This is a genomic window from Methylobacterium sp. A54F (assembly GCF_053346035.1).
Genome location: NZ_JBKFBF010000004.1, coordinates 54475 through 109676 on the forward strand (window position 1 = coordinate 54475; position 55202 = coordinate 109676).

52 protein-coding genes and 1 riboswitch (2 of these 53 only partly in view) are annotated in these 55202 nt (G+C 70.7%); of the genes, 27 read left to right on the forward strand and 25 right to left on the reverse strand.

Going from position 1 to position 55202, the window contains the following annotated elements; translation table 11 throughout:
* Together ACLBXP_RS08365 and ACLBXP_RS08370 are read right to left on the reverse strand one after the other, a co-directional pair.
* Positions 1 to 165: the start of a restriction endonuclease gene (locus ACLBXP_RS08365; protein WP_447667171.1), read on the reverse strand. It extends 207 nt beyond the left edge of the window; 165 of the gene's 372 nt are visible here — the first part of the coding sequence; the start codon lies at positions 163 to 165; its stop codon lies off the left edge, out of view.
* 9 nt (positions 166 to 174) lie between these two features.
* A complete protein-coding gene (locus tag ACLBXP_RS08370) occupies positions 175 to 1014 on the reverse strand; it encodes an alpha/beta hydrolase (protein ID WP_447667172.1) in 840 nt (279 codons plus the stop codon).
* 159 nt (positions 1015 to 1173) lie between these two features.
* A riboswitch (TPP riboswitch) is annotated at positions 1174 to 1280 on the forward strand.
* A 71-nt stretch (positions 1281 to 1351) separates the two neighbouring features.
* On the opposite strand from ACLBXP_RS08370, the gene thiC reads away from it, so the two are divergent.
* Both thiC and ACLBXP_RS08380 read left to right on the forward strand, forming a co-directional pair.
* The gene (gene thiC / locus ACLBXP_RS08375) at positions 1352 to 3244 is read left to right on the forward strand and encodes a phosphomethylpyrimidine synthase ThiC (RefSeq protein ID WP_447667173.1); all 1893 of its coding nucleotides are present in this window, start codon (positions 1352 to 1354) and stop codon (positions 3242 to 3244) included.
* 303 nt (positions 3245 to 3547) lie between these two features.
* Complete coding sequence (locus tag ACLBXP_RS08380; protein WP_447667174.1) at positions 3548 to 3910, forward strand: flagellar protein FlaG; 363 nt, start codon at positions 3548 to 3550, stop codon at positions 3908 to 3910.
* A 127-nt stretch (positions 3911 to 4037) separates the two neighbouring features.
* Here the strand turns inward: ACLBXP_RS08380 and flaF are convergent, their stop codons facing one another.
* Entirely contained in the window at positions 4038 to 4400 is a 363-nt protein-coding gene (flaF, locus tag ACLBXP_RS08385) for a flagellar biosynthesis regulator FlaF (protein ID WP_447667175.1), read from the reverse strand.
* A 168-nt stretch (positions 4401 to 4568) separates the two neighbouring features.
* Here flaF and ACLBXP_RS08390 point away from each other — a divergent pair, with 168 nt between their 5' ends.
* On the forward strand, positions 4569 to 4814 hold the full coding sequence (locus ACLBXP_RS08390; protein ID WP_447667176.1) for a hypothetical protein: 246 nt from the start codon (positions 4569 to 4571) through the stop codon (positions 4812 to 4814).
* Positions 4815 to 4832: 18 nt separating this feature from the next.
* On the opposite strand, the gene ACLBXP_RS08395 is transcribed toward ACLBXP_RS08390, so the two are convergent.
* From ACLBXP_RS08395 to ACLBXP_RS08405, 3 genes are all read right to left on the reverse strand, one after another.
* On the reverse strand, positions 4833 to 4964 hold the full coding sequence (locus ACLBXP_RS08395; protein WP_447667177.1) for a hypothetical protein: 132 nt from the start codon (positions 4962 to 4964) through the stop codon (positions 4833 to 4835).
* A gap of 118 nt (positions 4965 to 5082) precedes the next feature.
* Entirely contained in the window at positions 5083 to 5406 is a 324-nt protein-coding gene (locus tag ACLBXP_RS08400; protein ID WP_447667178.1) for a hypothetical protein, read from the reverse strand.
* A 115-nt stretch (positions 5407 to 5521) separates the two neighbouring features.
* Positions 5522 to 6058 carry a metallophosphoesterase family protein gene (locus ACLBXP_RS08405; protein WP_447667179.1) on the reverse strand — a complete coding sequence of 179 codons (537 nt, stop codon included), beginning with the start codon at positions 6056 to 6058 and terminating at the stop codon, positions 5522 to 5524.
* 220 nt (positions 6059 to 6278) lie between these two features.
* Here ACLBXP_RS08405 and ACLBXP_RS08410 point away from each other — a divergent pair, with 220 nt between their 5' ends.
* Positions 6279 to 6680, forward strand: coding sequence for a MucR family transcriptional regulator (locus ACLBXP_RS08410; protein WP_447667180.1), 402 nt, complete (start codon positions 6279 to 6281; stop codon positions 6678 to 6680).
* Between the two features lie 61 nt (positions 6681 to 6741).
* Here ACLBXP_RS08410 and ACLBXP_RS08415 read toward each other — a convergent pair whose 3' ends face one another.
* Positions 6742 to 7011: a hypothetical protein gene (locus tag ACLBXP_RS08415; protein WP_447667181.1), complete on the reverse strand. Its 270-nt coding sequence runs from the start codon at positions 7009 to 7011 to the stop codon at positions 6742 to 6744.
* Positions 7012 to 7198: 187 nt separating this feature from the next.
* Here ACLBXP_RS08415 and ACLBXP_RS08420 point away from each other — a divergent pair, with 187 nt between their 5' ends.
* The 5 genes from ACLBXP_RS08420 (at position 7199) to ACLBXP_RS08440 (ending at position 13407) form a co-directional block, all read left to right on the forward strand.
* Positions 7199 to 8290, forward strand: a complete 1092-nt coding sequence (locus tag ACLBXP_RS08420) for an OpgC family protein (RefSeq protein WP_447667182.1) — start codon at positions 7199 to 7201, stop codon at positions 8288 to 8290.
* Between the two features lie 5 nt (positions 8291 to 8295).
* A complete protein-coding gene (locus ACLBXP_RS08425) occupies positions 8296 to 9177 on the forward strand; it encodes an SGNH/GDSL hydrolase family protein (RefSeq protein ID WP_447667183.1) in 882 nt (293 codons plus the stop codon).
* Between the two features lie 206 nt (positions 9178 to 9383).
* Positions 9384 to 10859, forward strand: a complete 1476-nt coding sequence (locus tag ACLBXP_RS08430; protein ID WP_447667184.1) for a methyl-accepting chemotaxis protein — start codon at positions 9384 to 9386, stop codon at positions 10857 to 10859.
* Between the two features lie 71 nt (positions 10860 to 10930).
* Positions 10931 to 12274 carry a lipopolysaccharide biosynthesis protein gene (locus ACLBXP_RS08435; protein WP_447667185.1) on the forward strand — a complete coding sequence of 448 codons (1344 nt, stop codon included), beginning with the start codon at positions 10931 to 10933 and terminating at the stop codon, positions 12272 to 12274.
* Positions 12271 to 13407: a GNAT family N-acetyltransferase gene (locus tag ACLBXP_RS08440; RefSeq protein ID WP_447667186.1), complete on the forward strand. Its 1137-nt coding sequence runs from the start codon at positions 12271 to 12273 to the stop codon at positions 13405 to 13407. The genes ACLBXP_RS08435 and ACLBXP_RS08440 overlap by 4 nt, the downstream gene beginning before the upstream one ends.
* Before the next feature lie 10 nt (positions 13408 to 13417).
* On the opposite strand, the gene ACLBXP_RS08445 is transcribed toward ACLBXP_RS08440, so the two are convergent.
* From ACLBXP_RS08445 to tpiA, 6 genes are all read right to left on the reverse strand, one after another.
* On the reverse strand, positions 13418 to 13789 hold the full coding sequence (locus tag ACLBXP_RS08445; protein ID WP_447667187.1) for a hypothetical protein: 372 nt from the start codon (positions 13787 to 13789) through the stop codon (positions 13418 to 13420).
* Positions 13789 to 15339 carry a S10 family peptidase gene (locus ACLBXP_RS08450; protein WP_447667188.1) on the reverse strand — a complete coding sequence of 517 codons (1551 nt, stop codon included), beginning with the start codon at positions 15337 to 15339 and terminating at the stop codon, positions 13789 to 13791. The genes ACLBXP_RS08445 and ACLBXP_RS08450 overlap by 1 nt, the downstream gene beginning before the upstream one ends.
* 49 nt (positions 15340 to 15388) lie before the next feature.
* Positions 15389 to 15841 (reverse strand): DNA polymerase III subunit chi, encoded by a 453-nt coding sequence (locus ACLBXP_RS08455; RefSeq protein WP_447667189.1) that lies wholly within the window; start codon positions 15839 to 15841, stop codon positions 15389 to 15391.
* A gap of 431 nt (positions 15842 to 16272) precedes the next feature.
* Positions 16273 to 17901, reverse strand: a complete 1629-nt coding sequence (locus ACLBXP_RS08460) for a CTP synthase (RefSeq protein ID WP_447667190.1) — start codon at positions 17899 to 17901, stop codon at positions 16273 to 16275.
* A 151-nt stretch (positions 17902 to 18052) separates the two neighbouring features.
* Positions 18053 to 18481, reverse strand: a complete 429-nt coding sequence (secG, locus tag ACLBXP_RS08465) for a preprotein translocase subunit SecG (RefSeq protein ID WP_447667191.1) — start codon at positions 18479 to 18481, stop codon at positions 18053 to 18055.
* Positions 18482 to 18642: 161 nt separating this feature from the next.
* Positions 18643 to 19404 (reverse strand): triose-phosphate isomerase, encoded by a 762-nt coding sequence (tpiA, locus tag ACLBXP_RS08470; RefSeq protein ID WP_447667192.1) that lies wholly within the window; start codon positions 19402 to 19404, stop codon positions 18643 to 18645.
* 185 nt (positions 19405 to 19589) lie between these two features.
* On the opposite strand from tpiA, the gene ACLBXP_RS08475 reads away from it, so the two are divergent.
* From ACLBXP_RS08475 to ACLBXP_RS08505, 7 genes are all read left to right on the forward strand, one after another.
* Positions 19590 to 21491 carry a peptidyl-prolyl cis-trans isomerase gene (locus ACLBXP_RS08475; RefSeq protein WP_447667193.1) on the forward strand — a complete coding sequence of 634 codons (1902 nt, stop codon included), beginning with the start codon at positions 19590 to 19592 and terminating at the stop codon, positions 21489 to 21491.
* Between the two features lie 7 nt (positions 21492 to 21498).
* Complete coding sequence (gene trpE / locus ACLBXP_RS08480) at positions 21499 to 23013, forward strand: anthranilate synthase component I (protein ID WP_447667194.1); 1515 nt, start codon at positions 21499 to 21501, stop codon at positions 23011 to 23013.
* 78 nt (positions 23014 to 23091) lie between these two features.
* A complete protein-coding gene (locus ACLBXP_RS08485) occupies positions 23092 to 23706 on the forward strand; it encodes an anthranilate synthase component II (protein WP_447667195.1) in 615 nt (204 codons plus the stop codon).
* A 92-nt stretch (positions 23707 to 23798) separates the two neighbouring features.
* On the forward strand, positions 23799 to 24812 hold the full coding sequence (gene trpD, locus ACLBXP_RS08490) for an anthranilate phosphoribosyltransferase (RefSeq protein WP_447667196.1): 1014 nt from the start codon (positions 23799 to 23801) through the stop codon (positions 24810 to 24812).
* Between the two features lie 77 nt (positions 24813 to 24889).
* Positions 24890 to 25735: an indole-3-glycerol phosphate synthase TrpC gene (gene trpC / locus ACLBXP_RS08495; protein WP_447667197.1), complete on the forward strand. Its 846-nt coding sequence runs from the start codon at positions 24890 to 24892 to the stop codon at positions 25733 to 25735.
* Positions 25732 to 26214, forward strand: a complete 483-nt coding sequence (moaC, locus tag ACLBXP_RS08500) for a cyclic pyranopterin monophosphate synthase MoaC (RefSeq protein ID WP_447667198.1) — start codon at positions 25732 to 25734, stop codon at positions 26212 to 26214. The genes trpC and moaC overlap by 4 nt, the downstream gene beginning before the upstream one ends.
* Positions 26211 to 27440, forward strand: a complete 1230-nt coding sequence (locus ACLBXP_RS08505) for a molybdopterin molybdotransferase MoeA (protein ID WP_447667199.1) — start codon at positions 26211 to 26213, stop codon at positions 27438 to 27440. The genes moaC and ACLBXP_RS08505 overlap by 4 nt, the downstream gene beginning before the upstream one ends.
* Before the next feature lie 3 nt (positions 27441 to 27443).
* Here the strand turns inward: ACLBXP_RS08505 and ACLBXP_RS08510 are convergent, their stop codons facing one another.
* Entirely contained in the window at positions 27444 to 29138 is a 1695-nt protein-coding gene (locus ACLBXP_RS08510; protein ID WP_447667200.1) for a M10 family metallopeptidase C-terminal domain-containing protein, read from the reverse strand.
* A 427-nt stretch (positions 29139 to 29565) separates the two neighbouring features.
* Here ACLBXP_RS08510 and ACLBXP_RS08515 point away from each other — a divergent pair, with 427 nt between their 5' ends.
* Entirely contained in the window at positions 29566 to 30432 is an 867-nt protein-coding gene (locus ACLBXP_RS08515) for a calcium-binding protein (RefSeq protein ID WP_447667201.1), read from the forward strand.
* A gap of 432 nt (positions 30433 to 30864) precedes the next feature.
* Here ACLBXP_RS08515 and ACLBXP_RS08520 read toward each other — a convergent pair whose 3' ends face one another.
* On the reverse strand, positions 30865 to 32394 hold the full coding sequence (locus ACLBXP_RS08520; protein WP_447667202.1) for a glucosamine inositolphosphorylceramide transferase family protein: 1530 nt from the start codon (positions 32392 to 32394) through the stop codon (positions 30865 to 30867).
* Positions 32395 to 32718: 324 nt separating this feature from the next.
* On the opposite strand from ACLBXP_RS08520, the gene ACLBXP_RS08525 reads away from it, so the two are divergent.
* Both ACLBXP_RS08525 and ACLBXP_RS08530 read left to right on the forward strand, forming a co-directional pair.
* Positions 32719 to 34821 carry a GumC family protein gene (locus ACLBXP_RS08525; RefSeq protein ID WP_447667203.1) on the forward strand — a complete coding sequence of 701 codons (2103 nt, stop codon included), beginning with the start codon at positions 32719 to 32721 and terminating at the stop codon, positions 34819 to 34821.
* Between the two features lie 94 nt (positions 34822 to 34915).
* Positions 34916 to 36193 (forward strand): VpsF family polysaccharide biosynthesis protein, encoded by a 1278-nt coding sequence (locus ACLBXP_RS08530; protein ID WP_447667204.1) that lies wholly within the window; start codon positions 34916 to 34918, stop codon positions 36191 to 36193.
* Here the strand turns inward: ACLBXP_RS08530 and ACLBXP_RS08535 are convergent.
* On the reverse strand, positions 36144 to 37430 hold the full coding sequence (locus tag ACLBXP_RS08535; RefSeq protein ID WP_447667205.1) for a cellulase family glycosylhydrolase: 1287 nt from the start codon (positions 37428 to 37430) through the stop codon (positions 36144 to 36146). The genes ACLBXP_RS08530 and ACLBXP_RS08535 overlap by 50 nt on opposite strands.
* A 49-nt stretch (positions 37431 to 37479) precedes the next feature.
* Positions 37480 to 38766: a DUF1972 domain-containing protein gene (locus tag ACLBXP_RS08540; protein WP_447667206.1), complete on the reverse strand. Its 1287-nt coding sequence runs from the start codon at positions 38764 to 38766 to the stop codon at positions 37480 to 37482.
* Positions 38767 to 38971: 205 nt separating this feature from the next.
* Between ACLBXP_RS08540 and ACLBXP_RS08545 the strand changes: the two genes are divergently transcribed.
* The 3 genes from ACLBXP_RS08545 (at position 38972) to ACLBXP_RS08555 (ending at position 42555) form a co-directional block, all read left to right on the forward strand.
* Positions 38972 to 40153, forward strand: a complete 1182-nt coding sequence (locus ACLBXP_RS08545; RefSeq protein WP_447667207.1) for a glycosyltransferase — start codon at positions 38972 to 38974, stop codon at positions 40151 to 40153.
* Between the two features lie 279 nt (positions 40154 to 40432).
* A complete protein-coding gene (locus ACLBXP_RS08550; protein WP_447667208.1) occupies positions 40433 to 41428 on the forward strand; it encodes a sterol desaturase family protein in 996 nt (331 codons plus the stop codon).
* Positions 41425 to 42555, forward strand: a complete 1131-nt coding sequence (locus ACLBXP_RS08555; protein WP_447667209.1) for a GNAT family N-acetyltransferase — start codon at positions 41425 to 41427, stop codon at positions 42553 to 42555. Before ACLBXP_RS08550 ends, ACLBXP_RS08555 begins: the two co-directional genes overlap by 4 nt.
* Positions 42556 to 42766: 211 nt before the next feature.
* Here ACLBXP_RS08555 and ACLBXP_RS08560 read toward each other — a convergent pair whose 3' ends face one another.
* The 3 genes from ACLBXP_RS08560 to ACLBXP_RS08570 all read right to left on the reverse strand — a co-directional run bounded on the left by ACLBXP_RS08560 (position 42767) and on the right by ACLBXP_RS08570 (position 46466).
* Positions 42767 to 42901 (reverse strand): hypothetical protein, encoded by a 135-nt coding sequence (locus ACLBXP_RS08560; RefSeq protein ID WP_447667210.1) that lies wholly within the window; start codon positions 42899 to 42901, stop codon positions 42767 to 42769.
* Between the two features lie 147 nt (positions 42902 to 43048).
* Positions 43049 to 43981, reverse strand: a complete 933-nt coding sequence (locus ACLBXP_RS08565; protein WP_447667211.1) for a LysR family transcriptional regulator — start codon at positions 43979 to 43981, stop codon at positions 43049 to 43051.
* 121 nt (positions 43982 to 44102) lie between these two features.
* Complete coding sequence (locus ACLBXP_RS08570; protein ID WP_447667212.1) at positions 44103 to 46466, reverse strand: transketolase; 2364 nt, start codon at positions 46464 to 46466, stop codon at positions 44103 to 44105.
* 124 nt (positions 46467 to 46590) lie between these two features.
* Here ACLBXP_RS08570 and ACLBXP_RS08575 point away from each other — a divergent pair, with 124 nt between their 5' ends.
* The 4 genes from ACLBXP_RS08575 to ACLBXP_RS08590 all read left to right on the forward strand — a co-directional run bounded on the left by ACLBXP_RS08575 (position 46591) and on the right by ACLBXP_RS08590 (position 49202).
* Positions 46591 to 47058, forward strand: a complete 468-nt coding sequence (locus ACLBXP_RS08575; RefSeq protein WP_447667213.1) for an Lrp/AsnC family transcriptional regulator — start codon at positions 46591 to 46593, stop codon at positions 47056 to 47058.
* 137 nt (positions 47059 to 47195) lie between these two features.
* Positions 47196 to 47825, forward strand: a complete 630-nt coding sequence (locus ACLBXP_RS08580) for a PRC-barrel domain-containing protein (protein ID WP_447667214.1) — start codon at positions 47196 to 47198, stop codon at positions 47823 to 47825.
* A 56-nt stretch (positions 47826 to 47881) separates the two neighbouring features.
* Positions 47882 to 48595, forward strand: a complete 714-nt coding sequence (gntA, locus tag ACLBXP_RS08585; RefSeq protein ID WP_447667215.1) for a guanitoxin biosynthesis heme-dependent pre-guanitoxin N-hydroxylase GntA — start codon at positions 47882 to 47884, stop codon at positions 48593 to 48595.
* Positions 48585 to 49202 (forward strand): DUF1989 domain-containing protein, encoded by a 618-nt coding sequence (locus ACLBXP_RS08590; protein ID WP_447667216.1) that lies wholly within the window; start codon positions 48585 to 48587, stop codon positions 49200 to 49202. Before gntA ends, ACLBXP_RS08590 begins: the two co-directional genes overlap by 11 nt.
* On the opposite strand, the gene ACLBXP_RS08595 is transcribed toward ACLBXP_RS08590, so the two are convergent.
* The 5 genes from ACLBXP_RS08595 to ACLBXP_RS08615 all read right to left on the reverse strand — a co-directional run bounded on the left by ACLBXP_RS08595 (position 49166) and on the right by ACLBXP_RS08615 (position 53628).
* On the reverse strand, positions 49166 to 50065 hold the full coding sequence (locus ACLBXP_RS08595) for an alpha/beta fold hydrolase (protein ID WP_447667217.1): 900 nt from the start codon (positions 50063 to 50065) through the stop codon (positions 49166 to 49168). The genes ACLBXP_RS08590 and ACLBXP_RS08595 overlap by 37 nt on opposite strands.
* Position 50066: 1 nt before the next feature.
* A complete protein-coding gene (locus ACLBXP_RS08600) occupies positions 50067 to 51086 on the reverse strand; it encodes an SDR family oxidoreductase (protein WP_447667218.1) in 1020 nt (339 codons plus the stop codon).
* Between the two features lie 28 nt (positions 51087 to 51114).
* Entirely contained in the window at positions 51115 to 51624 is a 510-nt protein-coding gene (locus ACLBXP_RS08605; RefSeq protein WP_447667219.1) for a ferritin-like domain-containing protein, read from the reverse strand.
* Positions 51625 to 51742: 118 nt separating this feature from the next.
* A complete protein-coding gene (egtD, locus tag ACLBXP_RS08610) occupies positions 51743 to 52678 on the reverse strand; it encodes an L-histidine N(alpha)-methyltransferase (protein WP_447667220.1) in 936 nt (311 codons plus the stop codon).
* Positions 52675 to 53628, reverse strand: coding sequence for a methyltransferase (locus ACLBXP_RS08615; RefSeq protein WP_447667221.1), 954 nt, complete (start codon positions 53626 to 53628; stop codon positions 52675 to 52677). The genes egtD and ACLBXP_RS08615 overlap by 4 nt, the downstream gene beginning before the upstream one ends.
* 528 nt (positions 53629 to 54156) lie before the next feature.
* On the opposite strand from ACLBXP_RS08615, the gene ACLBXP_RS08620 reads away from it, so the two are divergent.
* Positions 54157 to 55202: the 5' portion of an OPT family oligopeptide transporter gene (locus ACLBXP_RS08620; RefSeq protein ID WP_447667222.1), read on the forward strand. 928 nt of this gene lie beyond the right edge of the window; only the first 1046 of its 1974 coding nucleotides appear in the window; it begins with the start codon at positions 54157 to 54159; its stop codon lies off the right edge, out of view.

A 55202-nucleotide genomic window follows, 5' to 3' on the forward strand; every position in this document is an offset into this window, starting at 1 on the left:
GCCGCCATGCGTGCCGCCCTTCAGCTTCGGTGTGAGGTGATGGAGGCTCGACTTGGCCCGGGGCGGGATGGGGCGTCCGCACAGGGGGCAGATCACCGGCGCAGCGGCCTCCGGGCCGTGGGTGGCCGGGTCGTCGTCCCGCCAGCGGCGCTCGCGTCGTCCCATCGCGGCCCCTCACTGCGCCCGCGCGGCGGCCGCGGGCGGGCAGGCCTCCGCGGCGGTCGCCCGGAACAGGGCCTCGGCCTCCGCGTCGCGCACGCCGAGGATCGAGACGTGGTCGCCCGGCACGGCGACGAAGCGGGCGGCCCGGCCGGCCGCGTTCGCGAGGCGCCGGCCGAGCTTGACCGGCACGATGGGGTCCTCGCTGCCGTGGACGATCAGCACCGGCCCGCTCAGGCCGGCGATCCGCTCGGCGGAGCGGAAGGTGTCCCGCAGGAAGAGGGTCGGCACGTAGGGCATCGTGCGGCGCACCACCCCCTCCAGGGAGTCGAACGGTGCCTCCAGGTAGAGCCCGAGATGCGGCGCCCGCGCCGCCACCGCCACGGCCACCGCCGTGCCGAGGGAATGGCCGTGGAGCAGGATCGGCGCGCCGGGCGCCCGGCGGGCGGCTTCGAGGTAGGTCGCGATCCCGTCGGCGATGAGGCCGTCCTCGCTGGGGCTGCCGGTCGAGCCGCGATAGCCCCGGTAGGCCGGCGCGATCACGCCCCATCCGGCGGCGGCCCAGCCGTCCGCGGCGAAGCGGGCGGCCTCTTCGGGCTGCGAGCCGTTGCCGTGGAAGCTGATCACGACTCCGCAGCCCGGGCGCGGGGCCCGCCACAGGGCGTAGAGGCGCTCCCCGTCCCCGGTCGTCAGGCTGATCGGCTCAAGGCCCGACGGCACGCTGCGCGTGCCTTGTGGTGCGCCGCCCAGATAGGCGCCCGGGTAGATCAGCCGCCGCTGACCGATCGCGAGGGCCGCGATGCCGGCCGCGTAGAGCCCGGTGATGGTCAGGAGAAGCGTCAGCAGGATGCGCATGGCCCCGAAGTCAGGTGGCGCCGGGCCTGCGCCCGGGTGGCCGGATCGATGTAGGGCCGCCCTCACGGCGATCGCCACCGGGCGTGCCGCGGCACAGGCCCGCAGCGCCCGGGCCCAGCGACGGCGATTGACAACGACACGTGCAGTGTCGAGACTTGGAACCGTTCCGAGGGGGGCCCCATGACGGGGGCTGAGATTGGGCCGAAGCCCTGACCCTTGAACCTGATCCGGCTCATACCGGCGGAGGGACGGGAACCGACGGCTCGACAGTGGGGCCGTGCCCATATCTCAATCCGTGGCGAGTTCGGATCGCTCCAACGCCAGGAGAGATCCAGAGATGAACGCACCCGTCCTCCCCAAGGACTTCCCCAAGGGCAGCCCCGAGACCGTCACCACCGGCCCGATCATGGGGTCGCGCAAGGTCTACGCCGCCGTTGCCGGCCGGCCCGACATCCAGGTCCCCTTCCGCGAGATCGTGCTGACCGATCCGAAGGAGGCGCCGGTGCGCGTCTACGATCCGTCCGGCCCCTATACGGAGAGCGATGCGCGCATCGACCTGCACAAGGGCCTTCCGGGCGTTCGCGAGCCCTGGATCGCCGCCCGCGGCTACGCCTCGGTGGAGGCCCGGGCGGTCAAGCCCGAGGACAACGGCTTCGTCGGCGCCGACAAGCTCGTCGCCCCCTGCCCGGCCGAGCGCCCCGTGCGCCGTGCCGCTCCCGGCCAGATGGTGACCCAGTACGAGTTCGCGCGCGCCGGCCTCGTCACCGAGGAGATGATCTACGTCGCGCACCGCGAGAACCTCGCCCGCGAGCAGATGCTCGAACGGGCGGAGGCCGCGCTCGCCGACGGCGAGAGCTTCGGCGCCGCGATCCCGGCCTTCATCACCCCCGAGTTCGTGCGCGACGAGGTCGCGCGCGGCCGCGCCATCATCCCGGCCAACATCAATCATCCCGAAGTCGAGCCGATGGCGATCGGCCGCAACTTCCTGGTGAAGATCAACGCCAACATCGGCAACTCGGCGGTCACGTCTTCGGCCGCTGAGGAGGTCGAGAAGCTCGTCTGGGCGATCCGCTGGGGCGCCGACACGGTGATGGACCTCTCGACGGGTCGCAACATCCACAACATCCGCTCGTGGATCGTTCGCAACTCCCCCGTCCCGATCGGCACGGTGCCGATCTACCAGGCGCTGGAGAAGGTCGGCGGCGACCCGCTGAAGCTCGACTGGGAGGTGTTCAAGGACACGCTTATCGAGCAGGCCGAGCAGGGCATCGACTACTTCACGATCCACGCGGGCGTGCGCCTCGCCCACGTGCCGCTCACCGCGCGCCGCGTCACCGGCATCGTCTCGCGCGGCGGCTCGATCATGGCGCGCTGGTGCCTCGCGGGGCACCGCGAATCCTTCCTTTACGAGCGCTTCGACGAGATCTGCGACATCTGCCGGGCCTACGACGTGTCGTTCTCGCTGGGCGACGGGCTGCGCCCCGGCTCGATCGCCGACGCCAACGACGCCGCGCAGTTCGCGGAGCTCGAAACCCTCGGCGAGCTCACCCGGATCGCCTGGGACAAGGGCTGCCAGACCATGATCGAGGGCCCCGGCCACGTGCCGATGCACAAGATCAAGGTCAACATGGAGAAGCAGCTGCGGGAGTGCGGCGAGGCGCCCTTCTACACGCTGGGTCCGCTGACGACCGACATCGCCCCGGGCTACGACCACATCACCTCGGGCATCGGTGCCGCGATGATCGGCTGGTTCGGCACCGCCATGCTCTGCTACGTCACCCCGAAGGAGCACCTGGGGCTCCCGAACCGCGACGACGTGAAGACCGGCGTGATCACCTATAAGATCGCCGCCCACGCCGCCGACCTCGCCAAGGGCCACCCGGCCGCGCAGCTGCGCGACGACGCCCTCTCCCGGGCCCGGTTCGATTTCCGCTGGGAGGACCAGTTCAACCTCTCCCTCGATCCGGACACCGCCCGCGCCTACCACGACGAGACCCTGCCGAAGGACGCCCACAAGGTCGCCCATTTCTGCTCGATGTGCGGGCCGAAGTTCTGCTCGATGAAGATCACGCAGGACCTGCGCGCAGAGGTGCTCGCCATGGAGGAGGCCGGGCAGGTGCTGAACGCCGCGCCGATCCTCTCCTCCGCCGAGCGCGAGGCCGGCATGGCGCAGAAATCGGCCGAGTTCCTGGCCGAGGGCGGCAAGCTCTACGTGGACGCGGCCGAGTAGGTCGCGCGACGAGACGGCGCGCCGGATTCTGTTCCGACGCGCCGTCCACACCGAAGGCAGGGGTCGGCGTGGCAGGCACGGACGCGTCACAAGAGCAGATATTGCTCAGCATCCGGCGCCCTCTGAGCGAAGAAGTTTCACGAGCGAGGCGCGAACCGGCCGGACCTGTCAGAAGAAGCCGAAATTTCGAAGATCCGCTAAACGGTTTGTTGACGCTTTGCCGTGATCGGGCCGGCCGGTTAAGGACCGCGCAAGCATCGCAATGGTTCACTGCGGCAGTGCCTCCTCCGCAGGAGTTGAGCGATGAGTGAGATTAGTGCCGCCTGGCCCATCGGCCGGGCGTCCGCCACGCCGACCGTCGACCCGGTGCGCAGCACCGGGGAGGCACGGGCGTCCCGGGACCCGAAGGCCGAGCAGCGCCTCGCACCCGCCGTGACGGTGGACGTGTCGGGAAACGGCGAGGCAGCGCGTGGGCGGCCCGATTCGGGCTACGAGGGCCACTTCATCCGGGACACGGATTCCCGCCAGATGGTCTACCAGATGATCGATCCGGCCTCCGGCGACATCATTCTCCAGATTCCGGACGTGACGGTCCTGAAGGCGCGGGCCTACGCCGAGCCGCAGAGCGCGTCCACCAGCGAGGGAGCCGTCGACAGGCTCGCCTGAGCGACGTCCCCTCCGGCTTCCGGACCGAACGACCGAGCACCCACGCAGCCGACCCGAGGCCGGCTGCGTGGGCGCCGACGCGTCGATCGCATCGTTTGAGTTCGGGCGCGAGCGCCCGCCCGGCGGCTCAGGTCCGGCTGAGGCCGGCGGCGAGGTTCTGGTTGATGGAGATCAGGGCCGACAGCTTGTCGGCGCTCGGCTCGACCATGGTGTCGAGCATCCGCCGGAACACGAAGATCGCGAGGCCGGTGATGTTCTGCTGGATCTCCTGCGGCAGGGGCGAACCCGGCTCGGTCGCCGCGGTCGCCAGGATGGTCCAGACCTTCTGATTGAAGTTGAGCGCCCGCTGGAGGCCCGAGGCCTGATTCGCCCAATCGTCCTTCACGGCCTGCATCTGCTGCGCGGCCTTGATCAGGACGGCGGCTTCCGCCTCACGCGGCGACAGGACGCTGCGCGAGGTCCTCGCGTAGGCGTTCGCAGCTTGCATCATCGGCGCGGCTCCCCCTAGCACCCGGTGGACTGCGCGGCCGATCCGGGGTTGGATGACGTAACAGCCTGCCCGTTAAGATTGGGTGATCGGCCGTTTCGCCCCAATCCCGCCCGCTTGCGCGGCGAGCAGAGAGAGGCGGGCACGCGGGTGCTCCCGGGCATGTCGGGGATGATGAACTTCGTTTTCGGGACGATCGCCGGGGGGATCATCGCCTGCATCGCCACCATCGCGGCGGCGCGCCATCCCGACGTTCAGGAGCGCCTCGGCCTGCTGCCGGTGCGGCCCGCGGCACTGGCCCCCGCCGTCACCGTGAGGCCGCCCGAGCCGCCGTGCCGCGCCCTTCCGCAGCAGACGCGCGTGACCACGGACGAGGTGTTGTTCTCGAAGCGTCGCTTCTGGTCGCTCGCGCCCTGAGGCCCTTACCTGCGCGCCTCAGACGCTGCTGAGCAGGAACATCACCATGGTGGTGGCGACGGTGGTGCTCAGGAAGCCGCACAGGGCTGCCGCGAAGGACGGGCCGGTCTGGCTCTGCAGGGCGGGGCGGATCTCGACGTCGCTGGTCATGGTGTGGGCTTTCGTTCGCGATTTGGGTGTTCGCGTGGATCTGAAGATGTCGTGAAGGGCTAAGCTTGCCTGTGCGGTGCCGCACCTGCGTAGCAGAATGGGAGCGAGAGGCCCTCGCTCAGTCGCAGCGGTTGACCCGCTTCGCGACGCGCAATGCGCGCAACTCGCTGCGGAGGTCGATCGCTACGACGCCCGCTCCGCAATCCTCGAAGGCGTCCCGGGCGTCGTTGTAGCGGTCGCCGACCTCGTCGAGGGTGTCGCAGACGCGGTCGTGGTTGCCGAGACGGGCTTCCTGGCGGGCCTGGTAGCGGAGGGCGTTGGCCTCGTCGACCTTGCGCTGAGCGTCGAGGCAGGCGGGCTGGGCGAGGGCCGCATGCGTTGCGAGGCACATTCCGAAGATCAGGGATCCGGTGGCCAGGGGTCGAAACGGGGAAACTCTCATCACGAAACCGTTGCGTCTGCTATCGGGGATTCAGGGTGAGGCAGAAGAAACATTCGGTTACTTGCCTCGGCCCAGCGATTTGCCTCGGTCATCGTCCGTTCAGGCCACAAACGGCTCAGCTCTGCCGATGGTTCCGCGCGGATCTACCGGAGCGGCGCCGCCGCGAGACGAGGATCGCCTCCAGCCGGACCGGCGCGGGCCCCTGCGCATCGACGCCGACGTCGTACTGGCGGGGCATCGGGGTGAGCTTGCCGTGCGAATGGCCGTGGAGGTTCAGCGCTCCGCGGCCGATGCCGTTCCAGGTCCTGAACGCGTAGTGGCAGAGCACGAGGCGGCGCCCCTCGACCTCGATCTCGGCATAGTGGCCGACCGAGGCCCAGCCGGGCGCCGCGAGGGTGCCCGGTCCATCGTTGTTGCCGATCACGAGGCGCTTCGTGCCGTTCAGCGTCGCGAGGATCTCGGCTACGCGCGCGTCGCTCCGGCCGAGGGCGAAATCGCCGAGGTGCCAGACCTCGTCGGCTGATCCGACCGTCGCGTTCCACGCCGCGATCAGGGCCGCATCGTGGGTCGCGAGGTCCGGGTAGGGTCGGCGGTCGAGCCGCAGGATGCGCGGATCACCGAAATGGGTGTCGCTCGTGAAGAAGACCGCCATGTCCCGCCGCTCCGGCGCCGCGGGCGGCCGGTGGCTGTCCGAGGGCGCTGGTGCAACGCAGGGGCCGCACCGAGGATGCGGGCCGCTGTCGAGTGGTCGAGCTTAAACATTGTTTCAATCTTAAGTAGAAAAGGTACTACAACTTGAGGTTGTGTCCGGGGTAGTCTGACGGACGGATCACGGGCGGCCTAGGCGCGGTCGCTCTCAGGAAGGTGCGCACATGTCGGACGAGCACAACACCTTGGACCTCGCGACGAAGATCGTCTGCGCGTACGTCGCAAAGAACAACATTCCGGGGCTCGCCCTCGGCGGTCTGCTCACCGAGGTCCACAGGTCCCTCTGCGCCCTGTCGATGCCGGCGCGTCCGCGGCAGCCTACCGAAGCCGAGATCGAGGCATCGATCCGGGCCGATACCCTGATCAGCTTCGAGGACGGCCGGCCCTACAAGGCCTTGCGCCGCCATCTCGCCATCCGGGGGCTCACCCCGGAGGCCTACCGGGCGAAGTGGGGCCTGCCGATCGACTATCCACTGGTCTCGGCGACCTACAGCGCCCGGCGCTCGCGGATCTCCCGCGACATCGGGCGCAACCGCGGCCTGCGCCTGCAGCAGGCGGCCGAGTGAGGTCGGCCCGTCGTCGGTGAGACGGTCCTCGGGCCCGCTCCGACGCCCGTGACGAAGCGCCCTAGCGGGCGCCGCAGCCGATGCAGATCCCCTTCTGGATCTTATCGTCCTGCTTCATCTGCGGGGTCCGCTCCTCGCGGTCGGCCGAGGTCGCACCTCCCGCGGCGGCTCCGGGCGGCTTCGTGCGCCCCACCGTCGAAGTGTTCGGCGCCGTGACTGTGGAGGTGGGGCCGCCGCCCGTTCCGGTCTGGGCAGGGGCCTGCGCGGCCGCGGGCCACGAGAACGTGAGAGCGGCGGCCATCGCGGCGGCGATGAGGCGCGTGTTCGGCATCGGGCAATCTCCTTCAGCGGCGTAACGCGGGAGCCCGGCCGCGGTTCGGGCGCGCTTCGGTTCTGGTCGACACGCCGGCAGCTTTGCAGATCGGGCATCCGGGCCGTATCAGGGCCGGCCGCGAATCGAGCCGCGCGTCGGCTCGGTCGCCGAGCCCGCACCCGACGAGTCAGGAGCCGCTGCCGCGATGCGGGAACCGAATGCGATCGACTTCTGGCGCGGGCTCGCCCTCGTCACGATCTTCATCAACCACATTCCGGGCAACACCTTCGAGCGCTACACCTACTCGCAGTACGGCATCTCCGACGCTGCCGAGCTGTTCGTCTTCCTGGCCGGCTGGTCGATCGGCATCGCGACGCGCACGCGGGACGGCCGCCCCGAACCCCGGGGTAAGTCCGTGCTGCGGCTCCTGTCGCGCACCGTCGAGGTCTATCGTGCCCAGCTCACCGTCATGGTGCTCGCCCTCGCGTTGATCGCCGGCACCGCGCTCGCCCTCGACAACCCGCTCATCCTCGAGTGGCACAACGCCGGCACCTTCTTCGCCGACCCGATCCAGACGATCGTCGGCATCACGCTCCTGAGCCACCAGCTCGGGTTCTTCAACATCCTGCCTCTCTACGTCATCCTGCTCGGGACGGCGCCGGTCTTCATCCTGCTGGCGCGGGTGAGCCGGGTCGGGGCGCTCGTCCTCTCCGCGACCCTCTACGGCGTGAGCCTCGTCGAGGAGTGGAACCTGCCCTCCTGGCCCGGCGAGGGCGACTGGTTCTTCGATCCCCTGTGCTGGCAGCTCCTGCTGGTGCTCGGCTTCGTGATGCAGGATTGGAACCGCACCTCGCCGACCCTCGGGCTCTGGGCGCGGCGCCTGTTCCCCGTGGGCATCCTGGTCGTCGTGCTGGGCGCCGTGCTGTCCGTGCTCGGCCTGCGGCCGGACCCCCTCGCGGTCCCGGAGCCGCGCCTCATTTTCACCTTTGACAAAACTTACCTTTCGCCAGCCCGATTGATCCATTTCCTCGGCGTGCTGCTCGCTTTTCGCCCGGTCTATGCGATCATGGCGCCGCGGATCGGTTGGGTGACGGAATACTTGGCTGGCCTCGGGCGCAACTCGCTCGCGGTCTTCTCGATGGGTTCGGTATTGAGCCTCGCCGGTCAGCTCTTGCGTTTCTGGACGGGCGGCGGCCTGTTCGTCGATATCCTGGTCATCACATCGGGACTACTTGGTCTGGGTCTCACCGCATGGTTCGTCGAATGGCGCTCCCGCAAGCCTCGCCCCGGCGTCTGAGCGCAATGGCCAGCGCCCTGTCGGCGCTCGCGGCCCTGGCCGCCCTGGCGCTTCTGCCGGACGGTGCCGCTGCGCAGGGCGGCACGCCGACGGTGATCTCGCCGCCCACCGCGCCGCCCGCGACCGGGCCCGAGGGCATCGACCCGAGTCTGTCTCCCGAATGCCGGGTGCCCGGCTCGAAGCTCTACACCCTCGCCAAGCTCAAGGCGGTGAAGACCGCGCTCAAGGAGAAGCGGCCGGTGCGCGTGCTCGCCATCGGCTCGACCTCGGCGGGCGCCGGCGCTTCCGCGACCTATCCGGTGAAGCTGGAGACCGCCCTGGAGCGGTCCCTGCCGGACGTCGACGTCGTCGTCGAAGCGCGCGGCCTGCAGGGTGAGATCGCCTCCGGGGCCGGCGAGCGCCTCCGCACGATGGTCGCCGACGTGGAGCCCGACCTCGTCGTCTGGCAGGTCGGCACCCACGACGCCCTCGCGCGCGTCGAGATCGATGCTTTCGGGGATGCCCTCGACGAAACCGTGAAGTGGATCAAGTCCCACGAGATGGATGTGGTGCTGGTCGATCCGCTCTATACCGCGAGCCTCGCCGACGATGAGTACTACAACAGCATCGTCCGCAAGGTGCAGGAGGTCGCGGCCCGCGAGCAGGTGCCGCTGGTGCAGCGCTACGAGGCTATGCGCTACCTCTCGGGCCGTGCGACGGACAAGGGCGAGGGCCACCTGCTGGGCCGCCAGTTCCGCCTGAACGACCTGGGCCTGCGCTGCATGGCCGAGCACGTCACCCGCGCGATCACCCTGTCGCTGCTGCAACCGGACGTCACGGGGACGGCGGGGCCGGTCATCGCGAAGGACCTGCTCGGGACGGCCGCGGCCCCGCCCGCGACGCGCTGAAGCGGCCCCGATGCCTATGGTGTGAGCGCACAGTTCGGCGGTAACGAACAGGTTTCGCTGCGCCGCCATCCGGATCGCTTAGGCTCTCGTCTCCGAAAGCAAGTGCTCGTCGGCTAGAGAACACTTTTTGTTCAACAGATCATTATCGGTTCATCAACGCTCCGCGATTAGGGTCGAAAGACAAGAAAGTTTGCGGAGACGCCGGCATGTCGATCCTTAATCCGCGCCCGAATCCGATCCTGTCCGCCCTCGATCTCTCCCAGGCACGCATCGAGTTCGACGTGGATGGCCGCATCCTCGATGCCAATGCCCTCTTCCTTGAGAGCCTCGGTTACGAACTCGGCGAGATCCTGGGCCGTCACCACAGCCTGTTCCTGCCCCAGGCCGAGCGGGATGCGCCGGCCTACAAGGCGTTCTGGCAGGCCCTGGCGCGGGGCGAGTTCCAGGCCGGCGAGTTCCGCCGCATCGGCAAGGGCGGTCGGCCCGTCTGGATCCAGGCCTCGTACAATCCCGTCCGGGACAGGCGCGGCAAGGTCGTTCGCGTGGTCAAGTTCGCCGCCGACGTCACCGCGCAGAAGCAGCGCGACGCCCTCTTTGCCGGGCAGATCGCGGCGCTGAACCGCTCGCAGGCAGTCATCCACTTCACCCTCGACGGCACCGTCACGGACGCCAACGACAACTTCCTGCGCACCATGGGCTACGGGCGAGACGAGGTGTTGGGGCGCCATCACAGCCTGTTCCTGCCGGCGGCCGACCGCGGCTCGGCCGCCTACGCCGCCTTCTGGCGCGCCCTCGCCGAGGGGCGCCATCAGGCGGGCGAGTTCCGCCGCATCGACAAGGCCGGGCGGGAGGTGTGGATCTTCGGCGCCTACAACCCCGTCCTCGACGCGGATGGGAAGACCTGCGCGGTGGTGAAATTCGCCACCGACGTGACCCGCGAGGTGCAGGAGCGCTTGCGCCGGCAGGAGGGCCAGCGGGCGATCGATGCCGATATCGCGGCGATCACCGAGGCGATGTCCGACGTCACCCGCCAGGCCCGCACCACGAGCGACACCGTCGCCCAGACCTCCGGCAACGTGCAGGCCGTCGCAGCCGGCGCCGAGGAGTTCGCCGCCTCCATCGAGGAGCTGAGCCGCCACGCCGCGGAGGCTCAGCTCGCCTCCGACGAGGCGGTCCAGAAGGCGCGGCAGGCCGGCGCGATCGTCTCGGGGCTCACCACGGCCGCGGACAAGATCGGCGAGGCCGTGACGCTGATCCGGTCGATCGCCGACCAGACCAATCTCCTGGCTCTCAACGCTACGATCGAGGCGGCCCGCGCCGGCGAGGCCGGTCGCGGCTTCGCGGTGGTGGCCGCGGAGGTCAAGGCGCTCGCCGGGCAATCCTCCCGGGCCACGGAGGAGATCGCCACGCAGATCGGGGCCGTGCAGGGCGCCACGGCGCATTCCGTGGAGGCCATCGAGGCGATCGCCGCCTCGATCGGCCAGCTCAGCGACATTTCGCTCAGCGTGTCCTCGGCCGTCACCGAGCAGGCTGCGGTGACCCGCGACATGTCGGTGAACATGCAGAGCGCGGCCGGCAGCGTGAACATCGTGCATCGGAACATGGAGACCATCGCGGCCGCCGCCGACGAGGTCGACGCCTCGGTCCGCAAGGTCGCGGCCGCCGCCCGCGCCCTCGGGTGAGCCATTAACGGCGCCGCAAGGCGCGGCGGCGTATCCCGAGGGTCGGATCGGCGCGCGTTCGGGAGGCGGTCATGGCAGCGGGCGTCACCCTCGGCACGGCGCTGCTGCGCCTCCAGGCCGTCCGCACCGGACCCGGCCGCGCCGCCCTCGACGTCTTCGCCGTGCGGATCGCGTCGGCCGGCTTCGCCTACCTCGCCCAGGTGCTGATCGCGCGGCTGATGGGCCGCGAGGAGTACGGGGTCTTCGCCGCGGTCTGGGTCTGGGTGACGATCCTCGGCCACTCCGCGACCCTCGGCTTCTCGCAGGGTGCGAGCCGCTTCCTCCCGGCCGACCACGCGCGGAACGATGCCGCCGCGATGCGCGGCTTCCTGCGCTTCGGCGCCCTCGCGACGCTCGCGACCGCGCTCGGCGCCGTCGCCCTCGGGGCCGCGTTCCTTGCCTTCGACCGCTCGGTCCTCGCCGGGCCCTACGGACCGCCGCTCCTCGCGGCTGCCCTGCTGCTGCCGCTGTTCGCCCTGCAGGATTACTGCGAGGGCGTCGCCCGCAGCCAGAACTGGGTGGTGCTCGCGATCGCGCCTCCCTACCTGCTCCGGCAGGCCCTCACGATGGCGGCGCTCGCGGCCGCGATCGGCCTCGGGGCGCCCGCTGAGGCGGGGGTGGCCATGGGGTGCATGGCCCTGTCCGCGGGCCTGTCCGGCGCCGTCCAGGCAGGTGTCCTCCTGCGCCGGCTCCGGACAGTCGTCCGGCCCGGCACGGCGCGCTACGCGGCGCGGGCCTGGCTCTCGGCCTGCCTGCCGATCGCGGCGATCGACCTCACTGCCGCGGGCCTCATGTTCGTCGACGTGGTGATCCTCGGCCTGCTCCTGCCGCCCACCGCGGTCGGCCTGTATTTCGCGGCGACGCGCCTGCAGCAGTTCGTGGCCTTCGTGCATTTCGCCGCCTCGGCCGCGACGGCGCCGCGCCTCAGCGCCGCCCATGCGAGCGGGGAGCGGGCGACCCTCGTGGCCCTCGTGCGGCGGCAAGCCCAGGCGACCTGCGGCGCGACGCTCCTCGTCGGGCTCGGCGTGCTGGCCGCGAGCCCCCTTCTCCTGGCGATGTTCGGCCCGGAGTTCCGCGCGGCGGTGCCGGTGCTCGCGATCCTCGTGGCGGGCGCCTGCGGGGCGAGCCTGTTCGGGCCGGGCGAGGATCTCCTGACGATGCTCGGCGGCGAGCGCCTGTGCGCGGGCATCACCGTGGCCGCCCTGGCCCTGGCCGCCGTGCTGTGCTTCGCCCTCGTGCCGCTCCTCGGCCCCCTCGGCGCGGCGCTCGCCATGGCAACCGTCGCGATCCTGCGGGCCGCCGCGCTCGCGCGCGCCGCGCGGCGGATGCACGGGCTGACGACGCCGGTCTGGTCCCGCGGGGGAGACGCCCGATGAGGACCGCAGCGCAGGCATCCGGGCCGCTCGCCGAGGTCGTCACCGCGGAGAGGCTCGACGGCGCCGCCTGGGACCGGCTCGCGGCGGAATCCGGCTCCCCGCATCCGCACTACGCCCGCCACGTCGTCGCCGCCCACATGGCGGCGGGCTATGCGCCGGCGAACCTGCGCGTGCTGATCGTGCGGGCGGGCACCGCCCTCCTGGCCGCCCTCCCCTTCACGCTGCGCCGCGACGTCAGCGCCCTCGGCGGCCTCGTGGCACGGCCCTTCCTGTCGCCCCTGGTGACCGCAACCTCACCGCTCGTCGTCGGCGGCGCCGAGCGGCCGGCGGCCCTGCGGGCCCTCGTCGACGGTCTGGCCATCGCCTCCGACAGCCGGGCCTGGCGCTGGCCCCTGCTGCCCTTCGGCGGGCCGGATGGGGAGGCGCTGCGGGCGGCCCTCGCGGAGGCCGGCTGGCAGCAGGCCTGCGTTGCGTCGTTCGAGCGTCCGGTCCTCGACCGGGCCGAGAGCCACGCGGCCTTCCTGGCAGCCCATCCGAACCGCTCGCGGCTGAAGGACCTTCGCCGCCGGGAGCGACGGCTTGCCGAGCGTGGCTCGGTCACTCTCGAAACCGCGACCGAGGGGCCGGACCTCGCCGCGGCGGTCGAGGCTTTTCTTACCCTCGAACAAGCCGGCTGGAAGGGCGAGGCCGGCACCGCCATGGCCTGCCGGCCCGCAAGCGCCGCCCTCGCGCGCGCGCTCTTCGCGCCGGAGCGCGGCCCCGTCTCGGCCCGGGCCGACACGCTGTGCGTCGACGGGCGACCGATCGCCGTCAGCCTCGCGCTCGTCTGCGGCGGCAGCGCAACCCTCCTCAAGACCGCCTACGACGAGGGCGCGCGGGCGCTGGCGCCCGGCCTCGTCCTGGAGGCCGAGATCATCCGTGCGATGCACGACACGGGCTTCGCCCACCGGCTCGATTCGGCGACGCTCGCGGGTTCGGCGCTGGAGAGCCTCTACCCGGGACGCGAGACGATCGGCGAGATCATCGCCGTGCCGCCGGGCGGCAGTGCCCTTTCCCTGGACCGCCGCGTGCGCCTGGCGCGCTTCGAGCATCGCGCGCGGGCCGAGGCCAAGGCCGTGCTGCAGCGGCGCTGAGGCGCGGCGCCTACTTCACGATGCGGTCGAGCCGGTTGTTGACGAAGAAGTAGAGCTCCTTGGCGCCGGGCTCGTTGTAGAGCACCTGGGTTTCCCGGCCGGCGCGGCCCTCGCCCACGAGCACGTCGGTCGGTGCCCGGCCCTTGAGCCGCACCAGCTCGCACTCGGCGATCCCCGGCGCGATGGCCGTCGCAAGCGTCGGGGTCGGGCCGGTGCAGGTCCCGTCCGGCGCCAGGACCGGCCCGGCAAAGGCGGGGCTCACCGGTGCGGCCGGGGGGATCGGCGCGATCGCCGCGGGCCGCGGCGGGGGCGGAACGTCCGTGCTGGTGCAGGCGGCGAGGCCGAGAACCGGGAGGACCGGCGCGAGCAGGCGAAGGCGCATCACTGCGATTCCTTGCGCGCGCTCGCCGGCGCGGTGCCGGCCCGTGCCTTGAGGGCGGCCGCGTACATCTCCGCGACGTCCCGGTGGAAGGCCGCCCGCGCCTCGGGCCGGGAGTAGAACATGTGGCCCCCCGGGTAGACGGCGAGGCGCAGGCGGCCGCCATCGCCGTAGGGCGGGACCTGATCGAGCAGGAGCTTCGAGGCGAAGTAGGGCGTCACGAGGTCCGTGAAGCCGTGGGCGACGAGGACCCGCAGGTTGCCGTCGAGCGCCAGCGCGCCCCGGAGCGCCCCCATCGCCTCGGGCGCCGAGCGGCCCGAGCCCCAGGTCCAGCCCCGGTTCACCGCGCTGTTCAGGAGTTCGTAGCGCATGTTCGGCACGCGCCAGTTGAGGGTCTTGGTGTAGAGGTCGATCATCGCGCCGGTGAGCGGGGCCTGCAGGGCCGTGAGCAGCGGATCCTCGAAGCCCGAATGCGCCGCGTTGGGTTCCGGGTCCCAGCCGCTGACGCCCGTGTCGTAGGCGCTCGCCACGCGCCCGCCGGCCCGGTCGATCCCCCGCTGCACGCTGTTCGTCGAGAGGCGCCCCGCCTGCTCCCGCACCACCTGCGGGTCGAGCCCCGTGAGGGCCGCCACCCGGTCGCCGAGGCGGGTCACCGCCGCCGTGTCCCCGGGCCCCTTGAGGAGGTCGGCGAGGTAGCCGCCCGTCGCGTAGGCTTCGGTGTCGGCCAGCAGCGCGCGGCTCGGCGTGGTGCCGGCCCGCTCCAGCCCCGCGGCCGCGTAGGAGGGCAGCTTCAGGACGAACCCCCAGGGGTTCGAGCGCGGCTGCTGCAGCCAGCCGAAATCGAGGACCGGCGACAGGAGGACGAGGCCCGAGAGGCCGACGCCCACGTCCTCCTGCAGCTTGCCGGCGATGAGCGGGCCGCGGAAGCCGCCGTAGCTCTCGCCGACGTAGAACTTGGGGGCGTCCATGCGGTCGTTGACCCGCAGCCAGCGGGCGATCGCCGCCGCGAGGACGGAGGCGTCCGCGTCGACGCTCCAGTACTTCTTGGGGTCCCCGTCCGCGGCGCGGCTGTACCCGGTCCCCACGGGATCGATGAACACGAGATCGGTGAAGTCGAGCCAGGTCCCGTCGTTCGGCACGAGCCTGACAGAGCGCGAGGGGCTGATGCTCGTCCCATCGGCCGGCAGGCGCCACGGGCCGACCGCGCCGATGTTGAGGTAGGCCGAGGCCGCACCCGGCCCACCGTTGATCGCGAAGGTGATCGGCCGCTCGCCCTGGCCGGCCTCGGGCGGGCGCGTGTAGGCGATGTAGGCGATCTCGGCCTGCAGCTTGCCGCCCTCGTCCACCAGCGGCAGGCTGCCGGCCGTAGCGGTGAAGTCGAGCCGTCGGCCGTCGGCGAGCGTCACGCTCTGCTGCGTCCTGGCGTCGGCCGGAAGCTTGCGGCCCTCCGGTCCGCGCGCCGCCGCCGCCTCGGGCGGCGATTGCGCGGGTGCAGGACCGGCGGCCGAGAGCCCGATCAGCAGGGCGGCGGCGAGGCTCGCGAGGCGCGTCATGGGGTCTCCTCCGGGGCATGCGTCGGGCGGGGGGCCGGGACGATGCGGATCAGGCCTTCTTCTGCCAGCGGCCGGCCTCGTCCTGCTGCCAGTAGGCGACCGCATGGCCGCCGTCCTTCGCGACCTTCCACTGCTCGCGGGCGCGCAGCAGCGCGTCCTGGTCGGTGCCGTCGAACAGGATGCAGATGCGCGCGTAGGCATCAGCGTCGGGCGGCAGCTCCGCGCCCTCGACGAGGAACCGGATCGAGGCCTCGTTCGGGTTCGTCTCGCGCAGGGTCAGCACGACGGGCTGGCTCGCCGCGTCCGCGTCCCGGTCGGTGGCGTGCGGCAGGAAGCTGTCGTCCGTATAGGTCCAGAGATGGTCGTCGAGGGCCGCGAGGCGCTCCTCGCTGGCAGCCTGGATCGCCGCGCGCCATTTGCGCTCCAGCGAGCGCTCGACGAGGCTCGGCAGCACCTTTTCGAGGGGCTGCCGCTGCATGTGGTAGAACAGGATCTCGGTCACGGCGACGGGGAAGATAGGTGCCGGGCGCCCCCGCGCCCAGCACCCCGGCCTGCGGCCCTTTACCCGTCAGGCGATGCCGGACCGCGGTGCGGACTTCCGGGCCCGTGGCCGTGCCCCTCTGGGAACTGCCTGAGACGCATTGGAGGCGGGGAGCGAGGACCCACGCCGACCCGCATTCACGTAACTCTTGAGCGCACCGCACCGCCAACCTGCGCGACCTACTCCGCCTGAGAGCCTGTTTGATTCATGACAGCAAAGGGCTGTCGGACCGGTGGCCGTTGTCCAGCCCATCCCCCTCATCCTGAGGTGCTGCGAAGCAGCCTCGAAGGAGCCGTCCAGAAGCCGCGCGATCCCTGGAGCCCTCCTTCGAGGCCGCTGACGCGGCACCTCAGGATGAGGTAACGCGTTGGAATAACGCCTCAAACAGGGTCTCAGACCAGCCGGCTCTGCTCGATCGCCGCGGCGATGAAGCCCTTGAACAGCGGGTGGGGCTCGAAGGGGCGCGACTTCAGCTCGGGGTGGAACTGCACGCCGATGAACCAGGGATGGCCGACATGCTCCACGGTCTCGGGCAGGAGGCCGTCCGGTGAAGTGCCCGAGAAGCGCAGGCCCCTGGCCTCCAGCCGCTCGCGGTAGGCCATGTTGACCTCGTAGCGGTGCCGGTGGCGCTCGGAGATCTCGGTTGCGCCGTAGAGCTCGGCGATCTTCGAGGCGGGGTCGAGGTTCGCCCGGTAGGCGCCGAGCCGCATGGTGCCGCCGAGGTCGCCCTCGGCCGCCCGCCGCTCCAGCTCGTTGCCGCGCAGCCATTCGGTCAGCAGGCCGACCACCGGCTCCGTGGTCTCGCCGAACTCGGTGGAGTTCGCGTCCGCGATCCCGGCCAGCGAGCGCGCCGCCTCGATCACCGCCATCTGCATGCCGAAGCAGATGCCGAAGTACGGGATCTTGCGCTCGCGGGCGTAGCGGGCCGCGCGGATCTTGCCCTCGGCGCCCCGTTGGCCGAAGCCGCCCGGCACCAGGATGCCGTTGATGCCTTCGAGGAACGGGGCCGGATCCTCGCGCTCGAACACCTCGGACTCGATCCATTCGAGCTTCACCCGGGCGCGGTTAGCGATGCCGCCGTGGGTCAGCGCCTCGGTGAGCGACTTGTAGGCGTCCTTGAGGCCCGTGTACTTGCCGACGATGGCGATCGAGACCTCGCCCTCGGGGTTGCGGACCCGCTCGGAGATGGTGCGCCACTTCTCGAGCTTCGGCTCGGCGGCCTGTTCGAGGCCGAAATGCGCCAGCACCTCGCGGTCGAGCCCGGCTTCGCGGTAGGAGAGCGGCACGTCGTAGATCGACTCGACGTCGCGGGCCTCGATCACCGACGTCTCGCGCACGTTGCAGAACAGGCCGAGCTTGCGCCGCTCGTCAGCCGGGATCGGGCGGTCGCAGCGGCAGAGCAGCATGTCGGGCTGGATGCCGATGGAGCGCAGCTCCTTGACGGAGTGCTGCGTCGGCTTGGTCTTCAGTTCGCCCGCGGACGGGATGTAGGGAAGCAGGGTGAGGTGCACGAAGGCCGTCGAGCCTCGCGGCAGTTCCTGCCCGAGCTGGCGGATCGCCTCGAAGAAGGGCAGGCCCTCGATGTCGCCCACCGTGCCGCCGATCTCCACGAGCACGAAGTCGAACGCCTCGTTCCCTTCGAGCACGAAGGCCTTGATGGCGTTCGTGACGTGGGGGATCACCTGAATCGTCGCGCCGAGGTAGTCGCCGCGCCGCTCCTTGGTGATGATGTCGAGGTAGATGCGGCCGGTGGTGATGTTGTCGGCGCGCGTCGCCGGGACGCCGGTGAAGCGCTCGTAGTGGCCGAGGTCGAGGTCCGTCTCGGCGCCGTCGTCGGTGACGAACACCTCGCCGTGCTGGGTCGGGCTCATCGTGCCCGGGTCGACGTTCAGGTAGGGGTCGAGCTTGCGCAGGCGGACGCTGTAGCCCCTGGCCTGCAGGAGCGCCGCGAGGGCTGCGGAAGCCAGCCCCTTGCCGAGGGAAGAAACCACGCCGCCGGTGATGAAAACGTACCGCGTCATGGGCCTCGATCCATAATGAAAGCCGGGTGAATTGCCAAATCGCCCACGGCCGGCGCCGCGCGACTCCTGTGGAACCGCGCGACGCCGGGTCGGCGTCACGGCGTCGGGATTCTTGCCTGAAGCGGGCGCGCGTCGTCCGCCCGCACCGTCGTCAGCGGGACTGCGGCGCCTCGGGCGCGGCGGGCGCGGCGGGCGGAGCCGAGCTCGGTGCCGGCGCGGCCGGCGCCCCGGGCGCGGGCTGCTGCGCGCCGCCCTGCTGGCGAAGCGTGTCGAGGAGGTTGTCGGCGTTCGGCTGCTTGGCCGGCTGCCCGCTCGTCGCGGTGCCGTCGAGGATCGACTTCGGCGCCGCGCTCCGGTGCGACATCACCGCCAGCGTCATGCTGGTGGCGAAGAACAGGGCCGCGAGGATCGCCGTGGCGCGGGTCAGCGCATTGGCCTGTCCGCGCCCGGTCATGAAGCCGGAGACGCCACCGCCGCCCCCGCCGCCGAGCCCGAGGCCGCCCTCCGAGCGCTGCAGAAGCACCACCGCGATGAGCGCGAGCACGATGAGGAGATGGACGACGATCAGGACGGTCTGCATCGAATTTCCAGGAGCGGCGCGCCGGTCGGGAGGTGGACCGGGGGCGCGGGCGGGCGTGGCCCGCGGGCCAAGACCACATATGGGGGCGGCCCATACACCTTTTGACCGCCCGCGCCAACCGTCCCGTGCCACCGCGGGCGGCAGCCCCGCCGCGGGCGCTCTCAGGCGTAGGCGTTGCAGATTCCCAGGAAATCCTCGGCGACGAGACTGGCCCCGCCGACGAGCGCACCGTCGACGTTGTCCACCGCCATCAGCTCGCGGGCGTTGCCGGGCTTGACCGAGCCTCCGTAGAGGATGCGGATCTTCTCGGCCTCTGCGCCCACCAGCTTGTCGAGCATCTCGCGCAGGGAGGCGTGGACCTCGGCGATCTCGTCGGGCGTGGGCGTGCGCCCGGAGCCGATCGCCCAGACCGGCTCGTAGGCGATCACCGTGTCGACGGCGGTCGCCCCCTTGGGGATGCCGATGGCGAGCTGCGCCCGCACGATGCTGAGCGCCCGGCCCTGCTCGCGCTCCTCCATCGTCTCGCCGACGCAGATGATGCCGCAGAGGCCGGCGCGGCGCGCGCCCAGCGCCTTGGCGTGGACGCCGTCGTCGGTCTCGTGGTGGTAGGCGCGCCGCTCGGAATGGCCGACGATGACGTAGCGCGCGCCGAGGTCGGCCAGCATCTCGGCCGAGATCGAGCCCGTGAAGGCGCCGCTCTCGCGGGCATGCAGGTTCTGGCCGCCGATGGCGATCGCCGACCCGTGGGCCGTGGCCACGCAGGACGAGATCAGGGTGGAGGGCGGGCAGATCAGCACGTCGATCGAATCGACGAGCTTGGGCGACAGGCCGTCGCGGATCGCCTCGACCGTTGCGAGCGAGGCTCGCGTGCCGTTCATCTTCCAATTGCCGGCAACCAGGGGGCGCCGTCCGCTCCTCGCCATCCCGTTCCTCACGCGCACGCGACCTCACCTGAAGCCGGCTGCGGCCTAACAGAGCGAGCTTGAGCGCGCAAACGGTGATGCGTGGGTGCAGCGCCCCGCGCCGCGGCTTTGCGTGGGCGTGCTTATGGTCTATGCGCGGGCCGCGATCCGAGAGGCCGGACCCGCCCGGGACATACGACGCGACCATGCTGCAGAACATCCGCAATGCCAGCCAGCACTGGCTCGGCAAGATCGTGCTCACCGTGATCTTCACGTTCCTCATCGCGGGCGTGGCGATCTTCGGCGTCGAGGAGTTCTTCCGCGGCGGGTCGAGCACGACGGTCGCGACGGTCGGCAAGACGCCGATCTCCGCCGAGGCGCTCCGCAGCGCCTACCAGAACCAGCTTCAGCGCTACCAGACCCAGTTCCGGCGCAACCTGACGCCGGACCAGGCGCGGGCGCTCGGCATCGAGCGTCAGGTGCTGTCCCAGCTCGTGACCGAGGCCTCCCTCGACCAGAAGACCCGCGACCTCGGCCTGGCGGTGCCGGACTCGGCCGTCCGCCGGGCGATCGAGGAGGAGAAGAGCTTCCAGAACGAGCAGGGCAAGTTCGAGCCGACCCTGTTCTACCAGACCCTGCAGCGCGCCGGCCTCAACGAGGCGTTGTTCGTGCGCGAGCAGCGCGCGGTCATCGCCCGCCTGCAGCTCGCCGAGGCGGTGTCGGCCGACCTGCCGGTGCCGCAGGCGCTGCGCGAGGCCGTGCACCGCTACACCACCGAGCGCCGCTCCGCGGCCTACCTGCTGCTCACGCCCTCGGTCGCCGGCGACATCCCGGCACCGACCGAGGAGGAGCTGAAGACCTATTACGACGGCAACCGGGCGAGCTACCGGGCGCCCGAGTATCGGGGCCTCGGCCTCCTGGTGCTGAGCCCGGACGCGCTCGCCAAGCCCGACGCGATCACGGACGAGGATGTCCGGAAGATCTACGAGGCGCAGAAGAGCCGCTTCGGCAGCCCGGAGCGACGGACGATCCAGCAGATCGTGTTCCCCGACGAGGCCGCGGCCGAGGCGGCGCGGGCCGAGATCGAGAGCGGCGCCAAGACCTTCGAGGCGGTCGCGGCCGAGCGCGGCACCGACGCCAAGGGCCTGCTCCTCGGGACGCTGACCAAGGCCGAGCTGTTCGATCCCGCCGTGGCGGAGGCCGCCTTCGCGCTCCCGAAGGATGCGGTGAGCAAGCCCGTGAAGGGCCGCTTCGGCACGGTGCTCCTCCACGTCACCGCCATCGAGCCCGAGACCGTGAAGCCCCTGGCCGAGGTCGCGCCCGAGATCCGCAAGGGTGTGGCCCTCGAGCGTGCCCGGTCCAGCATCGAGGGCCTTCACGACGCGATCGAGGACCAGCGCGCCAGCGCGAAGTTCCTCGCCGACATTGCCAAGGAGAAAGGGCTGACCCTCACCACGATCGAGGCCGTCAACGCGCAGGGTAACGACCCGGCGGGCGGCAAGGTCGCCGGCATCCCCGATTCCGACACGACCCTGCCGGCCGCCTTCCGCTCGGATATCGGCGGCGACAACGAGGCCCTGCGCACGAAGGACGGCGGCTACATCTGGTACGACGTCACGCGCATCGACCCGGCCCACGACAAGCCGCTCGACGAGGTCCGCGATCAGGTGACGGCCGGCTGGCGGAATGCCGAGGTCGGGCGGCGCCTCGCCGCCAAGGGCCGCGAGCTGTCCGAGCGCCTCGACAAGGGGGAGAACCTCGACGCCCTGGCGGCCGAGGTCGGCCTGAACCCGCGGAATGCCGAAGACCTCGCCCGCAACCAGCCGAAGGACGACCTGACGGCGGATGTGGTCAACCGCGTCTTCGCCACGAACGTTCAGAAGGGCGGCACCGCGCCCTCCGGCGAGAACCGGGCCGTGTTCCGCGTCACCGCCGCGACCATGCCCGCCTACGTCCCGGGCTCGCCGAGCGACAAGACCGTCGAGTCGAACTTCCGCACGGCGCTCGCCGACGACATCCTCGGCGAGTACATCGCCGAGGTGCAGAAGAACGCCGGCGTCAGCGTGAATCAGGCCGCTCTGAAGCGCGCCCTCGGCGGCGAGTACTGAGCCGCCCATGGCCGATGCGCCCGACTATGCGGCCTTCGCCGCGCTCCACGAGGCGGGGCGGCCCGCGCTCCTGGCGCAGGCGCTGGTGGCCGATCTGGAGACGCCGGTCGCGGCCTTCCTGAAGCTGCGCGCCGTCCATGCAGGCCCGGCCTTCCTGCTCGAATCGGTCGAGGGCGGGGTGGTGCGCGGCCGCTACTCGATGATCGGCCTCGACCCGGACCTGATCTGGCGCTGCCGCGACGGCAAGCCGTCCCTCGCCCGCGGCGACCTGACGGCCTTCGCGGCGGACGACCGGGCGCCCCTCGACAGCCTGCGCGCCCTCATCGCGGAGAGCGCCATCGCGGAGGAGGCCGGCATCGACCTGCCCCCGATGGCAGCCGGCCTGTTCGGCTATCTCGGCTACGACATGGTGCGGGCCATGGAGGCCCTGCCCCAGCCGAACCCGGACCCCCTCGGCGTGCCGGACGCCGTCCTGGTGCGCCCCCGGGTGATGGTGGTCTTCGATTCGGTGCGGGATCTCATCACCGTCGTCTGCCCGGTGCGCCCGGACGGGACCGCGACGCGGGCCGCCTACGAGGCCGCCCTCGACCGGCTCGACCGCGTGGCCGCGGCCCTCGAAGGCCCGCTGCCCGTCGAGGTGCGCGCGGATCTGTCCGACGTCGCCGCGCCGGAACCCGTCTCGAACACCGAGCCGGAGGCCTACGCCGCCCTCGTCGCGCGGGCGAAGGAGTACATCGTCGCGGGCGACATCTTTCAGGTGGTGCTGTCGCAGCGCTTCGAGGCGCCCTTCACACTGCCGGCCTTCGCGCTCTACCGCTCGCTCCGCCGCACCAACCCGGCGCCCTTCCTGTGCTACCTCGACTTCGAGGAGTTCCAGGTCGTCTGCTCGAGCCCCGAGATCCTGGTGCGTGTCCGCGACGGGGTCGTCACCATCCGGCCCATCGCCGGGACCCGGCCGCGGGGCGCGACGCCCGCCGCAGACCGGGCGCTCGCCGAGGAGCTGCTCGCCGATCCGAAGGAACGCTCCGAGCACCTGATGCTGCTCGACCTCGGCCGCAACGATGTCGGGCGGGTCGCCCGCATCGGCAGCGTGCGCGTCACCGGCTCGTTCTTCCTCGAATACTACAGCCAGGTGATGCACATCGTCTCGAACGTCGAGGGCGACCTCGACCCCGCGCACGATCCGCTCTCGGCGCTCGCCGCCGGCTTCCCGGCCGGCACGGTCTCGGGCGCCCCGAAGGTGCGCGCGATGGAGATCATCGACGAGCTGGAGCGGGAGAAGCGTGGGCCCTACGGCGGCTGCATCGGCTACTTCGGCGCGCGCGGCGAGATGGACACCTGCATCGTGCTGCGCACGGCCATCGTGAAGGACGGCCGCATGCACGTGCAGGCGGGCGCCGGGATCGTGCACGATTCGAACCCGGCCTCCGAGCAGCAGGAATGCGTGAACAAGGCCAAGGCGCTGTTTCGCGCGGCGGAGGATGCGGTGCGCTTCGCCACGCGGGCGCGGCGGGGGCAGTGAGCCGGGCGGCGCGAGGCCGGCCCTGCCCTTGACCCCGGTCGCCGCGCCCGTCACATCCGGGCGATGGAAGCGCGCCCGATGCCCAATGTCCTCGTCATCGACAACTACGATTCCTTCACCTGGAACCTCGTCCACCTGATCGGCCCCCTCGCCGGATCGGTCGCGGTCGAGCGCAACGACGCGGTCACCGTGGACGAGCTGCGGCGGCGCGCGCCCGACGCCATCGTGCTCTCGCCCGGGCCCTGCACCCCGACCGAGGCCGGCATCTGCCTCGACGTGGTGCGGGACCTCAGCGCCGAGATCCCGATCTTCGGGGTCTGCCTCGGGCTGCAGGCGATCGGCCAGGCCTTCGGCGGGGCCGTGGTGCGGGCGCCCACGCCGATGCACGGCAAGGTCTCGACCATCCGGCACGGGGCGACCGGCATCTTCCGCGGGCTCAACGACAGCTTCGCGGCGACGCGCTACCACTCCCTCGTGGTGGACCGGGCCCGATGCCCGGCCGACCTCACGGTGACGGCTGAGGCCGACGGGCTCATCATGGGGCTCGAACATGCCGAGCGGCCGGTGCACGGGGTCCAGTTCCACCCCGAGAGCATCCTCTCGGAGCACGGCACGGGGATCCTGCGCAACTTCCTCGACATAGCGGCCGCCTGGAATGCCGGGCGTGACAAGCGCGGCTGCGGCGTGCATTGAGCCTGCCGAGACGACGGGGGTGGCGAGCGGCTCGTCCGCCCCGTGAGCGCGGGCCGCGGAGCCCCGGAAGTCCCTGCCCGGAAGTCCCTGCGATGGAATCCTTCAGGCCCCTCCTCGCCAAGGTGGCGGGCGGCGCGAGCCTCGACCGGCCCGAGGCGCTCGCGGCCTTCGACCACCTGCTCTCCGGCTCGGTGACGCCCGTCCAGGCGGCCGCCTTCCTGACCGCCCTGAAAGTCCGCGGCGAGACGCCGGACGAGATCGCCGGCGCCGTCTCGGCCATGCGGGCGAGGATGCTCCGCGTCGAGCCCGTCCCCGGCGCCATCGACATCGTCGGGACCGGCGGGGATCATTCGGGCAGCTACAACGTCTCGACGCTTGCCGCGATCGTCGCGGCGGCCTGCGGCGTCCCGGTCGCCAAGCACGGAAATCGCGCCGCGACCTCGCGCTCCGGCGCCGCCGACGTGCTCGCGGCCCTCGGCGTGCGGCTCGGCCTCGAACCGGACGGGCTCTCCCGCTGCCTGCGGGAGGCGGGGCTGTGCTTCATGTTCGCCCAGACCCATCACGGGGCCATGCGCCACGTCGCGCCGGTGCGGGCGGAGCTGCCGGTGCGTACGGTGTTCAACCTGCTCGGCCCGCTCGCCAACCCGGCGGGCGTGGAAGCCCAGCTCCTCGGCGTGTCGCAGGCCGGCTGGGCCGAGCCCCTGACCGGGGTGCTGTCCGAGCTCGGCAGCCGCCGCGTCTGGGCCGTCCACGGCTCGGACGGGCTGGACGAGATCACCGTCACGGGCCCGACCGCCGTCGTCGCCCTCGCGGACGGGCGGACCGAGCATTTCAGCATCGACCCGCGCGACGTCGGGCTGCCCCTGCGCAGCCTCGACGAGCTGCGCGGCGGTGACCCGGAGCACAACGCGGCCGCGCTCCGCGCCGTGCTCGACGGCGCCGCCAACGCCTACCGGGACATCGCGGTGCTGAACGCCGGCGCCGGCCTCGTCGTGGCAGGCGCGGCCGACTCCCTCGCCGACGGCGTCGCCCGCGCATCCGCCGCCCTCGACAGCGGCGCGGCGCGCGCGACCCTCGCGCGCCTCGTTGCCATCTCGAACGCCTGACGCATTTGGCATAGTCTCGGGGCGCCCGTGATCGTCGAGGACGGTCGGCGCCGCGAACCGGCCCTGGGAGATCTCGGATGTCCGCGCCCACCACGTCCGCCCCCGCGGACGCGCCGCACGACCGGTTGAGCGTGCTCGCCCGCATCGAGGCCTACAAGCGCCGCGAGATCGCCGAGGCGAAGCTGCGCGTGCCCCTCGCCAAGCTCGAGGCGAAGGTGGCCGCCATGAGCCCGCCCAGGGGCTTCGCGGAGGCGGTGGCGGGCCACATCGCGGCGGGGCGGCCCGCCCTCATCGCCGAGATCAAGAAGGCCTCGCCCTCGAAGGGCCTGATCCGGGCCGATTTCGACCCGGCCGCCCTGGCGGCCGCCTATGCCGAGGGCGGTGCCACCTGCCTCTCCGTGCTCACGGACGAGCCGTCCTTCCAGGGCCGGCCCGAGTATCTCGGCGCGGCGCGCGACGCCTGCGCCCTGCCCGTCTTGCGCAAGGACTTCCTGTTCGAGCCCTACCAGGTCTACGAGGCCCGGGCCTGGGGGGCGGACTGCATCCTGGTCATCATGGCCTGCCTCGACGACGAGGAAGCAGCCGACCTCGTTGAGAGCGCGCACGACCTCGGGATGGACGTCCTCGTCGAGGTGCACGATGCCGAGGAGCTTGCCCGCGCGATCCCCCTGGGCACGCGCCTCGTCGGCGTGAACAACCGCAACCTCAAGACATTCGAGGTCTCGTTCGACAACGCGATCCGCCTGAAGGCCGGGATCCCGGACGACCGGATCGCCGTGGCCGAGAGCGGCATCTCCGGCCATGACGACGTGCTCCGCCTGGCCGAGAGCGGCCTCCACGCGATCCTCGTCGGCGAGAGCCTGATGCGGGAGGCGGACGTGGCGGCGGCCACCCGCCGCCTGCTGTTCGGGACGAACGGATGACCGGCCTCACCCACCTCGATGCCAGCGGCGCCGCCAACATGGTCGACGTCACCGACAAGGCGGCGACGACCCGCACGGCGATCGCCGAGGGGCATGTCGTGATGCGGCCCGAGACCCTGCGGCTGATCCGCGAGGGCGATGCCAAGAAGGGCGACGTCATCGGCACCGCGCGGCTTGCCGGGATCATGGCGGCCAAGCGCACGCACGAGCTGATCCCGCTCTGCCACCCGCTCCTGATCTCCAAGGTGCAGCTGACCTGCGAGCCGGACGACGCCCTGCCGGGCCTCCGGCTCAGCGCCGAGGTGCGCGTCCAGGGCCCGACCGGGGTCGAGATGGAGGCGTTGACCGCCGTCTCGGTCGCCTGCCTCACCGTCTACGACATGGTGAAGGCGGTCGATCGCGGCATGCGCATCGAGGGGATCCGGCTCGTCGCCAAGGATGGCGGCCGGTCGGGCGCCTACCGGGCGGAGGAGGCGTGAGCGGCCTGCTGCCCGTCGCCGAGGCGCTCGCGCGCATCCTGGCTTCCGTCAGGGGGCCGGTCGATGGGGAGAGCATCAACGTGTCGGAGGCCGCGGGGCGCACGCTGGCGGCCGATGTCGCGGCGCTGCGCACGCAGCCCCCGTTTCCCGCCTCGGCGATGGACGGCTACGCGGTGCGCAGCGCCGATCTCTCGTCCATCCCCGCCACGCTGCGCCTCGTCGGCACGAGTGCCGCGGGACACGGCTTTTCCGGGAGCCTGGCGCCGGGCGAGGCGGTGCGGATCTTCACGGGGGCGCCCGTGCCGGCAGGGGCCGACGCGATCCTGATCCAGGAGGATGCGGAGGCCCGGGAGGGTGCGGTCGTCGCCCACGAGGCCGTCGCTGCGGGCCGCTTCATCCGGCGTGCCGGCCTCGACTTCGAGGAGGGCGCGCGGCTCCTGCGTGCCGGCGACGACCTCGACGCCCGTCGCCTCGCCCTCGCGGCGGCCTCGGGCCATGGCCGCCTGTCGGTGCGGCGGCGCCCGCGGGTGGCGATCCTCGCCACCGGCGACGAGCTCGTCGCTCCCGGCGAACCGGCAGCCTGGGACCAGATCGTCGCCTCGAACGCGCTGGCGCTGGCGGCGCTTGCCCGGGGCGCCGGCGCCGAGCCCATCGATCTCGGGATCGCCCGAGACAACGTCGCCGATCTCGAAGCCGCCTTCGCTCGGGCAAGGGCCGCGCGGGCCGACCTGCTCGTCACCCTGGGCGGAGCCTCGGTCGGCGACCACGACCTCGTCCAGGCGGCGCTGCGCGGCCAGGGGCTCGAACTCGGATTCTGGCGGGTCGCGCTGCGGCCCGGAAAGCCGCTGATGCACGGGCGGCTCGGCGACGTCGTGGTGATCGGCCTGCCCGGCAACCCGGTCTCCTCCATCGTCTGCGGACTGCTCTTCGTGGTGCCGGCGATCCGCGCGCTCCTCGGCGATCCGCGGGCCGGCGCCGACCGGAGCGAGCCCGCCCGCCTCGGCCGCGACCTCGGGCCGAACGACGGCCGGGCCGATTACCTGCGTGCCCGCCTCGACACCGCACCCGACAGCCTGCCGGTCGCCCATCCGGAGACGCGCCAGGATTCCTCGATGCTGTCGGTGCTGGGACAGGCGGAGGCCCTGCTGGTGCGCGAGCCCCACGCGCCTGCGGCGCGGGCGGGAGCGCCCTGCCGCATCATTCGCCTCGATCGCGCCCTGACCTGAGGGTCAGGCGAAGAAGCTCGCATTGACCTGCGCCGCCTGCAGGCCGGAGAGCTCGACGGTGCCGCCGCCCGAGAGCGTGAGGAGCGCGTAGCCGTCGGCCGCCGTGCCGACCGCGTAGGTCTGGCCGTTCAGCCGGATGCGGTCGCCCTCGCCCGCGTTGAAGCCGAGGATCAGGTCCGCGCCCGAATTGGCGTTGAAGCTGTAGACGTCCGCGCCGGCATCGCCCGAGAGGACGTCGTCGCCGAGATCGCCGCAGAGGACGTCGTTGCCGGCCCCGCCCCAGAGGGTATCGTTGCTCTGGCCGCCGAACAGCGTGTCGTTGCCGGCATTGCCGTAGACGACATCGACGCCGAAGTTGCCGAACACCATGTCGTCGCCGTCGCCGCCGGAGACGAGGTCGTTGCCCTGGCCGCCGTAGACGCTGTCGTTGCCGGCGCCGCCGTCGAGCACGTCCTCGCCCTGGTTGCCGAACACGAAGTCCGCGTCCGCGCCCCCGTTGGCGTAATCGTTGCCGAGGCCGCCGAACAGCGTGTCGGCGCCGATGCCCCCCGACAGCGTGTCGTTGCCGCCGTTGCCCATCAGGAGGTTCGCGGCGTCGTTGCCCGTGAGCACGTCGTTGCCCGAGCCCGTGAACCCGTTCTCGATGAGCGAGGCCGCGCTGCCCTGGTACTGCAGGGCGTTGTAGACGTTGCCCTGCGCCGTGCGACCGCCGCCGAGGTTGGCGAGCTGCGTGCCGAAGTTGGTGTCGCCGCCGGGCGTCAGGTCGAGGTTGATGTTGGTGGCATAGTTCGACAGGTCGTAGGTGTCGGTGCCCCCGCCGTCCCAGACCGTCTCGAAGACGCGGTTCGCCGCGCCGCCGACGCCGCCGCCCGGCGCGCCCTGGCCGACACCGTTGATCGACATCTCGCCGGTGCCCGGGTTCCAGGTGTAGGTGGAGTTGCCGGCATTCGTCGAGTAATTCGCGCCGTAGAGCTTCTGCAGTGCCGCGATGTCGTACATCATCAGCGTCTGCGCGTAGTCGTAGCTGCCGTTGGTGTAGCCCGAGCTCGACTGGCCCACGTAGGAGTTGTAGCTCATCACCGTGTATTCCATCGCATCCCGGTCGGCCGGCACGGCGCCGTTGCCGCTGGTGTCGAAGGAATGCTTGAGCCCCATGGCGTGGCCGAGCTCGTGGATCGTGGTGAGCCAAGCGTAGCTGCCCACGGTCGGTGCGGTGTAGTTGTAGCGCGTGCCGAACCAGACATCCCCGCTCGCATTGTAGCTGCCGGGATAATACGCGTAGGCCGTCGAGGGCGAGCTGCTCTGGGCAAGCTGGATGTCGGACGATCCGGCGTTCCCCTGACGGATCGTCAGGTTGATGACGCTCTCATAGGAACCGTAGCGGAACTGCGAGCCGGTCCCCTCGAGCACCGAGCGGACCGCATCCTGCTGCTGCGCCGAGATGGCCGCGAAGCCCGAGGCCGTCGGCTCGTTCGTGGAGGTGTAGTTCGAGGCGTAGTTCCCGCTCGACGTCGGGAAAGCATAGGTGACGGTGGCGCTCGTCCAGCGGGAACCGGAGAGAAGGCCGTCCACGTACTGACTGCCGGTCGCCGCACCCGCCGCCGGCTCGAGCGCGGCAGCCACGTAGGACGAGCCCGCGACCTGGGCGCTCGACGGATACCCGAAAACCGACGCGCCAGCCTGGCAGAAGATGCACATGACCCTGTCCCTGTGGAATTGCTTTGTTGGGACAGAAGTTGATCCAAAGATCTGACCGAGATCTTTATGCGATTACGTACAATTTTTGTTAAGTTTGCGCGATCTGAAGCGATAGAATGAAGGCCGATTGAATTGGATAATGCGACATTTACAGGAAATGATCGTTTCGATTTGGAAGGGATAACGGCAGCTGGAGAACCGTGGTTGAGGAAGCCTTGCGGCTGCCGCCGCTTCCACGGGGGGCGCCGCCGCGTTAACGGTGTCGAAAGCTTTCCTAACGAGGCGTTACCGGATCTGGTACAACACCGGTCATCGAAGTCTTGGGTAGACGAAGGCCGGACAGTCCATTGGATGGTCAGGCCGAACGACCCGGAAACCGCGTGAGTTTGCGTCCATGACGAGCGTTGCGACTGCCGCGAACCTGTCCTTGACCGGCACGACCGCCGCCGAGCGTCTCACCGGTGGCGACGGCAACGACACGCTCAACGGCGCCGGCGGCGACGACACCCTGGTCGGGGGCGCCGGCAACGACGTGGCCGTCCTGGCCGGCACGCGCTCCGACTACAGGGCCAGCATCGCGCCCGGTGCCGTGCTGCTGCAGGGCCTCGGTGCGACGGTGACCTTCGAAGGCATCGAGTTCTACCGCTTCGCGGACGGAACGGTGCTCGACGCGCGGCAGCTCTTCACCAGCGAGCCGGCCGGTGGCATGGGCGACCTCGTCCCCGTCGCGGGCGGCGGAGTGGGCGCCGGGCCGACGGACGGCGCCGACAGCCTCGTGCTCGGCGACGCCGGGGGCACCCTGATGGGGCTCGGCGGCAACGACCTGCTGACGGGGGGAGCCGGGGCTGACCTCCTTTATGGGAACCGCGGCGCCGACACGCTCAGCGGCGGTGGTGGCCGCGACACACTGGCGGGCGGCCAGGACGACGACCGCCTGTTCGGCAATGCCGGCGCCGACCTCCTCTACGGCGACCTCGGAAACGACGTTCTCTTCGGCGGCCAGGGCGCCGACACCCTGTGCGGCGGCGTCGGCGACGACCGCCTCTCCGGCGACCTGGGCGACGACGTCCTGATCGGCGGGGCCGGAGCGGACACCTACCTGTTCGGTGTCAATTCCGGCCGCGACCTGATCCTCGGCTTCAGCGCGGCAGAAGGCGACCGCCTCGATTTCGGAGGCCAGAGCTTCACGCAGACCGTCACCGGGCGCGACCTCGTCGTGACCCTCGCGGGCGGCGGTGTTGTCGAGATCAGCGGCGGCGCAAATCTCGGTAATCTCACGGCCTACCTGGCGTGAGGCTCTCCCGGTGCGCGGCTAATGAGATTTAGAGATATAGACTGAGGCATTGGCGAGATGTATAAATTAATGTTTTCCCGCAAGTTAGTTATGTAAATGTTATACGTGATGTTGACTTATGAATGCTGTGTTGGTCTATGCGCCAACTGATCTGGCTTGAGTTGCCCGCGTTGACCTCAACGTTGGCTTTTCGCTGATTGGGTTCACGTTCGCGCAGACGCGCCGTGCCGCCTTCGATCGACGTACACCCTGCTGGCGACCGATCCGCATGCGTCATGTCTGGGGACCGGCGGCGATGCCGTGCTGGGTTATGTCGGTGACGACGTGGTGTTCGGTGACCTCGGCAGCGACACGCCGCGGCGGGAGTGCCGACATCGTCGTCTGAAGCGGACGCCTCTCCTGGTCCGGTCGGCCGCGGGTTCAGCGAGGCGCCTACGCGGGGTTCGACCCCATCAAGCCGAAGCGGGGGGCCCGCGCCGAGCCGTCGATGAATTCGAAGCCGCCGCCCTGGTTGAGCGTATGGAGCCGGGTGCCGGGCCAGGCCGGCCCCGGGCGCAGGACGGTCTCGACACTCTGGGCGTAGCCGTCGTCGTCCAAGCGGTCGATCCGCGCGAGGCCGAGGGCGCGACCGTACCCCTCGGTGCAGTCCTGAACCGGCCGGATCAGCGCGTCGCCGCGCCGCACGATCGCCCCTGCGGGCCGCGCGGAGGCGATGTCGACGAGCACCGGGTTCCGGGCATGGGGCGTCCAGGGCCCTCGAAAATCAGGCGCCGACCAGAGATGCAGGGCATCCGAATAGGAGCCGTTGCCGAGCGGAGCGTTGGCGCGTCCGTCGCGGATGGTCGCGAACAGCCACCAGCGGCCATCGTGCTCCAGGAGCGTGGCGTCGCTCGCCACCACTCCGGACACCAGGGTCGCCACCCGTTCCCAGCCTCCCGGAAAGGCTGTCGCACGGTAGAGATCGATCGTCTCGGCGGCCCCGCTCTCGGGGATCATCCAGACCGCGCCGTCGCGCTCGAACACGAACGGGTAGGAGAGGTGATGGGGCTCCTCCAGCACCGGTTGCGGACGGCCGACCGGACCATCGGGGCCGAACCGTACGGCCGAGACGATGCCCTTGCCGATGGCGTGGATGAACTCCTCGACGTAGAGCCAGGTCTCTCCGCGGTGCCGCACCGGGAAGGGGTCGGCATAGAATCGGCGCCCGTCGTCGGCGAGGCGGTGCCAGCCCTCGGCGGGATGATCCCGAAGGTCGATCAGGTCGGGGCCTTCGAGGTGGCGCCAGCCCACCCGCCAGTGGGGTGCCCGGTAGCAGAGATGGTACAGGCGCTGGACGATCGCGCGGGCGAGAAGGCGCGAGGCCGTTCCGGCGAGGTGCGGCAGGGTGAGCGATGGGGCCGGTATCGGACCCGCCGCGGAATCGACGGCGCGGAGCCCCGTCCGGTCCGGGTTCGCGAGGGCGGCGCCGATCAAGGTTGCGGTGCGGCTGAGCGCGTCGTCGAAGGCGGTCAGAACGCTGCCGCGCATTTCCGTGCCGAGCCGGCCGGACGCCCGCACGAGGCCGCCTTCCGTCAGTTGGGCGACCGGCGCACGTCCGGCGAGCAGGCTTGCGAGCAGGCCCGTCTCGCCGGGCCGGCCATCGAACGCGAGGCTCAGGACCCGCGTTCGTCCGCCCGCCGTCTCGTCCCCGCAGGTGTCCAGAATGAGGTCCGGCACGGTCCCGGGCTGGCGCGGCAGGGCCGCGAGGGCGTCGTGCGCCAGCGGGGCAGAAGCGGCTGGCCCCGGAAGGCGGTTGATCAGGGCTTCGAGCCGGAACAGCAGGTCGGCATTGGCGGGCCACGCATCGCGGCCCGGCCGATCGTCGATGTCGATCGTGAGGTCGGGCACGCGCTGAAGACGTTCCACCAGCATGGCGTGCCAGCGGCGCGGCTTCCGACCATCGAAGCGCAGTCTCAGATGCATGACATCCGTAGTTCTCGCAGGGGAATACGTGGCGACGGAAGGTCGCGGGCGGTCGAGTTGCAATCGTTCCATCGAGCCACCGAATGCACCCGTCCGTTGTTCTAAACGCCCCTATACGAGCGTATCATCCGTGTCATAACCCTAAAGCGAAATGAATTTTTGTCTGTTACCGCACAAAAGTGATTAACCAATAAAGCAGCAATCAGGGCATCCGAGCTTCACCGACCGCAAGCTTTGGAAAATCTCAGCGCACTTGCGCGTCTATTGCGATGCGTGCAGAGGCGACCTCCGGGGTGCCTCAATCTGAGACGATGGTGACCCCGCGTGGTACGGATCGACAGGGACATCGCTGTGGCGAGCTGGGTGGAGCCCGTGCAGGCGGAACCGTACGCACCGGCGCGGCCAGACACCGCCGCCGAGGTGGGGGATCTCTGGCGCATTCTCGTCCGCCGGCGCTGGCTCGTCCTGGCGACGGCCCTCGCCCTCGGGGCGGTCGCCCTCGCCTACGCCGTCCTGACCCCCTCGCTCTACACCGCGACGGCCCAGATCCTGATCGATCCGCGCGACCGGCAGGTCGTGACCAACGACGTCAATCCGGGCGCCCTGGCGCCCGACGGCGGCGTCGCGCAGGTGGAGAGCCAGGTGCGGGTGATCGAATCCGACGCGGTGCTCTCCCGCGCGGCGACCGAGGCGGGCCTCGACGCGGATCCCGAGTTCGGCGGTCCGAGCAACGGCCTCCTGGCGCGCCTGACGGCCCCCCTGCGCGGCCTGTTCGCGGCCGAAGCCCCCGCCGGCGATCCCCGCACGAAGGCGCTCGCCAGCCTGCGCCGCAAGCTCGCGGTGAAGCGGGCCGACAAGGTGTTCGTGATCGACGTCATCGTGACGACGACGGACCCGGACAAGTCCGCCCGCATCGTCAACGCCATCGCGAAGTCCTACCTGGCCGACCAGACCGATGCCCGCGCGACGGCAGCCGAGCGCGCCTCGGGCGAGCTGCGCGCCCGCCTCGACGACCTGCGCGCGGCGGTGAACAAGGCCGACACCCGGCTCGAGGATTTCAAGGCACAGAACGGGCTCATCACCTCGAGCGGGCGCCTCGTGAACGAGCAGCAGCTCACCGACAGCAACACCCGCCTCGTGAACGCCCGGACCCGGACCGCGGAGGCCAAGGCGCGGCTCCAGGGCATCCGCGACGCCCGCGGCCGCGTGGTCGGGTCGGGGGCGACGCCCGAGGCGGTCCAGTCCGCGGTGATCGAGCGCCTGCGGGCGCAGTACGCCGAACTCGCGAGCAAGGAGGCGGATCTGCGCACCAACCTCGGTGAGCGCCACCCCTTCATCGCGGCGACGCGCGCTCAGATGGCGGATGTCCGCCGGCTCATCGACGTCGAGCTCGGCCGCATCGGCCAGGCCGCCGAGACCGAGTACCAGCGGGCGCTCGCCAACGAGCGAAGCCTCGCCGGCGAACTCGAGCGCCTGCAGAAGAACTCCGCCCTCACCGCCCAGTCGAGCGTGCGCCTGCGTGAGCTGGAGCGGGACGTCGAGGCGAGCCGCACCGTCTACAACAACTTCCTGGTCCGCTCGCGCGAGATCAAGGAGCAGGCGGGCATCGACACCACGAACGCCCGCGTGATCACCTGGGCGCGCCCACCCCAGGAGCGCAGCTGGCCGCCGCGCATCTTCCTGATCGTCGCGGCCCTTCTCAGCGGCGCCGGCCTCGGCACGGGGTTCGCCCTGGTCCGCGAATACGCGGAGCCGACCGTGCTGTCGCAGCGGCAGCTGGAGCGGATCTCCAATGCCCCGGTGGTCGCCACCCTGCCCCGTGCGCGACGGGCCGAGGGCCCCAGCGCCACGGCGGCCGGCTCCGCCCTCGACCATCTGTTCGGGACACACCAGGCGGCGGAGCACGGACGCTCGCTCAGCATCCTCGTGACCTCGGGCGAGGCCGACGCCTCGGACCGGCGCGCGGCCATCGACCTCCTCGCGTCGGTGGCGGTCGCCCGCGGCGACCGCGTGCTGATCATCGACGCGGACCTGCGCGAGGAGCGGGCGGGCGCCGGCGGCCTCCTCGACGTGCTGCGCGGCGAGCAGAGCCTCAACGCCGTGGCGCGCCACGACACTGCCACCGGCGCACGCCGGATCGGCCTCGGCGACACCCACCGGCCCGTTCAGGACGCGCTCCTGCGCACCAACGTCGAGCGCTTCCTCGCCGCCGTGAAGGGCCGGTTCGAGCTGGTCATCCTCGACGGCGGCGTGCTGTCGGAGAACCTGCGGATCGGCCCCGTGGCCGCGGCGGCCGACAAGCTGCTGCTGATCGTCCGCAACGGCACCACCCGCCAGCGCGACCTCCTCGAGATCGTCGACACCTCCGAGGCGATCGGGCGCCCGGTCTCGGCCTCGCTCCTCTTCGACGCGAAGTCCGCCTCGTGAGATCCGGCTCGTGAGCGGGCGTGTCCTTCACGGCGGGATCGCGCGCCGATCGTCCGCGAGCGACAGTCGCCGAGGCACCCGCGCGCAGCCGGGCTTGAGCCTGTTGGCGCGCGCCGAGACCGCAGCCTTCCTGCTGATGAGCCTCGTCCTCATGGGCGTGTCGGGCGGGATGCTCTGGGTGCTCGGCCTCAACTACGACGGCCTCACCGGCTCCGCGGCCCAGAAGATCCACCCCGCGACCTACCTCGCCGTCGCGCTGTTCGGCCTCGCGCTGGCCCGCGCGGGCAATCCGGTCGCCTATCTGGCCGAGGTCGGGCGGGCCCGCCCGGCGAGCGCCTTCATCGCGCTCGTCGGCGTCGTGTTCCTCGTCTTCATCGCCGCGCGGGGCGGCACCGGGCTCGCGGGTGCCCTCGACGTCTACATGCTCGCCGGCCTCGTCGTGATCCTGATGCTCGGGCGCGACGCCCGAACCCTGCGGCGGCTGGAACTCATCGTCCACGGCACGATGCTCGCCAACGCGCTGCTCGGCTTGTTCGAGTTCGTGAGCGGCCAGCGCTTCTTCCCCTTCCGGCTCGACGGGCTGGCCTTCGAAACCGACACCCGCTCGGCCGCCCTGATGGGCCACCCGCTCGCCAACGCCACGCTCACGGCCTGCTACATCCTGGCGCTCGCCACCGGCGGTGGACGCCTGACGCCGATCCTGCGGGCCGGCATGATCGGCCTGCAGCTCGCCGCGCTCATCACCTTCGGGGGCCGCTCCGCCACCGTCGCGACGGTGCTCCTCGGCGGTGCCTACGGTTTCCTCGCCCTGAACCGCGCGCTTGCGCGGGGCCGCATTCCGATCCTCGCGGCCGCCGCCGGTGCCTTCCTGCTCACGCTGGTGCCGATCGCGGTCGGCGGGCTCGCGGTCGGCGGATTCTTCGACGCCCTCCTGGAGCGCTTCGCCTCGGACGGTGGGAGCGCCAACGCCCGTGTCGAGATGCTGGAGATCTTCCAGGACATCCCCTTCCGCGACCTGCTGGTCGGGCCGGATGCGACGCTGATCGATACCCTGCGGCGGATGTACGGGCTCGAATGGGGGATCGAGAACCCGATCGTCCGGACGCTGCTCTACCACGGCGTGTTCATGACGGTCCTGCTGATCGTCGCGGTGGCGCTGTTCCTCACGGAGGTCGCCCGGCAGTGCCGACGGGGCGTGTGGTTGCCGATGCTGGCCTTCGTCGGTCTCGTGAACACCTTCGAGGGGCTCGGCGGCAAGTCCACGCTGCTCGCGAAGTTCGCGATGATGCTGCTGGTCCTCTACCCCGTGGCGGTCGAGCGCATCAGCGCGCCGCGGCCCCTGGCGGCATCCGCAGGCCGAGGGCGTCGATGAGGGCGGGGTCGAGGCTTCGGGCGCCGGCGGAGGGTGCTGCGTCCGTCCGGGTGAGGCCGAAACCGTCGAAGTAGTTCCAGAACGCCCAGGCGAACCCGGCCGCCTCGGCTGCCTCGCGGACGTCTCGCACGTAGCGCGCCCGGTCGGGCGCGTGCGAGGCCACGTAGGTGGCATCGCTGCGCAGCGCGCCGAACTCCCCGAGCAGGATCTCGCCGGGCGCGATGCCGTAGAGCTCCGCCCAGGTCCGGACATCGGCGAGGCCGCGCGCGAGGTAGCCGCGATCGGGCGATGCCGCGAAGTACTCCCTGAGCTTCGCCTCCGTCTGCCGATAGGCCTCGGCCTTCGCCTCCGCGGAGGTCCCGGCGTCGTCGCGCATGCGCGCACGCACGGCCGCCAGCGTCTCGTCGAGCCGACCGGCCGAGCCCGGCCAGGGCACGCTGTTCAGCGCACGGTAGAAGGGCTCGCCCGTCATCCAGGTCGCGCCCTGATGGGTGAACAGGTAGGGCTCGTAGAAGTGGAAGGTGAACAGGACTGGTGCGAAGGCGCGCCACGGCGTCGGGTCCAGGGCCGTCAACCCCGGGGCCATGCTGCCGCAGGCGCCAGTCGCCACGAGGGTTACGGTCGGCGCGGCGCGGCGCGCCTCGGCCAGGAGGATCCGCTGAACCGCATCCCAGGCCCCTGCCCCGCAGCCCTGCGGGGGCTCGTTGACGGGTTCCAGCGCGCCCCGTGCGGGATCGAGCGCGGTCAGGCGCCGCGCGACCTCGGCCAGGAGTTCGCGGAAGGCCGGGAGCAGCGGGGCGGATGGGCCGCCGTAGAGCGCGTCCGGCCGGTAGTGATGCGTGGCGGCGTTCGCCTGCAGGTTGACCACGACGGACAGGCCCGCGGCTTGCGCGCGCCGCACCGCTGCGGCGAGTTCCGCCAGCAGGCTCGCGCGCTGCGCCCCCCGGAAGGCCAGGAACGGCCCCGGATCGACGGGGATCCGCACAAAATCGAAGCCTGCCGCAGCAAGGCTCGCCAGATCGGCGTCGCTCGGGGTGGGACGCTCGGGTTGGAAGGGCGGCCAATCGTAGTCGATGCGCGGTGCCGGAAACTCGCGGGTCAGCGAGAACCACGGCCAGAGGTTGATCCCGCGGCGCAGGCGAAGAGGCGCGGGCGCGGCTCCGGCTGCGAACGAGCCGGCGAGCGCGAGTGCGCCCGCCAGGAGCACCCTGCGGTCTGGACCCGATCGCGATTCCATTTCCCGCGCTACCGCGGGTGAGCCGGATGCGCCAGAAGGTCGATCGGGTTCACGCACGGGTGCGCCGGTCCGGCAGCGCCGCGAGCCTATCGTCGGGACCCGCCTGTCTCGCTCGCCCGGGTACCGCCGCGGCCCTGTGTGCCGCGAGCGAGACGGGTTCGCTCCGCGTCCCCTGCGCCGGCATAATCGCGTCGTCCGTCGCGGCAGCGTCCGGCAGACGTCCGGCCCCGAGCGCCGCGAGCTCTACTTCGTAGGCTCCGAGGATGTCGTCCCACGCGAAGGCGGCCGAGCGGGCCCTCGCGGCGCTCCGCGCCACGGCGAGCCGGCCGAGATCCGTCAGCACGGTCTCGATGGCCTGCGCGCAGCTGTCCCGGTCGGTGAAGTAGAGCTGCGCGTCGCCCGCTGTGCCGCGGTTGAAGACGTTGTCGTGGGCGATCACGGCGTTGCCGGCCCACAGCGCCTCGACCAGCGAGGGGTTGGTTCCTCCCACCGTGTGTCCGTGCAGGTAGGCGCGGGCGTGCAGGCGCAACGCCTGGACGGTCGCAGGTTCGTAGATCGCCCCCGGGAACAGCACCTCCGGGCCGGCCGCGGCGCGAACCGCCCGGTGATAGGCGTTGTCGGGATCGAGCTGCCCGAGCACGGCGAGGGTCATGCCGCGGGGGGCGCGCGAGAACGCCTCGACCAGGGTCAGGATGTTGTTGTCCGGCTCGATGCGGGCGATCGAGACGAGGTAGCCGTCCGGAGCGAGGCCGAGGCGCCGCAGGGGCTCGGCGGAGCGGTCCCGGATCGGCTCGCCGCCGTAGGGGATCGTCGCGATGGCGCGGCGCGGCCGGCGCGTGGCGAGGTGGTCCGCGATGCCGGGATGATCGGCCACGAGGCGGTTCGAGCTCCAGGCGGCGATCCATTCGCTCAACCAGAAGAAGGTGCGCACCGGCAGCGACCATTTCGGGCGCCGCCACTCGATCCCGTCCATGTTCGTCAGGATCTTCCGGCCGGCGAGCCGGAGGAGCGGCAGGAACACGGCACCGTTGTAGCCAAGCACGATGCAGGTGCCGCCCCGGCGCGCCGCGTCGAGGGCGCAGAACCCGTCGAAGGCGAGCGTCGCGGCGGGCCCGCGCATCGCAACCCTGACATCGATCAGCTCGACGCCCCGCCAGGTTCGTTGCGCGAAGCGCTGGTCGACGTGGTCGACATCCTCCTGGCAGTAGACGCCGACGCGCCAGCCGCGCGCGACCAGGAACAGCGCAAGCTTTTCCGCGAACGTCTCGAAGCCGCCGTGCGAGGCCGGGATGCCGCGCGTTCCGAGGATCAGGACGGATGGCCTCAGATCCGGCATGCCGGCCTCCTTCTCGTCATGGCTAGCATTCGTCCTACGCATGGAGTGTTACCGTCCGGTCACCGGCGACTACAACTTTTGGTTGGATTGTCTCAGGCGGGATCAGCTCCCTATACCTCGGCGTCGACTTAGATCGACGTTCATATTTGCGTAGTAGCGTGCCAACGTTCCCGCATGTGCCGGGTTGGCGCGCAAGGTTCCCGAAATGAAACGGATCACCTGCGTCCATCAGGGGCATGAGCTGTACGGCTCGGACAGAAGCTTCTGCGAGACCGTGCAGACTATCCGCGCCGCTTATCCTCAGGCTTGGATCGACGTGATCCTTCCGCGGCGCGGCCCGATCTGCACGTTGCTGGAACCCTTCGTCTCCCGCATCGTGATCGAGCCGGTGTGGGTGTTGCGCAGGAAGAACCTCGCGCGCCTCGCCACCGTGGGCCTCGCGGCGCTGCCGCTCGCCGTGGCGCGGGCCATGTGGCGCATCGGGGACAGCGACCTCGTCTACGTGAACACCACCGTCGTCGCCGACTACCTACTCGCCGCCCGCTTCGTTCCGGGCCGGACGGTGGTGCACGTCCACGAGATCCCGCAGGGGCCGACCTTGCAGGTGCTGCGGGGGCTGATACGTTGGAGCCGCGCCAACGTCATCTTCAACTCGCGGGCGACGCAGAAGGCCTTCGGACGGTCGCCCGAAGCCGCGACCCGCGTAGTCTACAACGGGATCGCAGGTCCGGCGGAGGCGAACGGTACTACCTACGATGGTAGTCGCCCGCTACGCCTGCTGATGCTCGGGCGAATCAGTCGCATCAAGGGGCAGGACGTGCTGGTCGAGGCCATCCGCCGCCTCCCGCTCGCCCTGCGTGACCGGCTCGAAGTCAAAATCGTCGGCAGCGCCTACGAGGACGAGGCGCGCGAGCGCGCCCTCGCGGATCAGGTGGCGGCGGCCGGCCTCTCGCGGCAGGTCAGCCTGTCCCCGTTCGTGGACGACCCCTCCGCCCTCTACCGCTGGGCAGACGTCGTCACCGTGCCGTCCCAGCTTCCGGAATCCCTCGGCCGCGTGGCGATCGAGGCCTTGTCCTACGGCGTACCGGCGCTCGTCTCGCGGATCGGCGGCCTCACCGAGGTCGTAGAGGACGAGCGGTCGGGCTGGGTCGTGCAGCCGGGCGACACCGACGCGCTCACGGTGACGCTCGCGCGCATCATCAGGGATCCGGAGAGCTGGGCCTCCTATCCGGCCGCGGCCCGTTCCCGCTACGAGACGGTCTTCGGGCCCGACAGCGTCGCGGACGGGATCGCCGCGATGATTCGCCTGACGGAACAGTCCAGCCTCGCTGCGCCGCAGGGCCGGCTGGATCCGCTCGCAGCGCCGCCTCGCTCGGCCGAACGCTGATGTGCCCTTCGCTGAAATCCGGGCGTGCTCCTTTGAACCCGTAATGATCCTGCAATGATCGTTAACGAAACCCAGCGAAAAGACTGAATTAACCGGAGTTTCCGGTCCGCTGAGGCAATGCTGGGTGCGATCCGACCCGCGGCCGGTGGCATTGTTACGCACAATTTGCTAGGGAGCATCCGACTGCGTGCCGCGTTCTCATGCGGCAATGCCCGACGGACGGGCGCGTATCTTCGGTCGTCATAGCCCGAAGTGGACTCAACACAGGCAGGTTGAGGCATGTGGGACACTTTCATCGGCGGCGTCCTCGCGAAGCTGACCTCGGAGGGCGGCCTCGCGATGCTGCTCCTCCTCGGGACGGCCTTCGCCTGCGCCCTGATCGCGTACTGGCGCACCGTGCAGGATCGCTCGTTCCGCGACTTCTTCGAGTTCATGCTGCCGCATGAGATCATCACGCATCCGTCCGCCAAGGCCGACTTCCTGTTCTACGTGACGAAGCGTGTCCTGGTGCCGTTCCTGTTCCTGCCCGCCGGCGTCACCTTCGTGGTGGCGGTCGGCTACGCCACGAACCGGATTCTGGGCACGCTGCTGGGCATCCACGTGCCGATCCTCGGCGGTCCCGCGGGGCCCGTCACCGTCGTGATCTTCACGGCCACGATGCTGCTCGCCTACGACATCTCCTACTACCTCTACCACGTGGCCCAGCACCGCTTTCCCTTCCTGTGGGAGCTGCACAAGGTCCATCACTCGGCCGAGGTGATGGTCGGCGTGACGAAGGACCGGGTGCACCCGCTCGACGAGCTGATGAACCGGATGTGGGATGGGGTGATCCCGGGCATCTGCTTCGGCATCTGGACGCTGATCGCCCTCGATCCGGTCGAGGTCACGATCTTCGGCGTGAACGTCTACATCATGCGCAACATCCTCATGATGGACTTCGTGCGGCACACGCACCTCAAGATCTCGTTCGGTCCGCTGAACGAGTTCATCCTCTGCCCCCACTGGCACCAGCTCCACCACAGCACGAACCCGAAGCATTACGACAAGAACTTCGGGCTGCTCTTCGCGTTCTGGGACCGCCTGTTCGGCACCCTGTGCCGGCCGGAGCCGAACGAGAGCTTCAAGTTCGGCCTGATGGACCGGGACGTGCGCGACTACCAATCGCTTCGCGGGCTCTACGTGCTGCCGCTGCGCAAGATGTGGCAGCACGTGGCCGGCCGCTTTCAGTCCCGCCCATCGCAGGCCCCGGCCTCCGGCGAGGGATCCCACTCGTGAGCGCCGCACCGGTCAGCATCGAGATCGTCTCGGACGATCGGCGTCTCGCCGAGATTGGGCCTGCCTGGATGGCGCTGTGGTCCCGGGCGGACGCGCTCGTCTTCCAGAGCCATGCCTGGGTCGCCGCGTGGTGGGCCACCGCGCCGAACCGGAGCGGCCGCAGCCTGCGGATCGTCCTCGCATGGCACGGGGACGAACTGGTCGGCGTGATGCCCTTGGGCATCCGCCGCCACAAGGGGATCCGGGTCCTCGAATGGGCGGCGAAGGACCACACCGACTACGCCGACATGCTTCTCGCGCCGGAGGCCGCGCCGGAGCTTGCCGGGTCGATGTGGAAGGCGCTCTCGGACGCGGGCGGCTTCGATCTGGCCTACTTGCCGCGCCTCCTGCCGGCAGCGCAGGCGTGCGGCCTGTCGGGCGGGCGCGGGCGATCCGGGGTGCGCCTCGCGACGGATCGCCGGAGCGAGGTCAGCCTGCGGGTTGCTGGCGGTTTTCCGAGCGGCGCGGCCTGGTTCGACGCGCAGTCCAAGAAGATGCGCCAGAATTACCGGCGCGGACAGAAGTTCCTCGGGGAGCAGGGCAGCCTGCGCTTCCGCCTGCTGTCGCCCGACGAGCCGATCGGGCCGGTGCTGGAGCGGCTTGCCGCCCTGAAACGCCAATGGCTCACTGGGAAAACCGTCCAGTCCGACCTGTTCGACGAGGGGACGGCCGCGCTGCCCGCACTCGTCCAGGTGCTCGCCGACCTCGGCCTCCTGCGCATCTTCGTCCTCGAATGCGGTGGGACGATCGTCGCGATCGCGGTCAACTTCATACAGGCCGGCCGCATGATGGCCTTCCTGACGACCTACGACGCGGCCTACGAGCGCGGGTCGCCCGGCGCCGTCCTGATGACGGACTACATCCGCTGGTCCTTCGACAACAGCCTCGACCTGGTCGATTTCCTCTGCGGCGACGAGCCGTTCAAGCACAAGTTCGCCACCGATTCCGTGCGCCTCGACGCTCTCAGCGGCGGCCGCACCTGGCTCGGGCGGGCGGCGCTGCTGGCCGATCGCGTCGGGCATGCCGTGAAGACCCGCACCCGCCGCGGATCCCCTGCCCGCGGCGAGGGCGCAGAGGCGGTGGCCTGAGCGAGCCGCCCAAGCTCGCGGTTCGGTGTGCAGAGAGAAGTGCCGGACCGAAGCGGCGTACATTCCCGTGGGGCGACGGTCACGGGCACTCCGTCAGCACGGTCACCGCAAACATCGCCGTTGAAGGCCGCGATGCCCGGTCGTGTTCCGCGCCAGGGCGCTGGCTCAGGGGTCCGCGCGTCACCTGCCTGATTGGTGACGGATAGCAGGTTCAGAACGGCATGTGCTTGAACGTGAGCACCCGCTCGTAATGCTCGAGCCACAGCCGGAACATACGAGAGACCAGGCCCTCGCCGTGCCCCTTCAGGGTATGAGTGCCGCTGGTCGTCGGAGAAAGGCTCGTCATCGTCAACTCGTGCCTGGGCGGGACGCCTGAACGGCCCCGCGTCGCTGGCCCAAGCATCACATCATACTGCAGTGCAACAATTGCGAATCCTGCAGCGCTCGCATGTGCGTGAAGCAGGCACGGCCGAGCCGCGGCTTCGGCGGACCCTCAGGGGGCCTCGCTCGCCGCCGATAGGACTGGATTTGTTGTCAGGTGCCGGACGAGGAGTTCGGCCGCTGGCGAAAGGGTGACATCGCGGGTGACGAGGCGAAGCTCGCGGCGAGCCCAGGCATCGGCGAGCGGAACGGCGACGAGGTCCATCGATCGGCCGAACAGGGTGAAGACACCCTCGGGGACGACCCCGAGCCCCATGTCGGCCTGGGCCATGCGGCAGACTGCATCGAAGCCAGGGACGTGCACTCGAAGCCGAAGGGCGCCTCCGACCCGCGCGGCCTCGGTCTGCACGCTGTTGTAGATCGAGCTCTCGGCGTGGAGACCTACGAAGTCGAAGCCGAGCGTCTCGCGAAAAGCGAGGTCCGTCCGTAGTGCCAGCGGATGATCGGGACGCATCACGACGACGAGCCGGTCGTGCCGGTACAGCAGGCTGCGCAGACCGCTCGCCGGAACACTGCCCGCACAGATGCCGATCTCGGCAAGCCCCTCCGCGACGCCGCGCACGACGCCGGTGCTCGGCCGCTCCTCGAGGTCGATCTTGATGGCGCTCTGTGCCGCAAGGAACGCGCGCAGATCCTCGGGCAGGAACTGCACGATGGCCGAGAGATTCGCGAGCATGCGCACGATGCCGCGCACGCCCTTGGCGTGCTCGGCGAGCTCCAGCGCGATCCGTTCGGCATCCCGCAGCATGCGTCGCGCGTGATGCAGCAGGGTCTCGCCTGCCGGCGTCGCTGCCATGCCGCGCGGACCGCGCACGAGGAGCTGCACGCCGAGATGCTGCTCCAGCTCGACGAGCCGCTTGCTCACGGCCGACGGGGCGATGGCCGCGTGCCGCGCCGCCTGCGTGAGGGTGCCCTCCTCGCACACCGCGACGAAGAGGCGAAGCGTCGTCAGGTCGAGCCGCCGCAGCAGCGCAGGCGCCACCATTCTCTCCCCCCGCATCGGCGCGGCGGTTCGGGCTGCGGTCCGGGCAACACCTCCGCTGCACGGCTCATCCTGGCAAGGGATGTGAAGCGCGACAACGCTGGCTTCACGCCGGCCGGCGTCGTCAGCCGGCGATCAGGCTCAGCTGACGGATCGGACGCTCCGGCGCGAGGCCGAGGGCGGCCGTGGCGATGCCGCGCGCGTCGATGCCATGGTGCCGGTAGAGATCCGCCACCGTCCCGGTCTGGCCGAAGCGCGACACGCCGAGAGCCCGGGTGCGGTGCCCATGCACCGAGCCGAGCCAACCGAGGGTCGCCGGGTGCGCGTCGATCACCGTGACGAGACCGCAATGCGACGGCAGGCCGGCAAGGAGGCGCTCCACGTGGCTCATTGCGCCGGACTGCCCCTGCTCGCGGGCCAGCTGCGCGTCCGTCCAGCCGGCATGAAGGCAGTCCGCGGAGGTCACGGCGAGGAGGCCGACGTCGCGCCGATCCTCGGCGATCCGGCCCACCGCTTCGATCGCCTCGGGCGCCACCGCGCCCGTGTAGGCGACGACGAGCTCTGCGTTCGGCCCGGGCTCCCGCAGCCAGTAGGCGCCCGCCACGATGTCCGCCGCCTGGGTGGGCGTCAGGGTGCGCCGCGGCTGCTCGACCGAGCGCGTGGAGAGGCGCAGGTAGACGGACCCGCCGTCCGGCCCGTCCCGCTGAACGAAGTCCAGCGCGTGGGCGAGGATGACCGACAGCTCGTCCACGAAGGCCGGCTCGTAGGACGCGAGCCCGTCCTGCGCGAGGCCGATCAGCGGCGTGCCGATCGACTGATGCGCGCCCCCTTCCGGTGCGAGCGTCACGCCGGAGGGCGTCGCGGCGATGATGAAGCGGGCGTCCTGGTAGCAGGCGTAGTTCAGGGCATCGAGGCCGCGCGCGATGAACGGATCGTAGAGCGTTCCGATCGGGATCAGGCGCTCGCCGAACAGCCGGTCGGACAGGCCGAGGCCGGACAGTAGCAGGAACAGGTTCATCTCGGCGATGCCGAGTTCGATGTGCTGCCCCTTCGCGGAGAAGTCCCAGGTGAAGGTCGATGGGATCCGCTCGGCGCGGAACAGGTCGCGCAGTTCCTCCCGGGCGAACAGACCGCGCCGGTTCACCCATCCGCCCAGATTGGTCGAGACCGTGACGTCCGGCGAGGTGGTGACGATGCGATCCGCGATCGGGGCATCGGAGCGCGCCAGATCGTTGAGGATCTGCCCGAAGCCGGCCTGGGTCGATTGCACGGGCTGGCGCGGGCACGGAAAGTCCGCGGGCACGGGCAAGGCCGGCGCCTCGTAGCGGCGCGGCCCCTCGCGGAAGAAGGGTGCCTCGGCGATGAAGCTGCGAAGCTGATCCTCCGGCAGCCTCAGGCCTTCGAAGGCCTCCCATTCGTGCCCGGGCCGCACCGCCATCCGGTCGCGCAGCAGCTCGGCCTGAGCGGGCGTGAGCAGGCCCGAATGGTTGTCCTTGTGGCCCGCCAGCGGCAGCCCGTAGCCCTTCACCGTGTAGGCGATGAACACGGTCGGGCGGTCGTTGTCGGCCGCCGCGAAGGCCTTCAGCAGATTGACGAGATCGTGGCCGCCGAGGTTGCCCATCAGCTCGGCCAGCGCCTCGTCTGAGCGGCGCTCGATCAGGGCGAGGGCATCCGCGTCGTCGGCGAAATCCAGCGTGAGGCGCTTGCGCCAGGCGGCCCCACCCTGGAAGGTCAAGGCGGCGTAGAGCTGGTTCGGGGCGGTGTCGATCCAGTGCCGAAGCCGCTCGCCGCCGGGCTCCGCGAAGGCCGCGTCCATGAGCGAACCGTACTTCAGGACGACGACGTCCCACCCGAACGAGTGGAAGATTTCCTCGAACCGGCTGTAGAGGCCCTCGCGGATCACCGCGTCGAGGCTCTGGCGATTGTAATCGATGATCCACCAGGTTCGGCGCAGGCCCTGCTTCCAGCCCTCCATCAGGGCCTCGAAGATGTTGCCTTCGTCCATCTCCGCGTCGCCCACGAGGGCGACCATGCGGCCCTCCGGGCGATCGAGGCCCCAGCCGTGGGCGCGGACGTAGTCTCGCACCAGCGCACCGAACAGCGTCTGAGCCACCCCGAGACCGACGGAGCCGGTCGAGAAGTCGACGTCGTCCGTATCCTTGGTGCGGGACGGGTAGCTCTGCACCCCGCCGAATCCGCGGAAGTTCTCCAGCTTCGCCCGGGTCTGGCGCCCGGCGAGGTACTGGATCGCATGGAAGACCGGCCCCGCATGCGGCTTCACTGCGACCCGGTCCTCCGGGCGCAGGACCGCGAAGTAGAGGGCCGTCAGGATGGTTGCCAGGGAGGCCGACGACGCCTGATGGCCGCCGACCTTCATGCCGTCCGGGTTCGGGCGCAGGTGGTTGGCGTTGTGGATCATCCAGGTGGACAGCCACAGTGCCTTGCGCTCCAGCTCGGACAGGTAGGGCAGGCGTGGATCGTTCGGCATGGGCGCGGCCTCGTCGTAAGCGGCATATCATGCACGGCCTTCGACGGTGAAATTTGCCAAACATGCCTCATATTCCTCGAAGTTCGGCAGGATCTGCCAACACGGACGCCCGAGGCGCGCACCTATGCCAGAACGCCGGATCGACGCCATCGACCGAAGGATCCTGGCCGAACTGCAGCGCGATGGACGGATCACCATCCAGGAACTGTCGGCACGTGTGGGGCTTTCGCCCTCGCCGGCACTGCGGCGGATTCGCCTTCTTGAGGAAGCCGGTATCCTGCGGGGCTACGTGGCCCTGGTCGATCAGGCCAAGGTCGGCCTGCCGATCAGCGTGTTCGCGTCGGTGAAGCTGGAACGGCAGCGGGAGGAGGAACTGGACCGCTTCGCAGAGGCGGTGGCGCGCTGGCCCGAAGTGGTTGAATGCTACCTGATGACAGGCCGACACGACTACCTCGTGCGTGTGGTGGTGCCCGATCTCGCCGCCTACGAGCGCTTCCTGAAGGACAAGCTCACGCGGCTCGACGGCGTCGGTTCGATCGAGTCGAGCTTCGCCCTCGGGCAGGTGAAGTACACGAACGCGCTGCCGGTCTGATCGCGAGCCGGTCCTGCCTCTCCACAGCCGCCGTTTACCCTGCGATCTCAGCCCCGTCCGGCCACGCCCCGGCGATTGAACACTTTCGGAGAGGGAGGGTTGTCGTTCGGAGTTCTTCGGGGGACGAAAGCGGCGCGATGGTGATGAAGGGTCAGCACGTCACGATTACGATGCTCGTGGCGCTGTCGGCACCCGCGCTCGCGCAGGAGGCCCCGGTCGGCCAGGCCGGACGCGACGACGGACGAGCGCAGATCCTCGCCGAGGCACCCCCCGGCGCGACGCGCGTCGGTAAGCTGATCGGCCTCCCCGTCATCGGCATGGACCGCGTGCGGGTCGGCAAGATCGACGACGTCATCCTGGATCGCGAGGGTCGCATTGCAGCGGTCGTGATCGGCGTTGGCGGGCTCCTCGGGCTCGGAGAGAAAGCCGTGGCCGTCTCCTACGCCGGCATCGCCTGGAATCGGCGGGACGTGCCGCTGACCGGACTGGCGGGCGGAAAGGCTCCCGATCAGGCCGCGGCCGATCGCACCGGGCCCGACAAGCTGCCCGGCGGGCAGATCACCGACGAAGCGCTGGCCGCCGTTGAGAACCGCCACAGCGACCGCGTCACCGACGCGACCGGCTCCACGGCCGCCCGCGAACCACCGGCGCAACCCGCCACGGTGGCGGCAGGCGGCGAGCCCGTGGAGGCTGAGATCCGCCTGACCAAGGCCGATCTCCAGGCCGCGCCGGCCTTCCGCTTCGGGGCGGAGGACGGCGCGCGCTGAGCGCGCGGAGTCAACCGCCCACCAATCTTCCATCGCGTAGGTGTTCCAGAGTTTCCATGCGTTTGCCGACCGACGACCGCGACCATCCCCTCGCCCGCGCGTTCCACGCGTTCATCGAAGATCCGCCCTTCCCCTGCGTGGGTGCGAAATCCGCCCTCTCCCGGGGACGCATGAAGGTGGTCGTTGCCCGCGACATCACCTCGGGATGGGACGACATGCGGATCTACCCCGCCCTCCTCGCCTTCATTTGCCGATACCGCGCGCAGCCCGATCTCTTCCAGAGCTTCGCCGTCGTGTTCGAGGGCCCGGGCGACCTGTCCGAGCAGGCGTTCGAGCATCACCTCTGGGCCCGCGCCCAATCCTTGTCCGACAAGGATTCCTGGCTCGGCCAGGCGTGGGACGCGCGCGTGGCCGACGATCCGGAAAACCCGCACTTTTCCTTGAGCTTCGCGGGCGAGGCCTTCTTCATCGTCGGGCTGCATCCGCGGGCGAGCCGGCCCGCGCGCCGCTTCGCATCGCCCGTTCTCGTATTCAACCTGCACGCCCAGTTCGAGCGGCTTCGGGCCGAGGGTCGCTACGAGAAGCTTCGGCGCTCGATCCTTCAGCGCGACGCCGCGCTCGCGGGTTCGGTCAATCCGATGATCGCGCGCCACGGCGAGATGTCCGAGGCCCGGCAGTATAGCGGGCGCGCGGTCGAAGCCGATTGGCAATGCCCGTTCCGCCCCCGGGGCTCGGAGGCAGACCGGGAGGGGACGGGCGATGTGCGCTGAGGGGCAGCCGCACGAAATCGCGCCGCGCTCGGGCGTCGCCTTCACCCTCGATCGCGGCGACCGACTGACCGTGATCGACCCGCGCGGCGAACAGGTCGCGGATCTGCTGGCGTTCAACCGGCACGATACGGAGGAGGTGATCTCCAGCGGACGCACCCTCGACTATGCGAGCAGGATCTACCTGACGACGGGCGACCCGATCTACTCGAACCGTTCCAACGTCCTCCTGCGCATCGTTGCCGATACGGTCGGTCGCCACGACTTCCTGTTGACGCCCTGCTCGGCCGACACGTTCCGGATCATCTACGGCGACACCGACCCGCATCGCGGCTGCTTCGGAAATCTCGCGGCGGCACTGGCTCCCTACGGGATCGGGCCGGACCGCATCCCGGTGGCCTTCAACTGCTTCATGAACGTGCCGATCGACGGCGAAACCGGCCGCCTTCGCGTGGAGCCGCCGCTGAGCCGAGCGGGAGACCGGATCGTGTTCGAGGCGGAGGCCGACCTGATCGTCGGGCTCACCGCCTGCTCCGCGCTGCAATCGAACAACGGCAGCTTCAAGCCGATCCACTACGCCATCGCGCGCAGGGCCTCGACCACTACCTGAACGTGGCTGTGGTGCAGCATGTGTCCTGCCCCGTGCACCCAACCGAACCGCCCCTGCGGCAGGAGCGCGGCAGCCGTCGCTCCATGCAGGGCGTTGTTGACGACGATGTCTGCCGTGCCGCCGAGGATGTGCACCGGAACCCGGCACGTCGGGTAGGCGAGCGCGCTCCGCGTCAGCGCCGGCACCAACGCCATTGCGTTCTCGCCCTCCGCGACCATCTGGGCCGACTGCGCTGCGAGCCGAAACGGAAACTCGCGCACAACCCGTTCGGGCATCGTCTGCGGCAGGTAGATGCTGCGCCAGAGCACCGCGAGGAGTGCGGGATCGAGGGAGCCGTGCAGCAGCGCCGACAGGCGGTTACCGGCCGCCGGGACCGCGCGGGGCCCGAACAGGACGTGCTCGAGCCGCGGCTCCGGGAAGCAGACGGGTGCGAGCGCGAGGACGGCCGCCACGTCGTCGGGGAATGCGAGAGCCTGGGCGAGGGCCACCGCGCCGCCGTAGGAATGTCCGATGAGGATCGGCCGCCTGACCCCGATCAACCGGAGCGCCCCGCGCAGGAGTTCGGCCTGCCGCCAGGGCGAGGCATCGGTGAGCCGTGCGCGCCGGCTGAGGCCGTGGCCCGGCCGGTCGACCGCGAGGACGCGATATCGGGCAGCAAGGCTCGACATCGGCCCGAGCCACATGTCCTCCAGCGTCATCAGCGTCCCGTGGATGAGGACGACGTCCGGGCCGGTTCCGGCCTCGACGTAGGCGATCGCGTGACCGTCCGGCGTCGGGGCGAAGCGGCGCGGCAGGGCGCGCGGATCGATCGGCGGGGTTGCGCTCGCGTGCGGACCGGCGGCGAGCCCTGGAAGAAGCTCCATCTCAGAGGGGCAGCCGGCCGCGGGGCAGGTCCTTGAGGATCAGCCCGAGCGTCGCGGCGATGCCGAGCGCGGCGATGCCCGCGGTTGCCGCTGGATGCAGCGTCGCGCGCGTGTAGGCGCTGGTGCGCATCACGTACCCGGGTTGCGTGCCCCGCACCTTGCCGCCGTTCTTCGGCGCGTAGAGCGCGCCCTCCGGATTCTGCGGCGCCTCGCTCCGGCGCTGGAACCGGACCACCGCCGGGGCCAGGGCATCATAGGCACCCGGGGCGAATTCCTTGAATGCGGTGAAGGCCTTGCCGCCGCCGCCCACCACAATGTCGCGCTGCGGGTGCACGGCCGCGTGCAGGATCGCGTTGGCGACTTCCTCGGGCGGGTAGACCGGGGGCGGCAGCATCGGCTCCCGGTCCATGTAGTTCCGCGCCCGTTGCGGCAGGGGGGTGTCGATCGAGGTCGGCTTCACGAGGGTCACCGAGATCGGAAGGCCTTCCTCGATCAGTTCCATCCGCAGCGCGTCGGTGAAGCCCTTCACCGCGTGCTTGCTCGCCGCGTACATCCCCTGCATCGGGAAGGCGAGGTCGGAGGCGACGCTGCCGACGTTGATCAGGGCGCCGCCCCGCGCGCGCAAGTGTTCGACGGCGATGAGCGATCCCAGGACCGTGCCCCAAAGGTTCGTGCGCAGAAGGCGCTCGTGATCCGCGTCCGAGATCTCCCGCAGGCGTCCGTAGATCGTAAGGCCTGCGACGTTGACCCAGGTGTCGAAACCGCCGAACCGCGCGATTGCTGCATCGGCCGCCGCCTGTACTGCAACCCGGTCGCCGACATCGGCCGGAGCCGCCATGGCCTGACCGCCGGCGGCTTCGATACCCCGAACCGCTTCGCTCAGGGCAGCCTCGTCGCGGGCGATGAGGACCACCCGGGCGCCGCGCTGGGCGGCCATCCGGGCGGTGGCGAGGCCGATGCCGCTCGAGGCGCCGGTGATGACGACGACCTGCCGGTCGAGCGGCTTGGGGGCCCGTTTCATGAAGATTCCTTGAATTCTGTCAATGATATCAGCGGTCTGCCTTTTCGCCGGCCGTCGTGAGCTCGATGTAGCGCAGCGTCGTGGGGCGGATCAGCTCGGCCACGCGCTTGGCCATGCCGCGCTCCTCGTCGAGCGACTGTTGCAGGCCCGTGACGTGGCCGCTCTGGCCGGCTGACTCGGCAATCGCCAGCAACGACTCGTAGGCCGCAATCTCGAAGTTCTCGAAGGCATGGTTGGCGTAGGTATTCTTCAGGATTTCGTCCTGCGCGGGCGTGTGTCCGAGGGCCATCATGTTGCCGACGAAGCCCAGAACACCTTCCTTGATCGTCGACGGGCTCGACGAAAGGGCGCCCAATGCTTCCTCAAGACGGGTGCGCTGGCCGTGGGTCTCCTCGATGTGACGGCGAAGCGCGTCCTCCATCTCCGGGTAGCGCTGAAGGCGCTCGACCTGACGCTCCATGATCTGTAGTGCCTGCATTTCGAGCGCGTGGGTATTCTTCAGCGCAGAAACATAGATCTCGCGCGCGTCCATGGTCATGCTTCCATCCTCGTTGCTATGGCAAAGCTGCTGAACAGCTGAGTCTGAGGGGCCAATCTTTCCTGACCGGTGAAGTTCCGTGCGAAAGCGCGGCCGAATAGCGCTGCGCGGTTTCCGATTACGTGCAGCGAAGGAGGTGCAGGCTGAAGCTTTCGTGCGTGTCCAGCCACAGATCCTCGGGTGTCCAACCGGCCTGTCCGGCGAGTGTCCGCACCGTGTCCGGGGCGTGCTTGTAGGAAAAGTCCGTGCGGACGCTGTCGCCGGCTGCGAACTCGAAGGTGTGGCCCGAAATCGCGATCCGGGTGGGTCGGCAAGCGACGAGGTGAGCCTCCATCCGGAACGGATCGGGCAGGATCCGGGCCTCGTGCACGAAGGCGTCTGGTTCGAGGTCGGCGCCGAGGTCGCGGGCGAGGCGCGCGAGGAGGTTTCGGTGAAAGGCCGGCATCAGCCCGCTGCAATCGCCGTAGGCGGCGCGAAGCTGCGCGGGGTCGCGGTTCGGGTCCGCGCCGATGAGGAGGTGCCCGGCGCCCAGCGCCGCGCGGACGCGGGCCAGGAACCCGACCGCCTCCTCGGGCGGCACGTTGCCGATCGTGGTGCCGGGAAAGAAGCCGAGGACCGGACCGCCCGACAGGTCGACGGGCAGCCGGATCGGCCGGGAGTAGTCGGCGGCGACCGGGATCATCGCGACGTCGGGATAGTCCGTCGCGAGGCGCCGGACGGCGGCGTCGAGGTAGGCCGCCGAGATGTCGACGGCGACGTAGCGGGCCGGCGCCGGCAGGGCGTCGAGGAGGGTGCGGATCTTGCGGCTCGCTCCGCTGCCGAACTCCACCACCGTGGCGCCGGGGCCGATGCGCCGGGCGATGGCGGCGGCGGCCTCGGGCAGGAGCGCCATCTCGGCGCGCATCGGGTAGTAGTCGGGGTGGGCCGTGATCCGGTCGAAGAGGTCGGATCCCCGCTCGTCCCAGAGGTGCTTGCCCGGCACCGCGCGCGGGGTCGCGGAGAGGCCCGCGATCACGTCGGCCCGGAAGGCTTCGTGCTCGGCATCCTCCGTCATCGGCGGCCCCGCGTTGCCGTCAGCACCACGAGGGCGAGGCGCTCGGCCGCCGCGTAGGCCGGTCCGTCGAGTTCCTCGCCGTAGGCGTCCGGGTCGAACTCGCGGTAGGTCCAGTCGAGCCCCGCCTCCGCGCACAGGGCGCCGGCGGCCGCCCGGAACGGGTCCTGCCCGTCGACGATCGCCGCGCCGGTGAACAGCACGAGGCTGCCCCCCGGGGTGAGGCGGCCGGCGGCGGCCCCTACGATGCGCAGTGACAGCTCGGCCCCGAGCGGACCGCCGCCGTGCCGGTAGGTGCGGGCGTCGGCGTCGAGCATGAAGGGCGGGTTCGAGACGATCAGGTCGAAGTCGCCCGGCACGGCGTCGAGGAGGTCGCTGGCGCATGCCGTCACGTTCGCGACGCCGGCCGCGCGGGCGTTGATCCGCGCCGCCCGGAGCGCTGCGGGGTTGATGTCGACGAGGGTGACCTCGGCGTCCGGGTTGCGCCGCGCCACCGCGATGCCGGCGGCCCCCGAGCCCGTGCCGATGTCGACGGCCCGCCGCACCGGCCCGGCGCGCCCGGCGAGGTGCGCGATCACCGCGCCGACGAACCGGATGGCGTCGGGGCCGAAGAACACCGCATCCGTCGCCCGCGGCGGGAAGGAGGAATGCACGAACAGAGCATCGTCGAGGCTGGAGACCCGCAGGGTCGGCCGCAGCGCCGTGCCGTCGCGCTCGACCGCCTCCGCCGCGTCGAGATCCCGGAGCAGATCCGGCGGCAGGAGATTCTCGCGGAACGGCCGGCTCCAGCCCAGCACGTCGCGCAGCGACCGCGCCCAGGCGTTGTCGTGGCCTGCGTTGACGCGCGCATGGGTGGCCGGCGTGACCGTGGTGAAGGCGTAGCCCTCGCCCTTCAGGCGCCGCAGCAGCGCGACCCGCGCGTCATCGGAGGCAGCGCCCGGCGCGGTCGTCATGCGCGGATTCCGAGCCTGGGCTGGTTTCGAGGGGGCCGCGTAAGGGGGCCCCGACGCAGGGTGCCGGCGATGGAGGCGCTTCCTAGAGGGCTCCTTCGAGGCTCCGCTTCGCTGCGCACCTCAGGATGAGGTCGCGGGTGGGAGGCAGCCAGCACCCGGGGAATCCCACCCGCCCACCTCATCCTGAGGTGCCCCCGCAAGGGGGCTTCGAAGGAGGGCTCCAGGTGGTGCACCGGACCTGGACCGCAGCCTCGCATCCGCGCCCCGGGACGCAAGGGAAGAGCCGGACGACCCGCCGCGATCGGACCGATGAGGAAACGCATGGGGCAGACGGGCTCTCGACGGCGCGGCTCGCGATTGCTCGGGAGCGAACGATTTGCCTCGGTCGACCACAGCAGATTAAGGTCGTTCCTCTTGCCGATGACGGCAAGGCCCTCGTCATAACCTATGTTAGACGTGAACTCCGCGCGGAGCTTGCGGTCTTTCCGGTGCGGATACTGGGCCGCCACGCTTGACGCCAAGGTTGTGATGGACGCGCGGCGACCGAGAGACCTGCACGAGACCGAGCTGACGGTGCGGGGCCTCCTGCTCGGGGCGGCCATCACCGTCGTGTTCATGGCCGCCAACATCTACATGGGCCTGAAGACGGGGATGACCTTCTCGTCCTCGATCCCGGCGGCGATGATCTCCATGGGTTGCCTGCGCCTCCTCGGCGGCGCGAACATCCTGGAGAACAACGTCGTCCAGACCCAGGCCTCGGCGGCGGGCACGCTCTGCAACGTCATCCTCGTCCTGCCGGGCCTCGTGCTGATCGGGCACTGGCAGGGCTTCCCGTTCCTGCAGACCGCGGGCCTGTGCCTCCTCGGCGGCCTCCTCGGGGTGGCGTTCTCGATCCCGCTGCGGCGCGCCCTCGTGGTCTCGGGCGACCTCCCCTACCCCGAGGGCCGCGCGGCCGCCGAGGTGCTGAGGACCGGAACGGAGGCTGGCGGCGACGGCGGCCTGAGCATCCTCCTCGGGGCGGCCGCAGCGGGCGGGGCGATCGGGTTCGCGACGAGCGGCCTGCGGGTCCTCGCCCACAGCGCGCAGGCGACTCTGAGTGCGGGCGGGGCCCTCTTCCGCGTCGAGACCGGCTTCTCCCTCGCCCTCGTCGGCGTCGGCTACCTCGTCGGCATCGGGGCCTGCCTCGCGCTGCTCTCCGGCGTGGTGATCGCCTGGGGCATCGCGGTGCCGCTCATCACGGCGCAGGGCGGGGGCAGCGGCGAGACGCCCCGCGCGGTCGCGGAGGCGGTCTGGTCCGGGCAGGTCCGCCTCATCGGGGCCGGCATCATCGCGGTCGGCGGCCTGTGGACGGTCGGTACGCTGGTGCGGCCGATCCTGGCGAGCGTCCGTTCGGCGGTGGCCGCGGCGCGGCCCGGCGGCGCCCTCGGCGGCCTGCCCCGGCAGGAGCGGGACATCCCGATCACCCTCGTGGCGGCGGGCGCGCTCGGCCTCGCGCTGCCGCTCGCCGGGCTGTTCTGGTGGTTCGCGGGCGATGCCGGGCTCGGCGGCGTGCTGCCCGTGCTGATCATTGCCGC

Excerpts from the sequence above, each read along its gene's own strand:
- ACLBXP_RS08370 (WP_447667172.1), bottom strand. The coding sequence starts at position 1,014 with ATGCGCATCCTGCTGACGCTTCTCCTGACCATCACCGGGCTCTACGCG.
- thiC (WP_447667173.1), top strand. The coding sequence starts at position 1,352 with ATGAACGCACCCGTCCTCCCCAAGGACTTCCCCAAGGGCAGCCCCGAG.
- ACLBXP_RS08380 (WP_447667174.1), top strand. The coding sequence starts at position 3,548 with ATGAGTGAGATTAGTGCCGCCTGGCCCATCGGCCGGGCGTCCGCCACG.
- flaF (WP_447667175.1), bottom strand. The coding sequence starts at position 4,400 with ATGATGCAAGCTGCGAACGCCTACGCGAGGACCTCGCGCAGCGTCCTG.
- ACLBXP_RS08390 (WP_447667176.1), top strand. The coding sequence starts at position 4,569 with ATGATGAACTTCGTTTTCGGGACGATCGCCGGGGGGATCATCGCCTGC.
- ACLBXP_RS08395 (WP_447667177.1), bottom strand. The coding sequence starts at position 4,964 with ATGACCAGCGACGTCGAGATCCGCCCCGCCCTGCAGAGCCAGACCGGC.
- ACLBXP_RS08400 (WP_447667178.1), bottom strand. The coding sequence starts at position 5,406 with ATGAGAGTTTCCCCGTTTCGACCCCTGGCCACCGGATCCCTGATCTTC.
- ACLBXP_RS08405 (WP_447667179.1), bottom strand. The coding sequence starts at position 6,058 with ATGGCGGTCTTCTTCACGAGCGACACCCATTTCGGTGATCCGCGCATC.
- ACLBXP_RS08410 (WP_447667180.1), top strand. The coding sequence starts at position 6,279 with ATGTCGGACGAGCACAACACCTTGGACCTCGCGACGAAGATCGTCTGC.
- ACLBXP_RS08415 (WP_447667181.1), bottom strand. The coding sequence starts at position 7,011 with ATGCCGAACACGCGCCTCATCGCCGCCGCGATGGCCGCCGCTCTCACG.
- ACLBXP_RS08420 (WP_447667182.1), top strand. The coding sequence starts at position 7,199 with ATGCGGGAACCGAATGCGATCGACTTCTGGCGCGGGCTCGCCCTCGTC.
- ACLBXP_RS08425 (WP_447667183.1), top strand. The coding sequence starts at position 8,296 with ATGGCCAGCGCCCTGTCGGCGCTCGCGGCCCTGGCCGCCCTGGCGCTT.
- ACLBXP_RS08430 (WP_447667184.1), top strand. The coding sequence starts at position 9,384 with ATGTCGATCCTTAATCCGCGCCCGAATCCGATCCTGTCCGCCCTCGAT.
- ACLBXP_RS08435 (WP_447667185.1), top strand. The coding sequence starts at position 10,931 with ATGGCAGCGGGCGTCACCCTCGGCACGGCGCTGCTGCGCCTCCAGGCC.
- ACLBXP_RS08440 (WP_447667186.1), top strand. The coding sequence starts at position 12,271 with ATGAGGACCGCAGCGCAGGCATCCGGGCCGCTCGCCGAGGTCGTCACC.
- ACLBXP_RS08445 (WP_447667187.1), bottom strand. The coding sequence starts at position 13,789 with ATGCGCCTTCGCCTGCTCGCGCCGGTCCTCCCGGTTCTCGGCCTCGCC.
- ACLBXP_RS08450 (WP_447667188.1), bottom strand. The coding sequence starts at position 15,339 with ATGACGCGCCTCGCGAGCCTCGCCGCCGCCCTGCTGATCGGGCTCTCG.
- ACLBXP_RS08460 (WP_447667190.1), bottom strand. The coding sequence starts at position 17,901 with ATGACGCGGTACGTTTTCATCACCGGCGGCGTGGTTTCTTCCCTCGGC.
- secG (WP_447667191.1), bottom strand. The coding sequence starts at position 18,481 with ATGCAGACCGTCCTGATCGTCGTCCATCTCCTCATCGTGCTCGCGCTC.
- tpiA (WP_447667192.1), bottom strand. The coding sequence starts at position 19,404 with ATGGCGAGGAGCGGACGGCGCCCCCTGGTTGCCGGCAATTGGAAGATG.
- ACLBXP_RS08475 (WP_447667193.1), top strand. The coding sequence starts at position 19,590 with ATGCTGCAGAACATCCGCAATGCCAGCCAGCACTGGCTCGGCAAGATC.
- trpE (WP_447667194.1), top strand. The coding sequence starts at position 21,499 with ATGGCCGATGCGCCCGACTATGCGGCCTTCGCCGCGCTCCACGAGGCG.
- ACLBXP_RS08485 (WP_447667195.1), top strand. The coding sequence starts at position 23,092 with ATGCCCAATGTCCTCGTCATCGACAACTACGATTCCTTCACCTGGAAC.
- trpD (WP_447667196.1), top strand. The coding sequence starts at position 23,799 with ATGGAATCCTTCAGGCCCCTCCTCGCCAAGGTGGCGGGCGGCGCGAGC.
- trpC (WP_447667197.1), top strand. The coding sequence starts at position 24,890 with ATGTCCGCGCCCACCACGTCCGCCCCCGCGGACGCGCCGCACGACCGG.
- moaC (WP_447667198.1), top strand. The coding sequence starts at position 25,732 with ATGACCGGCCTCACCCACCTCGATGCCAGCGGCGCCGCCAACATGGTC.
- ACLBXP_RS08510 (WP_447667200.1), bottom strand. The coding sequence starts at position 29,138 with ATGTGCATCTTCTGCCAGGCTGGCGCGTCGGTTTTCGGGTATCCGTCG.
- ACLBXP_RS08520 (WP_447667202.1), bottom strand. The coding sequence starts at position 32,394 with ATGCATCTGAGACTGCGCTTCGATGGTCGGAAGCCGCGCCGCTGGCAC.
- ACLBXP_RS08535 (WP_447667205.1), bottom strand. The coding sequence starts at position 37,430 with ATGGAATCGCGATCGGGTCCAGACCGCAGGGTGCTCCTGGCGGGCGCA.
- ACLBXP_RS08540 (WP_447667206.1), bottom strand. The coding sequence starts at position 38,766 with ATGCCGGATCTGAGGCCATCCGTCCTGATCCTCGGAACGCGCGGCATC.
- ACLBXP_RS08545 (WP_447667207.1), top strand. The coding sequence starts at position 38,972 with ATGAAACGGATCACCTGCGTCCATCAGGGGCATGAGCTGTACGGCTCG.
- ACLBXP_RS08550 (WP_447667208.1), top strand. The coding sequence starts at position 40,433 with ATGTGGGACACTTTCATCGGCGGCGTCCTCGCGAAGCTGACCTCGGAG.
- ACLBXP_RS08560 (WP_447667210.1), bottom strand. The coding sequence starts at position 42,901 with ATGACGAGCCTTTCTCCGACGACCAGCGGCACTCATACCCTGAAGGGG.
- ACLBXP_RS08565 (WP_447667211.1), bottom strand. The coding sequence starts at position 43,981 with ATGGTGGCGCCTGCGCTGCTGCGGCGGCTCGACCTGACGACGCTTCGC.
- ACLBXP_RS08570 (WP_447667212.1), bottom strand. The coding sequence starts at position 46,466 with ATGCCGAACGATCCACGCCTGCCCTACCTGTCCGAGCTGGAGCGCAAG.
- ACLBXP_RS08575 (WP_447667213.1), top strand. The coding sequence starts at position 46,591 with ATGCCAGAACGCCGGATCGACGCCATCGACCGAAGGATCCTGGCCGAA.
- ACLBXP_RS08580 (WP_447667214.1), top strand. The coding sequence starts at position 47,196 with ATGGTGATGAAGGGTCAGCACGTCACGATTACGATGCTCGTGGCGCTG.
- gntA (WP_447667215.1), top strand. The coding sequence starts at position 47,882 with ATGCGTTTGCCGACCGACGACCGCGACCATCCCCTCGCCCGCGCGTTC.
- ACLBXP_RS08590 (WP_447667216.1), top strand. The coding sequence starts at position 48,585 with ATGTGCGCTGAGGGGCAGCCGCACGAAATCGCGCCGCGCTCGGGCGTC.
- ACLBXP_RS08595 (WP_447667217.1), bottom strand. The coding sequence starts at position 50,065 with ATGGAGCTTCTTCCAGGGCTCGCCGCCGGTCCGCACGCGAGCGCAACC.
- ACLBXP_RS08600 (WP_447667218.1), bottom strand. The coding sequence starts at position 51,086 with ATGAAACGGGCCCCCAAGCCGCTCGACCGGCAGGTCGTCGTCATCACC.
- ACLBXP_RS08605 (WP_447667219.1), bottom strand. The coding sequence starts at position 51,624 with ATGACCATGGACGCGCGCGAGATCTATGTTTCTGCGCTGAAGAATACC.
- egtD (WP_447667220.1), bottom strand. The coding sequence starts at position 52,678 with ATGACGGAGGATGCCGAGCACGAAGCCTTCCGGGCCGACGTGATCGCG.
- ACLBXP_RS08615 (WP_447667221.1), bottom strand. The coding sequence starts at position 53,628 with ATGACGACCGCGCCGGGCGCTGCCTCCGATGACGCGCGGGTCGCGCTG.